The organism is Pseudomonas fontis (assembly GCF_028656955.1).
GTDB classification, from domain to species: Bacteria; Pseudomonadota; Gammaproteobacteria; order Pseudomonadales; family Pseudomonadaceae; genus Aquipseudomonas; species Aquipseudomonas fontis.
The window spans coordinates 1-55096 of the sequence record NZ_JAMDGY010000009.1; the positions used below are offsets into that span (position 1 = coordinate 1).

Consider the following 55096-nt stretch of genomic DNA (forward strand, 5'->3'; position numbering starts at 1 on the left):
GGCTGTGAGGCCCTGGCGAGTCCCTGTTGGGTGACTCGATGGAGTGAATATGTACCAATGGTTCATATTGGTCAAGTACCAAAAGTACATATTTTTATTCAAGGCACAAAAAACCGCTCAGGGCGGCTCTTAGAGTGGAGATGGCTCTCTGCTACAATCGGCGCACTTACGGAGCGGAGCTGGAAATGAAACGGATCATCGCCTTGTCAGTTGTACTGGCTTTGAGTGGCTGCGTTAGCTCGCCAGAGTACGTGGAAAGCGACTTCACCTTTGAGGATGTGTCTAGCTTCGACCAGGTCGGCGTGCGGGCAATCTCCAAGTCAACAGGGAAGACGATCGAGGCCTACGGAACCTGCACTGAGGATGAGCGTCGATACTTCATTGTTCGGAAAAGCTCGGGCGCATATGGAGGATTTGGAGATAAATGGGATGTGAGTATTGAGGGGCTTAGGCTCTACGCTGGAGAATCACATTATGAGGATGAAGCCACGTTCCTTGCGGCGATCTCTACATTAGAGGTGGTGGGGCCCGAAAATAAATTTGGTGGGCAGCAAAGGATTAGAGTTGCAAGTGCGCAAATGGATCGAATACCGACTCTTTGCAAGGCCAAGCAAGACGCCTTTACAGCCCACAAAAAGTCCATCTATGAGAAATCGGACGCGGAGAATGAAAGGCTGACAGATTCAGTAATAGAGCGCACAGGCGTGCAGCCTATGTTTCTTGGCAAGAACCTAAAAGATTTCAATGCTCTGGTCAGAATCTTCCAGGAAAATGGCACGACTAACTATAAGGAAAGGTTCGTATGGGTTTCTGACGGAGACTACAGAATCTCCCAAGTCGTTGAGGGTAGAGTCCTGCTTGTCAGCATGACCAATCCCGGCCTTTTCCCAACCATAACAATCATCACGGACAAGGAGGCACTGGAGGGGCAGTTTTGGTCTTCCGTGTCACGCGGGCCATTACAGTTTATAGGCGTATCCACCTATCAGACTGTTCTCGGCGCAAGCCGGCAGACTATCCTGTTCAAGTCCATCTAGTAAATCAAAGAGGTCCGCGAGCGGGAGAAAAGCTGGAGAATCTCCTAGAGCATCCCGCCGCGCCAGACGACACGCCCGATGATGCGAACCTCGTTTATCTCCCCGTCACGCAACGTCTCGTCGCCATACCGAGCCTTATCCGGGTTATCGCTCCGAATGATCCACCCAACGAAGTCCGACCTCACCAGGCGCTTCACGATCGTGCCTTTTGATTCGCTTTGCATAGCGAAGATCTGCCCGTCTTTCGGCTCAATCTTTGACTCATCCACCAACAGTACGTCGCCATCATTAATGGTCGGCTCCATGCTGTTACCGTTGGCGTAAATCACGTCCAAGTGCTTCTGGCTCAGGCCGTTTGCGCGCAACCAGGCGGACTTGAACGCCATGACTCCCCGAATCTCGACGTGCGGGTTGTCATCACCATCGCCAGTAGATCCTCGCGCAGTCAGTTGCAATACGCCGGTGTATTCCGGCTCATCTTGAAGATCAAAGCTTCGGGGTTGAATTCGGGAGTCCGGTGCCTGAGCAGGGGAGTCTTCACGCATTGCGCCACGCCCGTACTCCAGCCATTCAACCCTCACGGATAGCGCCGTGGCCAGGGCAAGCATTTTTGCCCCCCCAGGCATCGACTCTCCATTGAGCCACTTACTACAAGCCTTTGGAGTGACCTTCGCCATTTTTGCAAGGCGTACACCAGCTCCCCACTCCGGAATCCCCTCTGCGGCGAGAGCCTCCTTGAGCCGAGCGACAAACGATCTGCGTATTTCTTCTATCTGAACCATGGGTTCATGTTCGCACGCGCTTGCATGTACTTTCAGTTCCGACATAAGATGTACCGTAAGTTCATATTTTACTCGGAGGCCTTATGCGGCCGCTCAAGAAATCGATTGACGATGCTGGTGGTGTTCCGTCTGTGGCCTTGGCCTGCGGGAAGACCCCGCGCGCTATCTACAAGTGGCTTGTTGCCGACGCATTGCCGCGCACCGAGTACACAGGCGAAACCCAATACGCCAAGAAAATTGCAGAACTGGCTGCCGCGAATGGCAGGCCGTTCGAGCCCGCATGGCTGCTTGCCGAGGCTCACCCAAAGAAATCCGCCGCTTAAACCCAAATTCATCAGCCAGGAGCACCGAAGTATGTACATGGACCCCAATCAAAAGCGCGCCATTCCGGTGAAGGTTCGTTTCGAACCAGTGCTTGATCGGATTCTGCGTAAAGCCGCAAGCAAGACCCGTATGCAGCACGCCACGTATCTCTACGAAATCATCGAGTGGGCAGTTTCCAACGGTGTCATCGAAGAGCTCATGCAGGACAAACAAGAAGATATCGCGGGCTAGAGGCCTTTTGGAGGCCCGAATGAGCATTGAGCTTGAAAAGTTGCCGCCTAAAACGCGGCAAGCAGTGGAGGGGTTGATGCGCCAGAACGGGTGGAGTTTTGCCCAGGCCATCAACGCAATGATGGAGACATCAATCGCAAGTGGGGCGCTTTCAGAGGTCGGCCGGAAGAAGGCAATAGTCCTTCAGTTGGTTACCCCCATGAGGGCCTCAGGCAGGGACTCTTCAGGGTAATCCAGAGGGCCTCTGCCAAATTCAAGGCAAAAAAAAGCCGGGGTAGTGACCCGGCTCTCTTAAACATCTCGTGGGACTGATTATATGCAAACCACACCACATAGCAATACCCCAGTTAATTCCGCGCCACGTTTTTCGATTGATGAAAATGTGGCGCAAGCATCTTCAGTACCCATTACCAGAGGGCACTGATCATGGCCCGCGCTCGCAACATAAAACCCGCACTGTTTACCAACGAGATCCTGGGTGTAGGCCACCCACTGTGCACGCTGCTGTTTCAGGGTTTGTGGCTCCTTGCTGACAAAGAGGGTCGCCTTGAAGATCGTCCGTTGCGCATCAAGGCTGAAATCTTCCCTTATCGCGAAGCTGATGTTGACGCGATGCTTCATTGGTTGGCGCACAAAGGCTTCATCGTTCGCTACAGCGCTTCCGGGAAGGCGTTCATCGAGGTGTGCAACTTCACAAAGCACCAGAACCCTCACAAGAACGAGAAGGAATCAGAAATCCCTTCTATTTCAGAAGGTTGTATCACTTCCGATTTTCTCGGTACTCGTTCCGAAATTATCGGTACGACTCGGGCTGATTCCCTCTCTTCTGATTCTGATCTTCTGATTCCTGATTCACTGATTCCTGATGTCCTGAACCCGGATTCAAAACCCTTGCCAGTCGCCGAGGCTCCGGCGCCGTCGAACGTCAAGGTTCTGAATCCCAAGCCGAAGCAAAAGACCGAAGCGCAGATCGCCAATACCAACACCTGGGACTCTTACACCATCGCCTATCTTGATCGGTATGGCGTAGAGCCGGTGCGTAACGCGAAGGTCAATGGCCAAGTTGCCCAGCTTGTTCAACGGCTGGGGGCTGATGAGGCCCCGGGTGTCGCCGCGTTCTACGTTTCCATCAACGATTCGTTCTTCATCCGGGCCTCTCACGAGTTTGGATTGCTGGTGGCGCGCGCAGAGGGTATTCGCACGCAGTGGCTCACAGGTCGCCAGGTGAACGCGGTGACCGCCCGCCAGATGGAAAACACTCAAGCGAACATTAGCGCCGCCCAGGAGGCCAGTCGCAGCATTTTGGAAGGAGGGAACAGCAATGCTTTCCTACGCCGAAACCGCTGAACTGAGCATGGCCATCTGCGCCACTGCTGAAACCCTTGGGCAAGTGCTGAGCGCTCCTGCTGCCAAGCTGATGGCCGAGGACTTGGCCGAGCACCCCATGGACGTGATCGCCAACGCGCTTTGGTCATGCCGCCGCGAAGTGACTGGAAAGCTGACCCTTGCCGCGATTCTTCAGCGCGTCCAGGCCGCCGACGGCCGCCCCGGCAAGGATGAAGCCTGGGCCATTGCCATGACCACCAACGACGAATTTGAAACCGTGGTGCTGACCGACGAAATCCAGTTGGCCCTGGCGGCCGCAAAACCCGTCCTCGACGCCGGGGACAAGATCGGCGCCCGCATGGCCTTCATCAGCGCTTACGAGCGGTTTGTGAGCCAGTCGCGTGAAGACGCCAAGCCGGTCAACTGGCACGTTTCTGTGGGCTTCGACGCTAGCCGCCGTGTCCAGGCTGTGACCAAGGCAATGGAACTGAAGCGCATCCCTCGCGAACACGCCCAGAAGTATCTGGCTGACCTGAGCGTTGTTCCGGTCACCGAGGATGGACGCGCCATTGCCGGCCTGCTCACTGGTGCGGTGACTCAGCCTGCGCCGGTGCTGCGCAAGAAGCTGGAACTGGTGAAGAGCTCAATGATGGAAATGCGTAGGGCCAGCGAAGAGCGAAAGCTTGAAATACGCATTGAAGCGGCCAACGAGTTGGCGGATCGCCGGGCGCTGCTGATCAGACAGGCCCAGGAATTGGAGTCACGAGCATGAAGCGAGCAAACCCAGCACAGCTACGCCAATCCCTTGAGATGGCGAACACCATGGTCAAGCACGGAATCCGTTTCGTGTGCATGCCGGTGGTGGACGAAGCTGACCTTCATAACCTTGCCAGCCAGGCCGCTGAGCGCTTTGAGCGCATGGCATTGATCGCAGAAGCAGCGGAGCAACGGACATGAGCGAAATCACCAGAGGCGCAATCGGAATGCCTTTCGAGATGGCGATGGGAAGCGAGTTGTCCCGCCGCCAGTTCCATTCCATCGCCCAGGCGCTGCTGGCTGAGCGCGACCAGCTCAAGGCCGAGAACGAGGCGCTGCGAGGGGTTATGAGTGCCGTAGTCAATGAAATCCATGGGGCGCACATCAGTCGTTCCGGCAATGCGCCCGGCCACTGCCACTCGATTCCAGGTGTATGGGACGCGGACAACGGCGCCAAGGCTGGCAAAGAGTGCGCATGGTGCAAAGTTTGGAATTACGCCGTCGCCATGGGCAACGGAGAGAAGTCATGATCGGTAAAGGGTTTGGCGCGCGTTACTGGTGGTTCCGCATTCCCGGCGGTTACGGCCTTCACTTCCGATGGGTGAACGCCGGATATGTACCCCTTTTCAGCGAGCGAAACGGGCACGTGAAGGTGCTGAAACTTGGGAAGCTCTGGATCAAGGTGCTGCGGCCATGACCGACAAGATCAGCGTCAACTGCCAGGCCAAGCTCTCCGAGGCCATCACTAAGCCTCGCCATTTTTGGTCATCTGGCCCATCACGTGTGCGCGAGGTGTGTCGGTTGGCCTACCTCTTCGCTACCGACCTTGCGCTGGACGGAGCTATAGAGATCATCGTCCGCCCAGTGAAGTCACGCCGCACTCTGGAGCAGAACGCCAAGCTGTGGGCCATGTTGGCCGACATATCCCGCCAGGTCGAATGGCCAGTCAACGGCGTCATGCAGAGGCTCGACAGCGAGGACTGGAAGGCGCTCATGACCGCTGCGGCCCGCCAGGAGGTGCGCATGGCTTCGGGCATCAATGGCGGAGTCGTGATGCTAGGAGTCAGCACAAAGCGCATGACCGTGGCCGAACTTGGCGACGTGATCGAGTGCATGTACGTCTTCGGCGCTGAGCGCGATGTTCGCTGGAGCGAGCCGAAAGGACAAATGCCTGAGCAATGGGAGGCGGCATGAGCGAAATATGGATCGAAAGCAAAACATTGGCAGGGCGTTACATGGTCTCGTCGCTCGGGCGCGCAAAGCGGATGGCTCACGTTTCGACCGGCGTCTCGGGGGTCACTAAAAGCTATCCGGAGCGGTTGATTCAGCGTGCAAAGTCCCAAGACTACCCGAGGATTATCTTGAAGGTAAACGGTAAGGCGAAGGCGTATCTGGTCCACCGCCTTGTTGCTGAGATGTTCCTGCCGAACCCGGACAGCTTGCCGTGCATCAATCACAAAGACGGCGACAAGAGCAATCCGCACCCAGAGAACCTTGAGTGGTGCACGCACCAGGAAAATATGGCCCACGCAGCTGCTACGGGTCTCAGCGACTGCGCGGTGCCCGTCCAATCATCAAAGCAAGGTTCGGGCATGTGGTTCCCCTCTTTGGAGTCCGCTTGCCGCCACACAGGAGTGAGCAAGCCGTGCATCTGTGCGGCCGCCAAGAAAAAGCAGAAAACAGCAGGCGGAATGGAGTGGGGCTATGCCGCCCCTGGAGTGGTCTTCGACGATCTGCTGGGCGAGGTGGCGGCATGAGCGAGCACGAGAACTGTATTGGCGCAAGCGATGACTGGTATACGCCTCCATTCATATTCGATGCCTTGGCGCTCAAGTTTGATCTTGACCCTTGCAGCCCTGGGGCCAATCACTGGGTGCCGGCAGAGCAAGTGATCACCGCGCAGGAAGACGGCTTGAGCCGAGACTGGAATGGGCTCGTATGGATGAACCCGCCGTTTGGTGGGCGTAACGGCCAAGTTCCTTGGCTTGAGAAATTCATTGCGCACGGGAATGGCATTGCTCTCGTTGCAGCCCGGACCTCTGCCGGATGGTTCCATGACCTCGCGCCTCAATGTGATGGCCTGCTATTCCCCAAAGGGAAAACCAAATTTGTTCGGCCTGACGGAAGCATTGGGGGCTCCCCAGGAACCGGCGTAGTCCTCTTGGCTATGGGTGAGACGGCTTGTTCGGCGCTGCGCGCCAGTGGGCTGGGGATGTATCTCGAAATACAGGACGCGGCATGAGCCTTTTCCTCGCGGCATACACCATCGCGCTGCTTATCTGCTTTTTCGCCGGAGAAGACATTTGATGCTCGCCGCCAAACAGCCCAAGCCCAAGACCTGCAAGAACCCAGCATGCGGCGAGAAGTTCGTTGCCCAGCGCTTGGGCCAAGCCGTATGCAGCCCCAAGTGCGGCCTGGCCATCAAGCATGTGAACGAGGAGAAGGCGCGAAAGTCGCTGGATCAGGTTGGCCGCGCCGACATCAAGGTTCGCAAAGAGGCCCTGAAAAGTCGCGGCGACCACATGCGTGAAGCCCAGCAGGCGTTCAACGAGTACATCCGCACCCGGGACCAGGCCGCCGGCCACCACTGCATCTCGAGCGGCAAGCCGTTGGACTGGAGCGGCAACGCGGTAGATGCCGGGCATTACCGCAGCGTCGGCTCTGCCCCGCACCTGCGCTTCGATGAGCGTAACTGCCATGCCCAGAGCAAGCAGGACAACCGGTTCCTCTCAGGAAATGCGGTGGATTACCGGATCGGCCTGATAGCGCGCATTGGTCAGGAAGCCGTCAATGCACTTGAGGCCGACCAGAGCGTGCGCAAGTACACCGTCGAGCATATCAAGGGCATTAAGGCCTACTACCGGGCAAAGACCAGAGAACTGAAGAAGGGGGAGGCAGCATGAAGATCAACTCAGCGCGCCAGGCGTGGCATGACTGCAAGTACAACCCGGCCCCCGGCCAGACCTCTGACGTGGTGCAGCTGGGCGTGGTGGTGCAGACCACCGAGCGCGGGCCCACGGCAAACCACGCGGTTCACGGCGCGCTGGCTGGACACATCCAGTCGGCAATCGCCCGGCTGCACCCGCAGATCCGCGTGTTTGGCGACTTCATGTACGCCGCCGAGCAGAGCGACGACATCCGGGAAGCGGCGGAAGAGGTCGTGTTTCTTCTGGTGCAGAACCGCTCACCGCGCATGACGGCGGCAAAGCGCGAGAAGCTGGAGTTCGTCGTGAAGGGCGTACTACGCCGGTACCAGCATATGCACCAGGGCGGCCAGTCATCCAATGAAGACCCGCTGGCCAACGCCGAGAAGTTCCGGGCATGGATGTGGCAGGTCTATGAAGTGCGGCTGGAGTCGTGCAACTGGGAGCGGGATTGGGGTGGAATGCTGCAGCTGATCTTCGAGTGCTGCGAGGATCTGGATCGCCGCGCACTGAGCCCCGTTGCAGCGGTAATTTACGAAATGCGCGAGGCCGCATGAGGGCCTATTGCGTTCCCGTGCGGCTGGTGATACTTTATCGCCACTGCTAGAGTTTTGCCTTCGGCAACTTACTCTTGAAACACTAAACCCGGCCACTGTGTCGGGTTTTTTATTGCCTAAATTTCGCCGCCATAGCTCCAGCGGTAGAGCAGTCGCCTTGTAAGCGAATGGCCTGGGGTTCGAATCCTCGTGGCGGCACCAAATTGGTGAGTAGCACAGCGGTAGTGCAATCGGCTGTTAACCGATCGGTCAGTGGTTCGATCCCACTCTCACCAGCCAGTAACACCTGTAGCCAGGACAGCCCTCGGGAAGGCCTGGACGTCGATAGTCGGACAGTGCGACGTACGAGAACAACCCCGGCAGCCCGCGCACCCTTACCTCAATGCTTATGGGGTGGCGCGAGACAGGAACGGCGAGGTCGGTGCATAGGGGCGTCGACGCTGGGATGGTCTTTGGCAGGCGGCGTGGGAAGACACGCAATTGCGGGTAGCGCAGGTCGCTAGACAGCCTTCCAAGCTTTCGATCAGGGTTCGATTCCCTGTATCCGCTCCAAATCTGGCCCGAAGCATTGACGGTTGATGCGCCCGGCTCATAACCGGGGGAAGAGGGTTCAAGCCCCTACGGGCCGACCAAGTTCTGAAGCGGCGGAGATTGAAGCCAGATCCGCACGGTCATGCTGGAAGGGAAAGCGCCCAGCCTTCGAACACCTATTCAGGGCCTCGACATTGATCGAGGCCTTTTCGTTTTCGGCTCCGCCACACCCATTGCTCCGAGCTGGGAGTGCTGTGTGAGCCGATTCAATTCCGCAGGTCATGGCCTGTCGTATTCCTAACTCCCTGACGGGGAGGAACCGAGATGTCCAACATGCCAGACAAACCAGACACCTGGGCGATAGCGCTTGCGTGGTTTAGCCAGCATTCGCCAATCCTCTATGCGGCTGCGTTGTCCTGTGCGATGGCTGTTCTGCGAATCACCTACGGTGGTGGTACACGTCGCCAGATGATCGTTGAGGGCGCTATCTGTGGCGGCCTGGCCCTGACCATCATCAGCGGCCTTGAGTTCTTCTCGCTCCCGCAGAGCATGGCCACCTTCGTCGGCGGCTGGGTTGGTTTCCTGGGCGTGGAGAAGATCCGGTCCATTGCTGACCGGGTGACTGACTTCAAGCTGCCAGGCCGCAAGGTAGATTAATCCGCGCCACGTTTTCACAACCGCCGTTTCGTGGCGCGAGATAGATCAATTTATGACCACATCAAAACCGCGAATTCAGATTCAGGCCGGTAAGGTCGTGTCAACTGATAGTTTGTCGAACATGGTTGCCAACATCGGCACCAACCGAGACAAGCGCACGCACAACGTTTTCGGCTTTGAGTTCGTCAACCAGATTGAGCTTGAGGCGGCGTATCAGTCGAACTGGATTGCCCGCCGTATCGTGGACAAGCCGAACGAAGACGCGCTGCGTGAGTGGCGCACGTTCAATGGCAAGCAGGCCAAGGACATCCAGAACGAAGAGCGCCGCCTGGGTGTTCAGCAGGCTTACCTTGATACGTGCTGCTGGGCTGACCTGTACGGTGGCGCCGCGCTGCTGATGGTGACCGGGCAAGACCTGAGCGAGCCCCTCGACCTGAAGAAGGTCAAGAAGGGCGACCTGAAGAACCTGGTCGTCCTCGACCGCTGGGATATCCAGCCAACAGAATTCAACCTGACTGACCCGCTAAAGCCTAACTGGATGCTCCCCGAGTACTACATGATGGTGAACGGCGAGCAGCGTATTCACTACAGCCACATCATTCGCCGCACTGGGGCTCGCCTGCCGCGCCGTATGCGCATGTTTGAGCAAGGCTGGGGTGACAGCCGCCTACGTCGCTGCATGTCTGACCTGCGTGATGTGGTAGCTACCAAGGGCGGTATTGCTTCCCTAGTGCTGGAAGCGAACGTCGACACCATTAAGGTTAAGGGCCTCAAGGCCGCCTTGGCCAGCGCCCAGTGCGACAACGTCACCGAGCGCTATCGCATGTTCGGCATGATGAAGTCCCTGGTTAACCTGGGCCTGCTCGATGCCGAAAGCGAAGAGTACGAGCGCAACAGTATCTCGTTCTCCGGCCTTAGCCAGATCATGGAACAGTTCATGGTGTGGACTGCTGGCGCAGCTGAGATGCCGGTTACTGAGCTATGGGGCCAATCGGCGTCGGGCTTGAGTGCCACCGGTGAAGGTGACCGCAAGACCTACGAAGGGACGATCAAGGGCAAGCAGGATGGCCAGATGCGTCTCGACCTTGAAGCGCTTGATCAGGTGCTTATCCGTTCGGCCCTTGGCGACTACCCCGAAGATCTTGAATTTGAATGGAAGCCTCTGTCCCTGCCTACGGGGACTGAACAGGCCCAGGAAGATCTGGCAGACGCCCAGGCTGACGCGATGAGCATTGAGGCTGGCGTCATTCGCCCGAGCCACGCCATGCGCCGCGTACAGTCGAAAGGCACGTACGCCATCACCGACGAACAGATCGCCGCCCAAGAGAAGATCGAGAAGGATCAGGACAATGGAATCGGCGATGACGGCAAAGACCTCCCAGGTTTCGACCTTGGAGAAGCTGACGGCGACAAACCTGGGGTTGATGGAGCAGCGGAAAAAGAAACCCCGCGCCCCTAAGCCTGTCCTGCCAAGCCAAGAGGCTGAGCGCTACTACAGCGGGCAGCTTCGTGGAATGGTCAGGCTGATGGCTGGGGAACTGGTCAAGGCGCTTGAGCCTGAGCTGAAACGCCTTAAGCGTGACTACACCGCCGACGCCAAGCCGACCATGGATGGCTGGACTGACGACATCCTCGCAGCGATACGCGGGGTATCACGCCGATTCAGCTCATCCCTGTTCGAATCCCAGATCCAGCGGGTGGCTGCCAGCACTGTCAGCCGGGCTGATGCGGATAACGCTGAAGACTTCCGCAAGTCTGTCAATCAAGCCGTCGGTGTCGACTTCCAGCTGATCACCCGAACTAAGGGTATGCAGGACTACTTGGAAGCCTCCACAGCCGAGAACGTGAACTTGATCAAGTCGATACCCGACGAGTACTTCAAAAACGTCGAGACGATCGTTCTGGGCGGCATGAAGGATGGGCTTGCCCCTACCGCCATAGCCAAGCAGATCCAAGAGCAGACCGGGGTCAGTGCTCGCCGGGCCAAGCTCATCGCTCGGGATCAGGTGTCGCAGCTGAATAGCGACCTGACCCGGCAACGCCAAGCAGCGGCCGGCATCGAGTTCTATAAAGCAGTGGACGCTGGCGATCAGCGCGTATCTGGCGCGCCAGGCGGGAAATACCCCAACGCCAAGATCAGTTGCTACGGCATTGCGCGACAGGACATCGGCTACGGGCCAGGCGTCTACAAGGTCGCTGACGGTGCCCCGTGGGGCGGCAAGACCGGCCTGCATCCTGGCAAGCATCACGTTCTCTGCCGATGCGTAGGCCTGGCCATGATCCCAGGCGTGAACTACTTCCCCAAAGACGGGTAACCCAATGCAAAGAATGACCATCGATGAGGCCTTCAAGCCTACGTCGCGAACACTCACGGCTGAAGGTTTTCTATGCGTGAAAGGCATTGCGGCACGGACAGGGGTTTATCAGTACCTGTCGAGCGAGCTGGATCTGGACGGTCCCGAGCGGATCGTCAATGTCTACCGCTCGCCCGAAGAGGTGTTCAAGCCCGAGTCCATGGCCACCTATCTCGACAAGGACGTGACCAACGACCACCCGGACGACTTGGTTGATTCGACCACCTTTAAGGATGTGTCGGTCGGCCATGTGCGCGGCGTTGAGCGGGACGGTGACAACCTCATCGTGGACATGATCATCAAGGATCAGTCCGCCATCGACGACATTCAGTCCGGCAAGGCCGAACTATCCCCCGGCTACCTCGCTGAATACGTGGAAGCCCCAGGCGTTTCCCCCGACGGCACCGCCTACGAATACGAGCAGCGTGACATTCAAATCAATCACAACGCCGTTGTAGAAGCAGCGCGGGCCGGAAAGGTCGCCCGCATTTTTGACCACAAACCGAAAGGTATTACCCATATGGCGACCCGGAAAGTCTTTCTGGACTCCAAGAAAAGCCGCTCCATCATCCTGGACGAAGAGGCCGCAACGGTAGTCGAAGACGCCGTGGCAGCCTTGCAAAAGTTCGCGGATGAAGAAGCGGAGCGCGCAGACAAAGCTGAAGCCACCAAGGACGAAGCCGAAGAGAAGCTGGAAGAGGCCAAGAAGGAAACTTCCGATGCCGCTATCGGCGTGCGCGTGAAAGCAACCCTCGACACCATTGCTCTGGCTACCAGGCTCGTTAAGAGCTTCGACGCCAAAGGCTTGGTCTCCCCCATCGAAATCAAGCGCGCCGCGATGGCGAAGCTCAAGCCGACTCGCGACTGGGCAAGCAAGTCTGACGCCTATGTCACCCATGTTTTCGACTCCGCTGCCGAAGAGGCCGAAGAGAAGAAAACCGAGGACGACGATGAGGATGACGACAAATCGAAAGTCAACGATAGCCTGAAGCAGTTCGCCAAGGACGCTGCAGCTCGCGGCCTTAAGCCAACTCAAGACGGTACTGACGCCTACAACAAATTCCTGAGTGGTGGCAAATAATGGGCATTGCAATTGATACCTTCGGCCAGTACGCCGGCAAGGCCTACGAAGGCCAGATCAATGACCTGAGCATGGCGGATGTAACCACCGCTGTCGCAGCTGTCGCCATTCCATTCGCGCGCGCCGTGGTCTCCGCAGCCATCGACAAGCAGGGCGCATTGCCTGCCGCTGGAGCTGGTTTCTTCCTGGGCATCTCGGTACGCAAGCCGGTTGGCGTGAGCGGTAACTACATGACTGGCCAGGTCTCCGACAGCGGCAACACTGTTGGCGGCTACCGCCCGAACGAAGAAGTCAGCCTGATCAGCACTGGCCGCATCTGGGTCAAGACCTTGGCCGGTGCCACCAAGGGCGCGCAGGTTTACGCCGTGCCACTGACTGGCGAACTGACCAACGCGGCCACAGCAGGTAATCACCTGCTGCCAGGTTGCGTATTCAAGACTACCGCGGCGGCGGGTGAGCTGGCGCTGGTACAGGTCAAGTCCGACGTCACCACCACCATCGCCGCTTAAGGATCAGATCGAATGAAGACTTTCGACGCTTCCCCCCAGGCGCAACTGGGATTCCTGTTGGGTCAACTGACCTACGTTGAACAGGAAGTCCTGCGCCAGCCATACCCAGAAATCAAATACCCGTCGATCCTGACCGTCGACACCTCGGCACCGGATTACACCGAGTCGATCGCCTTCAAGGTTCTCGACTACAAGGGTGAGCCGGCACCAATCGGTGACGTTTCCCACGATTTCCCGCTCGCTGAAATCGCTGCCAAGGTCGGCGGTGTTGACGTGGTTCAGGCTGGCCTGGGCTACACCTACACCCAGATCGAAGTCGGCAAGGCCATGCAAATCGCCAACTCCGTCGGCTTCGGCGGTGCGATCAACCTGTTGGCCGAAAAGCCAATCGCAACCCGCACCCTGACCGAGCAGTGGCTGGACCGTGTAGCGTTCGTCGGTGATGCTCGCTGGCCTTCGCTGACCACTGGTGGCCTGCTGAAGTATCCAGGTGTCCCGGTTGTTGCTACCGGCACCCTGTTGGGTGGCGCGAACAAGACCATCGCCCAGATCCTGGCTGGTGGCGGTGAGACGGCTGCGAACGAGATCCTGACTCTGCTGAACAACGCGATCCTGCGTGTTTACGCTACTCAGACCAACTCGATCTTCCGCCCGACTCACATCCTGCTGCCGCTGGTTGAATACGGACTGCTTACCACCTTCCGAATCCCGAACACCTCGGAAACGCTGGTTAGCTACTTGGAGCGGGTGCTGAACATCACCATCGAGCCAATCTTGCAGGCGTCAACTGCTGGTGTTGGTGGCGTCAACCGCATGATGGTCTACACCAAGAACGCCCAGTTCGCCAAGTTCCACTTGCCAATGCCTTACACGCTGAACGCGCCGATCCCGTCTCACGGCGGCCTGCGCTTCGAGGCTGCTGGCGTGGTGCGCACCGCTGGTACTGAGCTGCGTGTTCCGATGTCCCACTTGTACGTCGACGGCGTTTAAGGAGGCCATATGGCTCGCAAACAAGGCAAAACAGGCGAGGCCGCTTCGGCGGACCTCGTTGTCTGGACCAACGTCAGCAAGAACCCGGTGATCCTGGGCGACGGCAGCACTGTGGGGGCTGGCCAGCAAACCACCCCAGAGCAGGCTGAGTTCGCCGAGGGCTCGTTGTGGGAGGAGCATGGCGTGCTGGTATCTGGTGCACCAGTGCTCATGGATGATGGTGCCGATCAGATCGCGGCGTTGACTGCCGAAGTCGAAACCCTCCGGGGTCAGCTGGCTGCCGCTGCCAGCGATAAAGAAGTGCTGCTGGCTGAAGTCGAAGAGCTGAAAAAGCAGATCGCTGTCTAAGAGTGATCTGAACAAAGCCCAATAGCCCCGCCCAGTGCGGGGCTGTTTCATTCTGGAGTCTGACCCGTGGCTGAACTGACCATTGAAGTGACGCCGGCGGTCATTGCGGACTTCCGAGCGTTTTACCCTGAATTTTCAGATGTCACTGCCTGGCCTGATGCATCCATCACCCGGGCGCTGTACATCGCACGCGGCGAGTTTGGCGGCTGCGGCTGCGCTGGATGGGGGGATTACAAGCCCTACTCATTCCTCCAGCGCGGCTGGTTCGCCCTCGCAGCGCATTACCTGACCTGGAACAAGCTGGCTACTGATGCAACATCGACGGACGGAAGCGCTTCGACACCCTACGCTCAGTCCAGCAAGAGCGTGCGAGATGAGTCGGTGTCCTACGCCATTCCAGGCGCAAACGCATCGCTGACGACCTGGGATGCGGCCTTGGCCCTTACCCCATACGGTCTTGAGTACCTGAAACTACGCGATAGGGCTGGCATGGGAGCGGTCTGCGTATGATTGAGCCGACCGTCAGTCTGGTTAACACTCAACAGGTCCACAAGGCACTGAAAGACCTAGCCAAAAGGCTAAAGGGGCGCGAAAAAGTTCTGGTTGGCGTCCCGAAAGGCGCCGGTGTTTATGAGGATGGCCTGACCATCGCCACTATTGCGGCAGTAAACGAATTCGGCGCTGAGGACATCAAGCATAAAGGCGGCGTCTCCTATGGCTACAAGACGGAGAAGGACGCAGAGGCCGGGCATGTGAGATTCATGAAAACCGGCGAGGGGTTCATGGAGCTAGGGAAAACAAGTGCGCACACAGGAAGTATTCCTGCGCGACCCTTCCTGCATCCAGGCGTTGAAAATGCGGCCCCGTTATTCACCAAGCTCGCGGAGCTCATGATTCCAAAGGTGCTCACTGGCGAGTTTGCCATGAGAACTCTTCTTGAGCAGATGGGGAACATGGCAGAGAGCAGTGTCAAGCAGGCCATCACCGATCTCAAAGACCCGCCAAACGCCAGATCAACTATTGCGAAGAAAGGGTCTGACAACCCACTTATCGATACGGGCAACCTCCGACAATCCATCCGCTACGTCATTGATGACGGGGCCGAACCTATCGAAGAGGGTTTGTGATGAGCCTGAACATGCGCGGACACGTCAGCGGGCCATTCATCACGCATAAAGGTGTGATCCTGAACCGCTACACCAGTGAGATCGTAGATTTTGAGCCGGTCCTGGCCCTAACCTACACCGACACCTTCGACTCCAATGTCCAGCCGGTCAGCGATAAGGAAATCGAATTCCTCCAGATCGGCGCCGAGCGAATCAACGACGTGCGAGTGATCCACCGCAACGATGGCAAGGGAATCGAGGTATCGACCCCCGGCAAGCTGGCCGACATCCTGGTGTTCGCCGAGACGCCCGATAAGGCAGCGACCTGGTGGAAGTCCATTGCGACAGACTATCGCCCATGGCACAACTTCTGCCGCGCCGTGGTAGCCAAGCTTGACCCTGCCGAGATAGCCAGCCTGGAGGCGCACACCGATGCTTGACTCCAAAGCGCTATCCAAGGCGGTCTGTCGGATTGTCGTGGCTGTTACTGGCCTGCCGGCGGACAAGGTAATCCTGGCGGACAACAACACCGCTGCGCCATCTGGCAGTTATTGCGCGGTGCGTCTGCAAAACCCTGAGCAATTCGGGCAGGCGCTCAACTCGCAAACCAACGTGCCGGCCGAAGACGACCCTCAATACGAGGACATCATCGCCAAGGTGGCTACCCAGTTCACGCTGGGGTTCAGCATCAACTTCTACCGGGCCGGAGCCTTGATGTATGCCGCAGCCCTGTGTGAGGCGAACAAGCGAGAACCGGTGAAGACCATCCTGCGCGCTGCAAAGCTCGGCTGGTCCCGCGTGTCACCAATCAACAACCTGACCGGCCTATATCAGGCCGCCATGGAAGAGCGCTCCCAGCTCACACTCTACCTGTATGGCGAATCAATCGCAGAAGACCGCGTACAGCGGATCTATCGCGCGGGCTTCTCCGTGCAAACCGAACAATCTGGCGCTGTCGCGCAAGGGGAAGTAAATGGCTTATCCGGCTGAAGACATCATCAACATCAACGTCCTGATCAACTCGGCCGGGCTTGGGACTTCCAACTTCGGCGCTGGCATGGTGTTTGCGGACTTCGATTCGTCGAGCGATGCGACATTCGTGACCGGGACTTACCGGGACTACGGCACAGCGGCTCAGGTAGCGGAGGATTTCAACATCGCTTCCGACCCATACGCGGCTGCACTGGCATGGTTTTCGGCGATTCCCAAGCCTAAGACTCTGCGCATCTACCTGCGCATCGAGGAAGACACCCCTGTCGAGTCGCTGAATGACGCGATCAGCAAGGGCATTTGGTTCTACTGGTACGAGTTCGAAACCTCTATCCGCGCCGTGGATGCAGATGTTTTGGCCCTGGCGGCTGCTGGCGATGCCGCAAGCAAGTTCTTTGCCTTCACCACCAACCAGGCAACCGTTCGAGACCCGTCTGTAACCACCGACATCGTCAGCAAGGCATTTGTGCAGGGCTCTCGCCGCATGTTCATTGTGAGCCATGCTACCGAGCCCTACGCCGGTTTTGAGTTGGCGGCTGTGTTCAGTCGCGTAAATTTCAACGCGGCCAACTCGACCATCACCGGCGAATTCAAAAAGCTTCCGGGCATTGACGCCGAAAGCCTGACGCCGACCGCCTACAGCACCATGAAGTCGAAGGGCGCGATCTTCTACACGGTTGTCGAGACCGGTGGCGAGAAGGACATGGGGCGAATCATCAACTCCAAGACCACTTCCACCTTCGGCGAGTACATCGACGATGTGTTCAACCTGGATGCATTCGTAAACTTTGAACGAGTGGCGCTGTACAACGCCCTCACCAAGGTTCCTACGAAACTTCGGCAGACCCCGCCAGGCCAGCAGGTGCTTATCAACGCAGGCTCTCAGGTCGGCGAGGTATTCATCGACAACGGCTATCTGGGCGAACGGATCTTCACCGATGACGAAACCGGTGAAGAAAAAATCAGCCGCGGCTACGAGATGCTCACCAAAGCGGAGGAAATTCTTCGGATTTCTGATTCTGAGCGCGCCAATCGTGACTCCGCACCAATCCGCATGCGCATCTTCCGCGCTGGCGCTATCCATGCTGTCGACCTGACCGCCAACGTTGAATAAGGAGCTCTGACCCATGTCTGTAGCTGATCTTTCCGTAGAAAACACAATCATGGTCATCACTGGCGTCGGCGTGCTGGATGATTGGGGTCGAACTGATCCGCCATTCACCGTTGAGGTAATAGACGATCAGGCAAACCTGAGTCGAGGCCTGGGCGGCAACGCTGTGCGGTTCCATCGCAAAAACCCTGGCCTTCGCGTGACCGCCAACCTTATGCCAGGCAGCCCTCAGGCCCTGGCAATGCAGGCGCTTATCTTGGCTCGAACCGAGATGTCAGGTTCCTATGCCTCGATTGCAGGCCTGGAGGGAGCGGTGTTTTCTGAGGGCGTAATCACCCGAGGAAAGTCGATGGCCCGTGGTGGCCCCGGCATGAATGACGCCACCTTCGTCATGGAGTTCAACAAAGGCGTGATTGTATGAGTCAGGCTGAATCCTATATCCGGACCATTGAGCATGACGGGATGACCTACCGTTTCGGCATGCCCAGCGCCGAGAAGCAGCGTGCAGTTCTGTTCCGCTTGGGCAAGTACGGCGTAGAGCCAATGATCAAGGGCCTGGCCCTGGCTGAACTAGGTAGTGCCTCTTCGTTCATCGTCGCCGGTGGAATCGTTGGCGCCATGCTCTCGCGTATGCCCGAGGACGACTTCAACTTCGTCTGTGACTCCATGCTGGGCAAGCTGTTCAAGGAAGGCAGCCAAACGCCGCTGACCATGGAAGACTTTTCCGGGCGCCTGAAGACCTACTTCACCATTGTGGTGCTGGCTCTCGGGAACGCCTTCGAGGATTTTTCCGGACTCCTGACCCCCTTCCAGAAATCTACCGCTTCAGCCGAGGCGCCGGATTCGAGTCAGGAGAGCGCCTAAACCCGGCTGTCGATTGGGAACTGTGGCGCCCGTGCGTTGGTATACCTGGGCTTTGCCCGCCGCTTTGCACCTATAACCAGCTCACTGACGGTACCCATTCGCTTGGATGGGTTAAGCGTGCAAATCTCGTCATGGACGAAATGATCTATGCCCGTCATCTGGCTGAAGCCAATCGACCTAAATAGCCCTGCACCCGCGGGGCTTTTTGTTTTAAAGGAGCCGAGCCATCAAGGTCTTAGAGAGTTTCCTCATCGCGCTCGGCATGAAGGTCGACGAAAAGTCATTCATGAAAGCCGATGCAGCATTCGGCGGGCTAACAAAGTCAGCTCTACAGCTTGGTACTGTGCTAGCCGGGAAACTGGCGATCGATAAGGTAGTTGGAAACTTCAAGCAGGCAGGCACAGAGCTCGACAATTTCAACAGATTGACCGGGATGAGTACGCAAAACGTTCAGGCTCTTGGGCAAGCTCTTACAGCTCAGGGAGGAAGCGCTTCAGATGCCTTTTCGGCAATGAAGAAAATTCAAGACCTGATGGCATCCCCTATCACAGGCGATACCGGGTGGTTTGGCGATGTGGCCAAGCTCGGGCTTAACCCTGATGTGATCATCGGAGCACAGAATACAGCAGACGCTTTAGCCGGCATTGCTGGCGAGTTCGAGCATATGAGTGCGCTAAATCAGCGCCTCGCTGGCCAAGATTTAGGTCTGGATGACTCCACCATACGATTCCTAATGCGCGGAAGAGAAGAGGTAGAAAAACAACTCGACTCTAGAAGCAAGATTTCGGTCATGACCGGAAAGCAGGTTGAAGACGCGGCGCGCCTTACCAAGGCCAATAGCGAACTTAATCAGGTTTTTGAGGATATGGGCAACACTATCGCCGGAGAGTTGACGCCAGCATTTTCTGAAATGGCTGAAGATTTTGTGGCTTTCTATCGTAATAACAAGGAACTGGTTGATTCGGGCTTAAAGGAGTTCTTCGGCGGCGTGGCCAAGAATATCGAACTGGTAGCCATCGCTATGGCGTTAATGGGCGGTAGCGCTGCAATTAAGGGGCTTCAAGTTCTCAAGGACTTAATGAGGCTTGGTGGAAGGCCCCCAGTTCCCCCGGTACCAACCCCAGGGCCTGCCCCAGGGATCCCTCTTTTATTCCGCGCTGGAGTACCGCTTACCGCAGCGCTCTTCTCTACCAGTCTCAACGAAGGCGAAGACACCGAACTGCTGAACAATCGCCTGAAGAAAGGCGGCGGCGAGGCTATTGGCGCTGTCGTGGACTACTTCACGTCGAAGGGCTGGACCAAAGAGCAGGCCGAAGGGATTGCCGCCAACATCGAGGCCGAGAGCGGATTTAAGGCGAATGCCAAGGGCGACGGCGGCCAAGCTTATGGCCTGGCTCAGTGGCACCCAGACCGACAGGCTGAGTTCGCCAAGCAGTACGGCAAGGACATTCGCAACTCCACTGGCGCCGAGCAGCTTGAGTTCATCAATCACGAACTCACCCGCGGCAACGAGAAGTCGGCGGGCACCAAGCTGCGTGCGGCGACCAGTTCCTACGATGCCGCTTCTATCGTCTCCCGCGAGTATGAGCGGCCTGCAGATGTTGCGGGTGAGGCGTCCAGGCGTGGTGCAAGCGCTGCGGGATATACCGACAACCGCGTTTACCACATCAGCGGCGCCGACACCGAGAAGGTCAAGCAGGTACTCAACGAACAGATGGGTCAGATGACCGAGCAGACCATGCAGGACTTCAAGAGCCCAGAACTATGAGCCTGATGAGCATCTTCACCAAGACGCTGCCGAAGATCGGCCCTCTTGAGTTCGACGCGAAGCTGGAAGGTATTACCAGCAAGGCGATCACCCTGACCCAGTACCCGGTCGAGTTCGGCGCGAACACCAACGATCACGCGATTCTCATGCCGAATCGATACCTGCTCACCGGCGCCGTATCGAATAGCCCTCTTGGGCTCGGCCTGGACGACATCGGCATGATGGGGGCCGGCGCTATTGCTTCGGCAGTCGGCGGTATTGGTGGGGCGGCGATCACAGCTGTGTCTGCATACCTGCTGTCTGGCGGTGATGACACCCGGGCATCAACTGCCTGGGCGTCTCTCACCGCGATCATGGAGGCCCGCGCCAAGTTCGATCTGGACACGGGCAAGGAGATCATGCGCGACATGATGATAATCCGGCTTGATGAGCGTACGCGGCCCGAGAACGAGGATGGCCTGGTGTTTATTGCAGAGCTTCAGCAGGTTCGGATTGTTCGCTCAACGGTTGGTCGCGGCGTCACATCGGCTGATCAGCTCATGAAGAACGACACTGTGTCCACCCAGGGCGCTCCGATGATCTCGGCGGGCGATGCCGCTGTAGAGGTAATGCCATGAGCCGTTACAGCGTTGCCGTCCAAGCACTGCCGGCTCAGACCTTCACTGCGCGCCTCGGAAAAAACACTGTAACCGTCGAGTTGCAATGGATGGCAAGGTTTGAGGTGTTCCGCGTGAACATCCTGACCGCCTTGGGCTCTCCCCTCACGATGGGTCGGTTCCTTCTTCCGAACATTGACCTTCTGGCCGGACTTTACCCTCCGCCATCCGCTTCCTATGGGTCGCTGGTCTTGGAGGGTGACGCGGCAACGCCAATTAACCTGGGTATCGACAACGTGCTGGTGTGGTCAGATGAATGACGAAATCTTTCTTCGCAACTACCGGCTGAAGATCGGGCGCAGCACGGGCTCTCGTGTTTACGAGATGCGGCCCAACGAAACAAGACCAGATCAGGACGGGCTGCGCCTGACCTTCCAGGTCACGCACTTCGCCGGCGGGGCATTCAGCGTTGCTGAAATCACCATCTACAACGTGTCGCGCTACGCGTCCAGGCAGATGCTTGGCGACGGCTCAACTGGTAAATATGAGTTCATTTCCTTGGAGGCTGGGTACGACGGTCTGTTTGGTTCGATATTCGTGGGCCAAATCACCAACGTTCAGATACACCTTGAGGATGGCGGCTCTACTCGTGGGATTCGTTTCTTCTGCAAATCTTCAGCGAAAGAGCGCGATCAAAATCTGATCAACTTAACCCTGGCACCTGAGACGGACCCCGTCCAGATCATTGAGGAATGCGCTTCAGTGTTCGGCGCCGAGATCCAGTTTTATGGGGATTTCTCAGGACTCAAGCGCCGCTCGCGTGGAACGGTCCTCCAGGGCAGCCCAACCTCCTGCATGAATGAGCTCGGCGAGACCTTCCAGTTCGATTGGATGGTTGAGAACGGCGCGATGAAAATCATCAAGCGCGACTTTGCGCTGGACAATCAGGTCTACGTGATCAGTTCCGGAACCGGAATGATCGGCTCGCCAGTGGTCAGCGACACAGAGGTGGGCATCCGCTACACGCTCAACCCCAAGATCAAGCTTGGCGACACCATCAAGCTTGAATCTATGGCGCCTCGCTTCGAGTTCTCCGGGGCTTTCTTCTACGACGTGCCTCGCACCATCGGCGAGGGCTACTACAAGGTCAACTCGTTGGTGTTCGCGGGAGACTCCCACGGCGACCAGTGGGAAAGCCAGATCAGTTGCCTGCGCCTCAGCGCAGCGGCCCAGGCCGGAATTTCAGAAAGGGCAACCCGATGAGTGATCCGCTCTCTTCAAGAACTCAGGCTGAATACAGCAAGATGCTGCGCGGGATATTCGGCGAGTACCTGAAAGACAACATGCGCACCAGCGTTCCTGGCCACGTCCTGAGCTTCGACCCGTCTACGCAGATGGCAGAGGTTCAGATCGGCCTGATGCTGGAAGACCGCCTTGGCTCACAGCAGCCACGCCGCCCAATCATTCATGTCCCGGTTCAGTTCTGGGGCGCCGCCGGCGGTACGCTCGAATGCCGAGTTGCCAGCAATACCGAGGGCGTCCTGTTCTTCTCCCAGGAGTGCATTGACTCCTGGGTCGACCAGGGCGGCGTGGCCGTTAAGTCGGAGCCTCGCAGGTTCTCCATCAACGATGCGTACTTCATCCCAGGGGTCAGATCTATCCCGGGCGCGATCACCGATTTCTCTAACGACGGCATCCGCCTGCGCAGCAATGACGGCTCGGCCTACTTTTGGATTCACGATGATAAGACGCTCGAAATTGACGGCGTCTCGCTCAACGTTAAGTGCGCAACCAACTTTGAGCAGCCTGCCAACTTTGAGCAGGCCGTGACCACCATGACAATCATTACCAATCAGGGCGTCAGCATCGGCCTCGAGCACACTCACGGCGGCGTAATGCCTGGAAGTGGAACATCTGGAGTAGTGACGCCATGACGGTACGAAAACTGGACGCAGACGGCGACCTGGCCCTGGGGCCTCAAGAGTTCCTGACAGGCTATACCGCCGAGGAAGTCGGGCAGAACGTGGTTACCCGCCTCAAGTTCTTTTTCGGCGAGTGGTTCCTTGATACCACCGATGGGACGGACTGGTTCGGCAGCGTATTAGGCAAAGGCTCTGTCCTGGCGTCTCGTGAGTCGGTGATCCGTCGCCGCATCCTGCTAACCCCTGGGTGCGCGGGCATGACGTCATTCAGCCTCACCACGGACATCGATACCCGACAACTCACCGTCACCGCGTCAATCGTCAGCACTTCAGGCGATAACGCAGAAATCAATTATGTTCAGGCGATCGTCTAATGGCTCAAATCACGGACCAAGGAATCACCGGGCGCTCGCTGAACGAGTACCTCGGCGACATTAAAGAAAAGACGCTGGCGATTGACCCTGAATGGAACATTGACCCAGACAGCCCGGACGGCCAGCGGATCGGCATCGAAGCCGAGATGTTCGCCAACCTTGACGAGGCGGTAGTCGCAGCCTATCGCAGCAAGGATCCGGACAGCGCCACCGGTGAAGCTCTGCGCGACATCGGCAAAATCTCAGGTATCCCGATCCGAGAGGCGACCTATTCAGTCGCACCAATCACCGTGACCGGGCAGACAGGAACCCCTATTCCAGCTCAGTCGCAGGTCAGAAGCAGAATTGACAACACCGTTTGGCTAACCACTGCCTCGATAGTCATAGGCGTAGGTCAAACAGCTACCGGCTTCGCAACGTGCACAACCCCGGGCCGGGTTCTCGCGTCTCCGGGCGATCTGACGATCATTGGCACCCCTATCGGCGGGTGGTCGTCCGTTACCAATGGGGAGGCGGCTGCCGGTGTTGCGGCGGAAAGCGACGAAGACTTCCGTATCCGCAGGAATAACGGTGTGTCACGCGCCGGCAGCAACATGCGGGACAACATGGAAGCGAACATCGCTAGCGTCCCTGGTGTTACCGACGTCAAGGTGCTGGAAAACAGCAGCGACTCTCCTTTCGACGTTGACGGCGTCCCTTACACCGGCATTGCAGTGATTGTGAATGGTGGCTCTGACGCTGATATTGGCCTGGCCATGTATCAAAAGCACAATCCCGGCACGCCGATGCTTCCGCGTTACAGTTCGAAGACCGACACCTGGGTAGATCCGCCAGGTGCGAACGGCGTCAAGGTCGACGTGACCTCTCCCGTCACGGGCAACAAGGCGGTCATGACCTTCCAGCGCGCGACAGGCCTGCCAATATTTGTGGCCATCACGATCCAGCGAGAGGGCGACCTCCCTTCAAATATTGAAGATCTCATAAAAAAAGCGGTTATCGCCGATTCGACCCGAAGCCTATTCAGTGGCGAGACCACCACTGGCTTTAACAGGGGCGGGTATGACATCGGCGAGAAGGTCCCACCGGGCCGGATATACACACCAGTCAACAAGGTGCTTGGTCAGTATGGTGACAGTTACATCACTTCCTTGACGATTGGGATTTCCGCGGTAGCTCAAGGCTTAACGCCGATACAGCCGACGATTGCCCAGATAGCCACTTTTGACCCTGACAACATTCAAGTCACGGTGATTCCATGATCATGGACCACGTCGAGCGCGCCAAATCTCGAATCATTAACGAGTATCGCGGCAAGAACAGGATGGTCAGATGGGCGACCATTGCACCAGAGATCTCAAACGACCGCATCGAGCGACCACTTGATCAAATCTATGGGAGCTACGACGTAGACACCGTGTCGGGAGAGATGCTTGACATCATTGGTCGAATCGTTGGGGTTGCTCGCCCAATACTGCGTGACGCCGAGTTCGATGTCTTTGGATATGCAGGGAACGATAGCTACACCAATTACAACATCGCCCCATATATCGGTGATGGCGAAGCCATTGACGCGCCACTTAATAATGATCTTTACCGAAAGCTGATCAAAGCGAAGATTGCAAGAAACATAAGTGATGGAACTGCCGACAGCATCATTCAACTCGTCGAAATAATCATAGGCGTGAAAGTTACCGCGCTTGTCGATAATGGCGATAAGTCATTTGATCTCGGCGTTGCATCTCAGTTGGACAATACGACCCTTTACCTGATTGAGAATTTCGACCTGATACCAAGGCCGCAAGGCACAAGGATTGGCCAAGTGTTTGTGCTCCCTCCCGAAATTGACGAAATAGAATCGTCCTCATCGCATATTTATGAGTACGGAAACTTCACCCTCCCCGGAGATTTAGCCTAATGGCACGACAGCCTTTTAACATCCGATGGGCTCAGGGTGTCGAGTCCGAAGACAATCTGAACAGCTTCAAGGATCCGGGCGACGTTCGCGTGAGCACTGGGTGGGAGGGTGGGCAGGATAAGGATGCGCCGCCGGCAGGTCAGGAAAATTGGTGGCACAACAGAGCAGATTCTGCTTTCCAGGGGATTGAGCGAAACGGCGTTATGGCCTGGCATGCGCAGGCTCAATACGAGGTTGGCGCGCCCACCAGGGCGACAGATGGGAATTACTACGAGAGCCTGGCATTCCCGAATGTCGGCAACAACCCGGTAAGCACGTCCGGATTCTGGCGATTCATTGGCTCGTCGTTCTTCTCAAACTATGACCCGGGCGATATCAAAACTGTCGCGCACAACAACATCCCGAGCCCTGGCTGGCTGAAGTGCAACGGTGCAGCAGTAGAAAAGGCTTCATACCCAAGACTTTTTTCCGCGATTGGAACAACTTGGAACACTGGTGGTGAGACGCCATCACAGTTCAGGCTTCCCGATTTTCGCGGAGAGTTCTTAAGGGGCTTCAATGATGGTCGCGGCACAGATCCTGGCCGGGTGTTCGGGTCGTATCAGCAAGGCACCACGCATGCATATGCAGAAGGCCCAGGAGATAATGGAGCAGTAGGGTCAAGGTGGTCTGACGCCTTGCATTTCTATGACCTTCAAACAAAAGAAGAGTCCGCCTTTTACAATCCTGACGCGTATGCATCGGGACCAATCTATCCCGCTGGAACCACATACCAGATTATCCCCAACTCTGTGATTCTCACTACATTCAAGTCCCGGCCAAGAAACAAGACCGTTAACTACTGGATACGGTATTGAACTATGAAATTGTTCCCAGGGCAAAAGCTCGTCTATCAGACCGATCACGAACAAGTTTTTATCGGAGAGTCAGCTGCAGATCCAGACCCTCAGTCTCCAGGCAACTGGCTTGTGCCTGCGGGCTGCGTAGAGGTTAAGCCCCCGCCAATACCAGTCGGTAAAAAAGCCCAATGGGCCGAATACAAATGGAAAATAATCAGTAAGTAGGTGGTTTATGGAGCGCAAGCGCAAGCGTCACTTCAGCGACAAGATGGAAAAGTTCTGTCTTGCCTACGTCGAGACAGCTAACGCAGCGGAGTCCTATCGAATCGCCTACAACACTGAAAACATGGCTACGGCCACTATCGGCCGAGAAGGCTACAACACCCTACAGAAGTCCCAGGTTCAAGCCAGGCTCGAAGAATTAAGGAAGAAAGTCATGGAGCGTCACGAAATCACCGTGGACACGCTCCTTGCCGAGCTGGAGGAGGCAAGGAAGGCCGCGCTGGATGCCGACACACCTCAGACATCCGCAGCCGTCTCGGCCACCATGGGCAAGGCTAAGCTTTTGGGCTTGGACAAGAAGATCGTGGAGCTCACCGGAAAGAACGGAGCGCCGATTGAAACCAGTTCGACAGTCACGGTTGACCAGAAGGCCTTGAACTCTGTACTGGGCTGCCTATGAGCAAGCTGCTCGACTGGGATGTAATGAGCAGCGCAGAACGACAAGCAGCAAAACTGATCAGCGAGCATTCGCCGCTGTCGTTCATGCGCGTTTTTTTCCAGCTGAACCAGGGCATGAAGATGCTCTGCAACTGGCACCACCGCTACATGGACCATACAGCTTTGAGGGTGCTGTCTGGTGAGCTTAAGAACGTCGTGTTCAACATGCCGCCAGGCGGCACCAAGACCGAATTCTGGTCTATCCATGTGCCTTCATACGCCATGACTAAGTTTGACCGCACGCGAACGCTCAATGTCTCCTACTCCAAGGCTTTGGTTGAGGAAAACTCGAACCGCATCAAATCGATAATCACCAGTGATGAATATCAGGATTTGTGGCCGTGCGACATAGGAAAGGCCGACGTGGCCAACTGGGTCATCACCGACGAGCGCGGACGCAATAAGCACCAGATCTTCAGCCGGTCGACTGGCGGACAGATCACCGGCGTGCGCGGCGGCTACATATCAGAAGGATTCACCGGCTTCATTAACCTGGATGATCCGGAGAAGGCCGACAGCGCTTTCAGCGCGACTATGCGGGCCAAGGCTCAACGTATTGTTACCAACACCCTGCGAAGTCGTAGGGCTTCTCCAGATACGCCTGTCATCTGTACCCAGCAACGCCTACACACAGACGATGTGTCCGGCTTCCTTCTGAAGGGCGGAATGGGTCTGGACTTTGCGCACATCAAGGTTCCGGCCCTAGTCACGCGTGAATACATCTCCAGCCTGCCTGACGAGATACGCGAACACGCCGAGCGAGACGTTTTTGGCGGTCCGTCAATCATCCGTGGCGGCGTGGAATACTGGTCGTACTGGCCAGCCAAGGAAACGGTCGCTGACCTTATGGCGCTGTGGGATCGCGACCCATACACCATGGTCAGCCAGTACCAGCAAGAGCCCGTAGCACTGACTGGCGGAATGATCGATGCGGACTGGTTCAAGACCTACGAGCAGTTGCCGTTTCTGGTGTGGCGCGGCGTATACGTCGATACCGCACAGAAAACCGACGAGCAGCACGACTTCTCAGTGTTCAGCCATTGCGGCCTGGGCGTTGACGGAAACCTCTACATCATCGATGTGCATCGGGGCAAATGGGACGCGGGCGATCTGGAAACAGAAGCCTTGCGCATCTGGCATAAGTGGAAAGACTGGGATCAGTTCCGTCCGGCCGCCCTTCGATACATGCGGGTGGAGGACAAGTCGTCAGGCACCGGCCTGATTCAAACCATCAGCAAGAAAGGATCCATCCCAATTGAGCCTCAGCCGCGCGGGCCAGCGGCAAACAAGGTTACCCGTTGCATGGATGCGGTGCCTTGGATCAAGTCGGGTCGGGTTTTCGTGCCAGCAATTTTCGATGACCAGGGCCGAAAGATAGAGCATGTGAAGGATCATCGTGGCGAAACAATCGCCAGCACCGACTGGGTCGCGCCATTCCTTACGGAAGCATCAGCCTTCACGGCCGACGACAGTCACGACCACGACGACCAGGTAGACACCATGTTCGACGCAGTCGCGGACATGCTCATCAGTAACAGCGGCGACTTCTTCTCCGGCAACTGGCTTTAACCCAACCCCCTAGCACGCCCCAACTTTCGTTGGCCGACCCCGGCTGCGCTCATTAAACACGCCCCAAGGAAACGACATGACTGACCAGACTCAGCGACTTGAGATCGCCACAGTTCGCGCGGAGATCGGTAGCAACATCACCTTTCGATTCAATAATGACGCGATTGATGCGGGCGGCATCCCAACCGAATCAGGCGACATCAAAAACCTGAAGCTGATCATAAAGGAGATCGAGGACAAGGCCAGTGTGTCTACCACGATTTACCCGACAGTTTCGGCGGGGCTTGCTGCTACCCCAGAAGGAGGCATGTTTCTTGTCGCTTCAAGCGAAGAAGATGAGATCTATGTTGTATGGCGCAAGGTGGGCGGCGTAGCGGTTGATACTGGAAAGCGCACCCTTTCATCGCAGGCGGTAGAGACCGCAACAGAGGCCGCCCAGGCAAGCGCTGACGAGTCTGCCGCATCCGCTACTACCGCCCAAGCCGCAGCAACTGCTGCTGTTGCACAATTCCAGTCGCTCACCTCCACGGCTGAAAATGAGGGCGCTGCAATTGTAGGAAATGCCTACAAGGTAATTAACGCGAGTCAGTATGGATGCGCTGACGGCGAGGATGTAGCGCTCAGCCTGCAACTCGCTTCAGACGATGCTGATGCTAGAGGTTGGCCGCTCGCACTTGATTTTAAAAACGGAACCTTGAGCGTGCCTGTCGCCTTGCCTCAGCGAGTTATTGGGTTAGGGTGTGAGTTGGAGGGGGATTTGACTTGGACAGCAAGAAAGTATGCAAGTGGCTCTGAGTTCAAATGCACCAACCTTCTGTTCGATGGATTCTGGAATCCGGACATTAAAGGGATCGAAGTTTCCAACATATTGACCTTCAGAGGCTTCATTCCAGACTTCGGTGGGTTCTACAGCGTATTTCAATCTTTCCGAGCCGGCCAGATTGTTTTGGATGCAAGCAAGCAGGCGATTAACGGCAATACGTTTATCGGTATGAACGGTAACAAGGCGGGCGGCCCGGGCATTCTCATCACCACCTACGGGCAACCCCCGAGCGGCGGCGTCCAAGAGGCACATGGAAACCTTTTTATCGGCGCCGACACCTCGCACTCCACTGGATTGCGCAACGATATTGTGGGTAATAATCAGACCAACTTCATCCTTGGCGGATACTGCGAGTTAGGAGCATTACCTCTTGGTGATTGGCATATTGGCGTTGCCGGTATGCACATCGATGGAAGCTCTCTACCAGTGCTTCAGCATCACAACCACTGCCTCGGGATGACCCACCATAGCCCAGCTACAGCAGGCGACAGTATTTCAGCGTCCCCAGTGAATGCGTGCGTGGGTGGTGATTGGAGTGTTATTGGGGTCAACAATGCACCACCATGCTTCGAGTCCTCATACGCTGCAACACTTAGTGCGAGAGCGGAAACGCCCTATGGGTACACGGCAGTCTGGGGGGGCGCTGCAACTGGCGCGAACCAATATCTGCAGTGCAGGTTTTCGACACCAACCGGGCGATTCAGCGGGACATTCATCCTTGAATGCCCCAACGGCCTATTGCCTTATGCGATTGAGGTTTCAGACGGTATTACTACCAGCAACAGACAGGCCAACGCGGCGGCCAACTTGGGAAATGGATTCTTCTTGTTCAGGGTTTCGGGAGCTGTCCAAAAGAACACTCAGAGCGTTGTCCGATTTTTTGTAACTGCACCGGACGGTATGAATCGTCAAATCAGCTTGGGCGCGGCGTTCGTTACTCCATTGAAGGCGGCATTCATGCCAACCTTTACCGAGCCAGCCTCATGCATAACCTCCTTCTCCGGTGGTCGTGAACACAAAGTCGGCACCGTTACGCAGCCGCTTGTGAATACGGCAGGGGTTCAGTTGGTCACGATCACGTACCCACAGCCGTTCCGGAACTTTTTGGTGGGGAGCCCGACATTCACTTTTCAGCCTGATGCCGGTTACCAGGGGGCATACTTAAGGCATGAGCTTGTGAGTGCCGACCAATTCAGTGCCGTGGTGAGGTTCTACTACTCTACGGCATGGGCCGGCAAAATTCTTTGGACCTCGACCAGTCAGTGACCTAGCTATGGGCGGGGTGCGAAAGCATCCCTTTTCATATGATTAGATAGAAAAAAACCTCAATGAATGGTTAGATACCAATCCATTTTTAATCCAGTAGCTCGGTAATGACTGACAAGCCTCAGATAGATTTTATTCAAGCGCTAAGAGCCATTGCAGCAATGATGGTTTTGATTTGGCATTTTAGGCCGCAGGTTAAAGGAGATCTTGAGGTTTCAGCCCTAACACTTTTTTTCTCTAACGGGTTTTCTGGCGTTGATATTTTTTTTGTTATCAGCGGTTTTATTATGGTTTATTCAACTGGCGGTCGCCCTGGTGGTGCAAGAAGTGCACTAGAGTTTTTGGCTAAGCGGTTTTCTAGAATATGGCCTCTCTATGCTTTCGGTACCGCTCTATATGTTTTATTTCTTATGTATCTTGGCTGGATGACTACAGGGGAATACATAAAAACAGCATTGAGTCTTGTTTTTTACCCCGTGTCTCCTGCTCCAGCTCTAGATGTTGGGTGGACGTTGAATATAGAAATGTATTTCTATCTCGTATTTGCTGTTTGTTTGTTTTTTGATCGTCTCCGATGGCTGGCTGCTGGCGTTTGGATAGCCCTGACAGTGATTACACAGAATCTCATATCTGATTTTTCATCGATTCCTGAAAATCTTGAATTTATTGTTCCTGTTTTAACTCAAGCAATACACCCGTGCATTCCTGAATTCTTCGCTGGGATGTTGATTGCCTGCTTTTTCATGTCTAATTTCAAGGTTGCTAAATCTGTAGGTCTTCCGGTTGCAGGGGTTCTAGTTTCATTTGCTACCTGGCAGTATTTAGGAGGGTTCTATAATAAGCCAGGGATTTACGGGATGGGTTCAGGAGCTATAGCTCTTGTTCTTGGATTCGCAATTGCGGAAAAGTCAGGTTGCGGATGGCGTCCAGGGCCTATTCTTATGTGGATTGGGAAAATATCTTTTTCTATATACATATTGCATACGACTGTGGGGCTTGTAGTGACGAGGGCGCTAAGCGGCACCTTTCTTTCCGGCTATCTTAATGGTGTAGGGTACATTGTATTTCTTACTGTTTTGATTCTGGCGCTATCTGCGCTTACACATGAGTACATTGAAAAACGTCTAAGCTCTATGCTTAGCAGGCGCCTTTCCAGATGTTTGGCTCGGTCTTGATGGCAAGTAGGGTATTCCTCCATGTTATTGACTGATCCCTACAAGATCGCAGTTTTGCGCTTCGATTCGTATCCTGATATTTACAACTGAAATTTCTTAAGGCCCGCCAATTGAGCGGGCTTTTTTGTGCCTGGAGAAAAGCATGCCGATCACCGAGCAGCAGCTGCTGCAGATCCTCTCGAACGCCGGCCACCAAGCCGGCGTTTTTGTTCCTGTGCTGAATACGGCTATGGCCAAGTATGGAATCGTCACGCGACTGCGCCTGGCCGCCTTCATCGCCCAGGTCGGGCATGAGTCGGGTCAGTTCCGCTGGCTGAAGGAGTTGTGGGGCCCAACGGCTCAACAGGCCGGGTACGAAGGCCGCTCCGATCTGGGCAACACCGTAAAGGGTGACGGCTCCAAGTACCGTGGCCGTGGGCTGATCCAAGTCACCGGCCGGGCCAACTATGCGGCGTGCGGCGATGCCTTGGGCCTGGGCCTGGTCAATCAGCCCGAGCTGCTCGAGCTGCCCCAGCACGCGGCGATGTCGGCTGCCTGGTTCTGGTCTACCAAGGGGCTCAACACGCTGGCGGATCAGGGGGAGTTCACGAAGATCACGCGGCGCATCAATGGCGGACTCACAGGCCAGGCCGATCGCCAGGCGCTATACGACAAGGCGCTGAAGGTGCTGGCATGACGCCGGTGCAGAAGCTGGCCGGTCTGGTGGCGCTGATCATGGTGCTGATGGCGGCCGCCGCCGGCGTGACCTGGCGGGTGCAGGATTGGCGGTATGACGGGAAGCTGGCAAAGCAGGCGGCGAACTTTCAAACAGACCTGGACGCGATCCGCAATGCCGCTACCGCCCAGGCCCGCGCCGAGCAGGACAAGCGCCTGGCCACCGAGCAGCAACTGGCCGCCGCCGACCAACAACACTCCAAGGAATTATCCGATGCCCAGCGCAACCAGGCTTTGCTGCGTGACCGTCTTGCTACTGCTGATGTGCGGCTGTCAGTCCTCCTTGCCGAGGATCCAGCCAGTGGCTGCGACGTGCCTGCCACCCCCGGCGCCGTCGGCGTGGTTCATGCAGCCCGTAGAGCCCAACTTGACCCAGCGCATGCGCAACGAATTATCGCCATCACCGACGACGGGGATAACGCCGTGATCGCGCTGCGGGCGTGCCAGTCGTATGTCAGGGCTGTGTCCCCCTGAGCACGCTCAACTCCAGCAGTAGCCGCTGATTCTCCCTGAACAGATGGTCGCGCTGCTCGGTAATTAGGTCGATAGGGCGAAAGCTCCCTGTCTCAGCAGGCTCTTGGCTCTTCCCGGATATGCCTTCTAAAGCGTCCTTCAGAGATCGCTCGGCCCGAGCTTTGGCAACAAGCAGCGCGTCATTCATTTGCACCAGGCCAGCGATATTTGCCCGGGACTTGGCCAGGCGGATATGTAGGCCGCTTATCTCGTCCTCGAGCATGGCCGCATGATGTTTGTACATTTCCAGGGGCGTAGGGCATCCAAGCCACTCGCAGGTGTCTTCATCGATGTTCATGGGGTGTGCTTCCGAATGCTGTATGTGTATACAGTAATCGAGGCGTGTCAGATTTGGGAGTGGTGTTCGTCGGCAGGACGCCGTAGGGGGGGTGTGTGACAGGATTGTGCTACACAAGCGGGATGCTGTGACACAGAGCGGGACGATGTGAACGGTTAAAACGAGTGCGGGCGTCGTAACCTATTGATTTTACTGGTCTATAATTGGCCGGTCATGATTTAGGTTCCAGCGCCGAAAGGTGTAAGAGTTCGAGTCTCTTCGTCCGCACCATACAAGCTTTCACTGTCCTCCGCTGGAGCCTTTGAAAGCCTCGAAAAAAGCCGCCTTGTGCGGCTTTTTTCGTTTCTGCGGTTTGATCAATCAAGGGAGTGATTGTGCATGAGTAGCGAAGCATTCAGCCGGCAGTACCGGTATCGCCCGAACTACCTCGTCCTTATTGTGGCGGCTGCACTGTGCTACGTAGCTTGCGGCTTCATCGTTTTCTACGATGACGTGCACGCTACGGGCACGGTGGCCAAGTTGGCCGGCCTTCTGGATCTCAATGGCGACACCCTGATGCGACTGATCGGGATCGTGGGCCTGATGGGTGCGGTCTGGGTTACCGTCTTGCTGATCTTCTATGCGCTCACCCCTGCCAAGTACATCACGGTCACCGATGACAAGGTCATCGTCCCGGTTCACGGGATCTCCTCGCGCAAGCTTGAGGTGCGTGCCATTGATCTGCTGGGTGCCCATATCAATGAGCAAAGTGGTCAGCGCACCCTGTATATCCTTCACAAGGCCGGCAAGATAAAGGTGCCGGGCCTCATGCTGGAAAGCAAAGATCACATGATCAATCTCTATCAGGCCCTTTTATATGTAGGGCGGCTCGAATAGCGCTCGGTTGGGTCTATAGCGGGAATATCCACGGCACCATGATCACGCTGACAATCATTACCAGCAGCGTGAACGGCACGCCCACCTTCACGAAGTCGGCAAAACGATACTGGCCTGGCCCCAGTACCAGCGTGTTCACTGGTGAAGATACTGGCGTCATGAAGGCGGCCGACGCCGCTAGCGCCACAATCATGGCGAACGGGTAGGGCGAGGCACCCAGTTGTTGCGCTGTGGTGATGGCGACCGGTGCCATCAATACCGCAGTCGCGGTGTTTGAAATGAACAGGCCAATGGTTGCGGTGATTGCGAACAGGCAGGCCAGGATGGCATAGGGGCCGGCGTCGCCGAGAATCTGTACCAGCCCGTGTACGGCCAGGGCAATCCCGCCGGTTTTTTGCAGTGCCAGGGCAAAGGGCAACATTCCCACGATCAGAATCAGGCTCTGCCAGTGAATCGAGCGGTAGGCGCTGTCCATGTCGATGCAGCGTCCGACACCCATCAGCAAACAGCCAATCAGGGCGGCAATCACGTTGGGTACGACGCCGCTGATCATCAGGCCAACCATCACCGCCAGGCTGATCAGGGCATACGGTGCCTGGTTGAGTGCCGGCGCCACGTTGTCGACCTCGGCCGGCAGGCTCAATACCAGGAAGTCCCTGGGTTGAGCCTGCAGTTGGCGAATGGCCTTCCAGGTGCCGATCACCAGCAAGGTGTCGCCCATCTTCAGCTTTTCTTCTACCAATTGCTCTTCTATGGCCGTGTTGTCGCGGCGCAAACCCACCACGTTGAGCCCCCAGCGGCTGCGGAAAGTCAGCTCCAGCAAGGTCTTGCCGATCAGTTGCGAGCCCGGCGGCAGCGCCACTTCGGCCATGCCCACCTCGCGCGACTGATCAATGAAGTAGGCTGCCTTGAAATGCAGTGGCTCCAGGTGCATGGCTTGGCACAAGCTGCGCAGATCGTCCTTGGGGGCGAACAGGTCCAGCAGCAGTACGTCGCCCTCATTAATAGTGGTGCTGGAGTCCGGGCTGATCACGCGGGTGGTGAATTTATGCTGGCGCTCGATGCCGACGACGTTGGCGCCGTGGTTCGTGCGTAGCTTCAGTTCACCTAGTGCGTGGCCGATCAGCGGCGAACCACGGCGAACGCGCAAGCGTCGCTCGCGCCCGGCAAGCTTGTAGTCGAGCACCAGGTCGAGCAGGGTGCGGCGGGTTTCCGTGGTGCCATCCTTGCGCGCCTCGCCACTGAGCCAGTTGCGCGTCGCCAGCATATAAAGGACGCCCAGGACCAGTATCACCAGGCCGAACGGGGTAAAGCTGAAGAAGCTGAAGCCTGCCTGGCCATGGCGCACCATTTCGCTGTGCACCACGACATTGGGTGGGGTGGCGACCAGGCTGAGCATGCCGCTGATCAGGCCGGCGAAGCTGAGCGGCATCATCAAGCGGCTGGGCGACACTTTCATGCGCGCGGCAATGCTCAGGACCACGGGGATGAAGATGGCGACCACGCCGGTAGAGCTCATCACCGAGCCCAGGCCTGCCACCGAAACCATCAGCAGTACCAGCAGGCGGACTTCACTGTTGCCGGCACGTGCCGACATCCATTCGCCAATGCGGTAGGCGATCCCGGTGCGCACCAGGCCTTCGCCGATCACGAACAGTGCCGCAATCAGCACGACGTTCGGGTCGCTGAAGCCGGCCAGTGACTCCTGTACGGTCAGGATGCCGGACAAGGGCAGGGCGACAATCACCAGCAAAGCGACGACATCCATGCGCGGGCGGTTGGCGACGAACAGGGCAACGGCGGTAAAAAGCAGGGCCAACACCCCAAGCAATTCGTGGTTCATGCGCGGCTTCCGTGACGTGAAGCCTTGAGTCTGTCAGATAATTCGCGACAGTTTATTGATCGGCGTGCGCCACAGCTCGTCGCCGGGTGGTGACAAGTCATTAAAAGCTGATAGATTTCAGGCGGTTGACAAGGCGCTTGGCGCCCTTAGGTAGGAACTCATGATTGCAAAAGAATCCCGTCAGGCTGTTGCACTGGAGCGTTTTGCTCAGGCGCACCCGCAATTGCTTGAAGAAATCGCCGGTCTGAGTGCTCACGAGCAACAGCAACAGATTCAGTGGGCGTTTGAGGACCAGGCCGATGAGCAGGGCCTGCAGCCGTGGGAGCTGACCCTTCAGCTGATCGCTGAATCGCCTGAAGAGCTGCATGCCATGCGCATGGAGGTTCACCGCGAGGTGGCCGAAGCGCTGGGTTTGAGCTGGCAGGAATACTGCGAGTTCAACGAGATTGAAGATGCCGCGCCCTGAGCTGCGGTAGTGTTTTGAAAAAGTTTCTGTCGGATGGCCGGGAAGGGGCTTGCACGGCTCGCCAGTTGAGGTCGCAAAGCCTTGCTTGGCGGGTCTTGGAGCCTGATTGAGCGGTTGTCTGGCAGTGGTCCGACATTCAAATGTGCCGGTGCCTGATCCCATTGACTTCTACTGGGTGACTTCTGGTGTTTGAGCCACTAGAATGCTTGCCCTTGATTCTGGAGTCGGGTATCGCCGGCTAACGTCTGTGCAACGAGGAATATCCATGCAAGTTTCTGTTGAAAATACTTCCGCTCTCGAGCGCCGCATGACCATCGCCATTCCGGCCGAGCGCATCGAAACGGCAGTCAACAAGCGTCTGCAACAGACTGCCCAAAAAGCCAAGATCCCAGGCTTCCGCCCTGGCAAAGTGCCAATGAGCGTGATTCGTCAGCGTTACGAAGGCGATGCGCGTCAGGAAGCCTTCGGTGACCTGGTCCAGTCTTCGTTCTACGAAGCTGTGGTTGAGCAGAAGCTGAACCCGGCAGGCGCGCCTACCATCGAGCCTAAGTCGTTCGAAAAGGGCAAAGACCTGGAATACGTCGCTATCTTCGAAGTATTCCCGGAGTTCACCGTTGCCGGCTTCGAGTCGATCGCCGTTGAGCGCCTGAGCGCCGACGTTGCTGACGCCGACCTGGACAACATGCTGGAAGTGCTGCGCAAGCAGAACGTTCGTTTCGAAGCCACTGACCGTGCTGCCCAGAACGAAGACCAACTGAACATCGATTTCGTTGGCAAGATCGACGGCGAAGCCTTCGCTGGTGGTTCGGCCCAGGGCACCCAGCTGGTGCTGGGTTCCGGCCGCATGATCCCAGGCTTCGAAGAAGGCCTGGTTGGCGCCAAAGCCGGTGAAGAACGCGTTCTGAACCTGACCTTCCCTGAGGACTATCAGAACCTGGACCTGGCTGGCAAAACCGCCGAGTTCACCGTTACCGTCAACAGCATCGCCGAGCCTAAGCTGCCAGAACTGACCGAAGAATTCTTCGCCCAGTTCGGCATCAAGGAAGCGACCCTGGAAGGTTTCCGCACCGAAGTTCGCAAGAACATGGAGCGTGAACTGCGCCAGGCGATCAAAACCAAGGTCAAGAACCAGGTAATGGACGGCCTGCTGGCTGCCAACCCGATCGAAGTGCCAAAAGCCCTGCTGGAAAACGAAGTGAACCGCCTGCGCGTTCAAGCCGTTCAGCAGTTCGGTGGCAACATCAAGCCAGAGCAGCTGCCAGCTGAGCTGTTTGAAGAGCAAGCCAAGCGCCGCGTTGTGCTGGGCCTGATCGTTGCCGAAGTGGTCAAGCAGTTCGACCTGAAGCCTGATGAAGCCCGCGTTCGCGAGATGATCCAGGAAATGGCCTCGGCTTACCAAGAGCCTGAGCAAGTCGTTGCCTGGTACTACAAGAACGACCAGCAACTGAACGAAGTGCGTTCGGTTGTGCTGGAAGAACAAGTTGTGGATACTGTTCTGCAGAAAGCTACTGTGACCGACAAATCGGTCTCGTACGAAGAAGCTGTCAAGCCAGTGCAGGCACCTGCCGCTGACTGATTTCCTTCTCTCGTAGGAAAACACCACAAGCCAGCTTTCGAGCTGGCTTGTGCGTATTCAAGACATGACTATTTGGGAGTGAGTGCAGGACATGTCCCGCAATTCTTATTATCAGCAGAGCTCTGACATCCAAGCCGCTGGCGGCCTGGTCCCGATGGTTATCGAGCAATCCGCTCGTGGCGAACGTGCCTACGACATCTACTCGCGTCTGTTGAAGGAGCGAGTGATCTTCCTGATTGGCCCCGTAGAAGATTACATGGCCAACCTGGTTGCGGCGCAGTTGCTGTTCCTTGAAGCGGAAAACCCGGACAAGGATATCCATCTTTACATCAACTCCCCTGGCGGCTCGGTCACTGCTGGCATGTCGATCTACGACACCATGCAGTTCATCAAGCCGGACGTGTCCACCATCTGCATCGGCCAAGCCTGCAGCATGGGTGCGTTCCTGCTCGCTGCCGGGGCTAAAGGCAAGCGTCACTGCCTGCCGAACTCGCGGGTGATGATTCACCAGCCACTGGGCGGCTTCCAGGGTCAGGCCTCGGATATCGAGATCCACGCCAAGGAAATCCTCCAGATCAAATCGCGCCTGAACGAGCTGCTGGCCTACCACACTGGCCAGGACCTCGAGACCATCGAGCGTGATACCAACCGCGACAACTTCATGAGCGCCCAGCGCGCGGCCGAGTACGGCCTGATCGACTCGGTGTACGACAAGCGTCAATTGACTGCTTGAGTGACGCAAAAGCAGGCGGCGGGGCGTTCCCGCCACCTGCGGACTTGAAAAAGCCCGCAATTGCCTTCATCTTGTGTTGCAAGCCTACCGGATTGGATCGATCGAATGACTGACACCCGTAACGGCGAGGACAACGGCAAATTGCTCTATTGCTCCTTCTGCGGCAAAAGCCAGCATGAAGTGCGCAAGTTGATTGCCGGCCCCTCGGTCTTTATTTGCGACGAGTGCGTCGACCTGTGCAATGACATCATCCGTGAGGAGGTGCAGGAAGCCCAGGCCGAGAGCAGCGCGCATAAATTGCCTTCGCCGAAAGAAATCAGCGGCATCCTTGACCAATATGTCATCGGTCAGGAGCGTGCGAAAAAGGTTCTGGCCGTAGCGGTGTACAACCACTACAAACGCTTGAACCAGCGTGACAAGAAGAGCGACGACGTCGAACTCGGCAAGAGTAACATCCTGCTGATCGGCCCGACGGGCTCGGGTAAGACCCTGCTCGCCGAAACCCTGGCGCGTCTGCTGAACGTACCGTTTACCATTGCCGATGCCACCACGCTTACCGAAGCGGGTTATGTCGGTGAAGATGTCGAGAACATCATTCAGAAGCTGCTGCAAAAGTGCGACTACGACGTGGAAAAGGCCCAGATGGGCATTGTCTACATCGACGAAATCGACAAGATCTCGCGCAAGTCGGACAACCCGTCGATTACCCGTGACGTTTCGGGTGAAGGCGTGCAGCAGGCACTGCTCAAGCTGATCGAAGGCACGGTTGCCTCGGTACCGCCGCAAGGTGGCCGCAAGCATCCACAGCAGGAGTTCCTGCAGGTCGATACGCGCAACATCCTGTTTATCTGCGGCGGCGCATTCTCGGGCCTTGAAAAGGTCATCCAGAACCGCTCCACCCGCGGCGGCATCGGCTTCAGCGCCGAAGTACGCAGCAAGCAGGAAGGCAAGAAGGTTGGCGAGTCGCTGCGTGAGGTCGAGCCGGACGATCTGGTCAAGTTTGGCCTGATCCCCGAGTTCGTTGGCCGCCTGCCGGTCCTGGCGACCCTGGACGAGCTGGATGAGCCTGCATTGATGCAGATCCTCACCGAGCCGAAGAACGCCCTGACCAAGCAGTATGCCAAGCTGTTCGAGATGGAAGGCGTAGACCTCGAGTTCCGTACCGATGCGCTGAAATCCGTGGCTCGCAAGGCCCTGGACCGCAAAACCGGTGCACGAGGCCTGCGTTCGATCCTCGAAGGCATCCTGCTCGACACCATGTACGAGATTCCTTCGCAGAAGGATGTCAGCAAGGTGGTGATCGACGAGAGCGTCATCGAAGGCACTTCGAAGCCGCTGTTGATCTACGAGAACAGTGAGCCGCAAGCCAAGGCTGCACCCGACGCCTAAGTCGGGATGACGGCAGTAAATGCAAGGGGCCTACGGGCCCCTTTGCTTTTCCTGACGTAGAGCTTGTTTTTTTATGGGGCTGCCCCCACATTAACTCCACGCTCAAATTTCCATCGGTTTACGGCCACAAGGCCGCTGTAGAGGCGAAATCATGAAGACAACCCTCGACTTGCCTCTTTTGCCATTGCGCGACGTAGTCGTTTACCCGCACATGGTTATCCCGCTGTTCGTGGGACGTGAGAAGTCTATCGAAGCCCTCGAAGCTGCGATGACGGGCGAGAAGCAGATCCTCCTGCTGGCCCAAAAGAATCCTGCTGACGATGATCCAGGCGAAGACGCCCTGTATCGCGTCGGCACCATTGCCACCGTACTGCAACTGCTGAAACTGCCCGATGGCACCGTCAAGGTGCTGGTCGAAGGCGAACAGCGTGGTTCGGTCGAGCGTTTCAATGAAGTCGACGGGCATATCCGTGCCGACGTCGCACTGATCGAAGAATCCGATACGGCTGACCGCGAATCCGAAGTGTTCGTGCGCAGCCTGCTGTCGCAATTCGAGCAATATGTTCAGTTGGGCAAGAAAGTCCCGGCTGAAGTGCTCTCTTCGCTCAACAGCATCGATGAGCCGGGCCGCCTGGTCGACACCATGGCCGCGCACATGGCCCTGAAGATCGAGCAGAAGCAGGAAATCCTCGAAATCATCGACCTGGGTGCTCGTGTCGAGCACGTCCTGGCGTTGCTGGATGCCGAAATCGACCTGCTGCAGGTCGAGAAGCGCATTCGTGGCCGGGTCAAGAAGCAAATGGAGCGCAGCCAGCGCGAGTACTACCTGAATGAGCAGATGAAGGCCATTCAGAAAGAACTCGGCGACAGCGACGAAGGCCACAACGAAGTCGAAGAGCTGAAAAAGCGCCTCGATGCCGCTGGCCTGCCGAAAGATGCCTATGCCAAGGCCCAGGCAGAGCTGAACAAGCTCAAGCAGATGTCGCCGATGTCTGCCGAGGCCACGGTCGTTCGTTCCTACCTCGACTGGCTGGTGCAGGTGCCGTGGAAGGCCCAGAGCAAGGTGCGCCTGGATCTGGCCAAGGCCGAGGAAATCCTCGATGCCGACCACTACGGCCTGGAAGAGGTCAAGGAGCGCATCCTTGAATATCTCGCCGTGCAAAAGCGCGTGAAAAAGATTCGCGGCCCAGTGTTGTGCCTGGTCGGCCCGCCTGGCGTGGGTAAAACCTCGCTGGCCGAGTCCATCGCCAGCGCGACCAACCGCAAGTTCGTGCGCATGGCCCTGGGTGGCGTGCGTGACGAAGCCGAGATCCGTGGTCACCGTCGGACCTACATCGGTTCGATGCCTGGTCGCCTGATCCAGAAGATGACCAAGGTTGGCGTACGCAACCCGCTGTTCCTGCTCGACGAAATCGACAAGATGGGCAGCGACATGCGTGGCGACCCGGCGTCGGCGCTGCTGGAAGTGCTCGACCCCGAGCAGAACCACAACTTCAACGATCACTACCTGGAGGTCGATTACGACCTGTCGGACGTGATGTTCCTGTGTACCTCCAACTCGATGAACATTCCGCCAGCGCTGCTGGACCGGATGGAAGTCATCCGGCTGCCGGGCTACACCGAGGACGAGAAGATCAACATCGCGGTCAAGTACCTCTCGCCCAAGCAGATCAAGGCCAACGGCCTGAAAAAAGGCGAGCTGGAGATCGAGACTTCGGCAATTCGCGACATCATTCGCTACTACACCCGCGAAGCCGGTGTGCGGGGCCTGGAGCGTCAGATCGCCAAGGTCTGCCGCAAGGTGGTCAAGGAACACGCCGGGCTCAAGCAGCACCCGCTCGTCAAGGTGGGCGGCGATCAGCTCGAGCACTTCCTGGGCGTACGCAAGTTCCGTTACGGCCTGGCTGAGCAGCAGGACCAGGTGGGCCAGGTGACGGGCTTGGCATGGACCCAGGTGGGCGGCGAACTGCTGACCATCGAAGCGGCGGTCATTCCGGGCAAGGGTCAGCTGATCAAGACCGGTTCGCTGGGCGATGTCATGGTCGAGTCGATCACTGCCGCGCAAACCGTGGTTCGCAGCCGTGCTCGCAGCCTGGGCATTCCTGCCGACTTCCACGAGAAGCGCGACACGCACATCCACATGCCGGAAGGGGCAACGCCGAAGGACGGTCCAAGTGCCGGTGTCGGCATGTGCACCGCCCTGGTTTCAGCCTTGACCGGGATCCCGGTACGCGCCGATGTGGCGATGACTGGTGAAATCACCCTGCGTGGACAGGTGCTGGCAATTGGTGGTTTGAAAGAGAAACTGCTGGCTGCGCATCGCGGCGGAATCAAGACCGTGATCATTCCGGAAGAGAATGTGCGTGATCTGAAGGAAATTCCGGACAATATTAAGCAGGATCTGCAGATTAAACCTGTTAAATGGATTGACGAAGTCCTCCAAATTGCGCTGCAATACGCCCCGGAGCCCTTGCCAGATGTGGCTCCAGAGATTGTCGCCAAGGATGAAAAGCGCGACGGTGATTCGAAGGAAAGAATCAGCACGCATTAGTACGTATTTGGCTGGGTGGCTTTCTTGACAGTATTTTCAGGCCCTTGTTATAAAGCGGCTCTTAAGTGTCAACAGGCCACCCAGCGCCCGCTTCGCTTTTTATTACATACTTAGAAACAAACTCAATAGAGATATAAGGGGACTTAGAGTGAACAAGTCGGAACTGATTGACGCTATCGCCGCTTCTGCTGATATTTCGAAAGCCACCGCCGGCAAGGCGCTGGACGCAGTCATCGAATCCGTTACTGGTGCCCTGAAGGCCGGTGACTCCGTGGTACTGGTTGGTTTCGGTACCTTCTCCGTTACCGATCGTCCAGCTCGTGTCGGCCGCAACCCGCAGACCGGCAAGACCCTGGAAATCGCTGCTGCCAAGAAGCCTGGTTTCAAGGCTGGCAAGGCACTGAAAGAAGCCGTCAACTAAGTCGTCTCTTTCAGGCTTAGGCCTTACGAGCCAGGTTAGCCCGGTTCGACAGCGAAGTGGCAGATCGCAAACGATCCCGTCCAGTTCGCACGTTACGAGAAGGCGCATCCTCGGATGCGCCTTTCTTCTATCAGGACTCTACCCACGCTCCACGGTTGTTGCATTTGTGCAACCGTTTCTGGGGGAAGCATGCTTCAAAATATCCGGGACAATTCACAAGGTTGGATTGCCAAGACCATTATCGGTGTCATCATCGCGTTGATGGCGCTGACAGGCTTTGACGCCATCTTCCAGGCTGCTACCCATAGCCAGGATGCCGCCAAGGTCAATGGTGACACCATCAGCCAGAACGAGCTGAGCCAGGCCGTCGACATGCAACGTCGGCAGCTGATGCAGCAACTGGGCAAGGACTTCGATCCTGCGCTGCTCGACGAGAAAATGCTGCGTGAGGCGGCGCTCAAAGGGCTGATCGACCGCAAGTTGCTGCTCCAGGGCGCCCATGACGCCAACTTCTCCTTCTCCGAAGCGGCATTGGACCAGGTGATCCTGCAGACCCCTGAGTTCCAGGTGGACGGCAAGTTCAGCCCCGAGCGTTTCGATCAGGTCATCCGTCAGCTGGGCTACGGTCGTTTGCAGTTCCGCGACATGCTCGCCCAGGAAATGCTGATCGGCCAACTGCGTGCCGGCCTGGCAGGCAGCGGCTTCGTCACCGACTCGCAGGTCGAGGCATTCGCCCGCCTGGAGAAGCAGACCCGCGACTTCGCTTCGCTGACCTTCAAGGCTGACCCGTCTGCCGTCAAGGTCACTGATGAAGCGATCAAGGCGCACTACGACGAGCACGCCAAAGAGTTCATGAGCCCGGATCAGGTCGTCATCGACTACATCGAGCTGAAGAAATCGGCGTTCTTCGATCAGGTCAAGGTCAGCGACGACGAGTTGCAGGCCCTGTACCAGAAGGAAATCGCCAACCTGGCCGAGCAGCGTCATGCCGCGCACATCCTCATCGAAGTCAATGACAAGATGAACGATGCCCAGGCCAAGGCTCGCATTGAAGAGATCAAGCAGCGCCTGGACAAGGGTGAAGACTTCGCCGCATTGGCCAAGGAGTTCTCCCAGGATCCGGGTTCGGCCAACACTGGCGGTGACCTCGGTTTTGCCGGCCAGGGCGTTTACGATCCGACCTTCGAAGAGGCGCTGTACGCGCTGAACAAGGATCAGGTCTCGGCGCCGGTGCGTACCGACTACGGTTACCACCTGATCAAGCTGCTGGGCGTGCAGGCACCTGAAGTGCCGACCTTCGCCAGCTTGAAAGACAAGCTGACCCGCGAGCTGAAAACCCAGCAGGTTGAGCAGCGCTTCGTTGAAGCGTCCAAGCAGCTGGAAGACTCGGCGTTCGAAGCCTCCGACCTGGCGCAGCCAGCACAGGACCTGGGCTTGAAGGTGCATACCTCCGAAGCGTTTGGTCGTGAAGGCGGTGAAGGTATTACTGCCAATCGTGGTGTGGTGCAGGCCGCCTTCAGCACTGAAGTGCTGGATGAAGGCTCCAACAGCAGCGCGATCGAGTTGGACCCGGAGACTGTCGTGGTCATCCGTGCCAAGGAGCATCGCAAGCCGGCGCAACTGCCACTGGAGTCGGTGGCTGACAGCATCCGTGCCCACCTGGCCAAAGAGCAGGCGACTGCTGCGGTCAAGGCCAAAGGCGAAGCCCTGATTGCCGAGCTGCGTGATGGTAAGGCCGGCCAGCCAGCACAGAGCTGGAAGGTCCAGGAAGCGGTTGCCCGCAACCAGGAAGGCATCGACCCACTGGCGTTGCAGGCGGTGTTCCGCATGACCAAGCCTGAAGCCAAGGACAAGCCGAGCTACGCCAGTGTGACCCTGGCCGATGGCAGCGTTGTCGTGCTGCGCTTGAATGGCGTGAACGAAGGCGCAGCGGCCAGCGAAGAAGAGAAGGCGGCCTACCGTCGCTTCCTCGCCTCGCGTGCCGGCCAGCAGGACTTTGCGGCCTACCGCAAGCAGCTGGAAGCCCAGGCGGATATCACTCGTTATTGAGGGATGTTGCGCTGAATGAAAAAGGCCCCGATCAGGGGCCTTTTTTTATGGGTGGGGAGAAAGCGCCGGGTTGGCAGAGTTGACATGTTGGCTGCTCTGGCCTCATCGCCGGCAAGGCCGGCTCCCACCCCAATCCGCAAGGCCAAGGGCATTTACGGCATGCATGAATAACTGTGGGAGCTGGCCTTGCCAGCGATACAGGCACCGCGAAGTTGCTGACACCACATCGATGTATTCGCCGCGGTCCGGCGTCCCGGCAAGGCCGGCCTCTAAAGAGGTCAGCCAGGGACCAGGAAGGCCGCCTCCAGCAACTGCTGGGTGTACGGGTGCTGCGGTGAGGAGAAGATGTCCTCGGCCAACCCCTGCTCAACCACCTGCCCATGTTTGACCACCATCAACTGGTGGCTCAGCGCCTTGACCACCGCCAGGTCATGGCTGATGAACAGGTAGGTCAGGTTGTACTTGCTCTGAAGCGTACGCAGCAACTCCACCACCTGACGCTGCACGGTACGGTCCAGCGCTGAAGTAGGCTCATCAAGCAGTATCAGCGCAGGCTTGAGCACCAGCGCGCGGGCAATGGCGATACGTTGGCGCTGGCCGCCGGAAAACTCATGCGGATAGCGATGCCGCGACTCCGGGTCCAGGCCTACCTCCTTGAGTGCCTCCATGATCGCCTGTTCCTGCTCTACAGGCGTTCCGATCTTGTGGATGCGCAAACCCTCGCCGACGATGTCACTGACGCACATGCGCGGGCTCAGGCTGCCGAAGGGGTCCTGGAACACCACCTGCATCTCTCGACGCAACGGGCGCACCTGCTGCTGGGTCAAGCCGTCCAGTGACTTGCCTTCGAAGCGGATCGCACCCTTGCTGCCAATCAGCCGCAGGATCGCCAGCCCCAGGGTGGATTTGCCCGAGCCACTTTCGCCGACAATACCCAGGGTCTGCCCCTGGAGCAGGCTGAAGTTGATGCCGTCGACTGCCTTGACGTGGTCAACGGTGCGCCGCAACAAGCCTTTCTTGATCGGGAACCAGACGCGCAGGTCTTCGACTTCAAGCATCGGCGGGCCCACCGGGTTATGCGCCGGCTTGCCGCTGGGTTCCGCGCCCAGCAGCATTTGTGTGTAAGGGTGCTGCGGTGCCCGGAACAGCGCTTCGCACGAGGCCTGCTCAACGATGCAGCCACGCTGCATGACGCACACGCGATGGGCAATGCGCTTGACCAGGTTCAAGTCATGGCTGATCAGTAGCAGCGCCATGCCCAGGCGCGCCTGCAATTGCTTGAGCAGTTCGAGGATCTTCAACTGCACGGTAACGTCCAGTGCAGTGGTCGGCTCGTCGGCAATCAGCAGTTCCGGCTCATTGGCCAGGGCCATGGCGATCATCACCCGTTGCCGTTGGCCGCCGGACAGCTCATGCGGCAAGGCCTTGAGGCGTTTTACCGGGTCGGGGATGCCCACCAGTTCCAGCAGCTCCAGGGTGCGCCGGGTGGCCGCCTTGCCACGCAGGCCCTTGTGCAACATGAGGATCTCGTTGATCTGCTTCTCGATGTTGTGCAGCGGGTTGAGCGAGGTCATCGGCTCCTGGAAGATCATCGCGATGCGGTTGCCGCGGATGTGGCGCATCTGCTTTTCGCCCAGGTGCAGCAGGTCCTTGCCGTTGTACTGGATGCTGCCCGAGGGGTGCTGGGCCAGCGGGTAGGGCAGCAGGCGCAGGATCGAGTGGGCGGTGACCGACTTGCCCGAGCCGCTTTCACCCACCAGGGCCAACGTCTCGCCCCGGCGGATATCGAAACTGATGCCTTCGACCACGCGTTGCTGCTGGTCGCCGGAGACGAACTCGACAGACAGGTCGCGGACTTCGATCAAGGTGTCCTGGCTCATGTTATTTCCTCGGGTCGAAGGCATCGCGGGCGGATTCACCAATGAATACCAGCAGGCTGAGCATCACTGCCAGTACGGCAAAGGCACTCATGCCCAGCCACGGCGCTTGCAGGTTGGACTTGCCCTGGGCCACCAGCTCACCCAGCGAGGGCGAGCCGGCGGGTAGGCCGAAGCCGAGGAAGTCCAGCGCGGTCAGGGTGCCGATGGCACCGGTCAGGATGAAGGGCATGAAGGTCATGGTCGAGACCATGGCGTTGGGCAGGATGTGCCGGAACATGATCGCGCCGTTCTGCATGCCCAGCGCCCGTGCGGCGCGCACGTATTCAAGGTTGCGCCCGCGCAGGAACTCGGCGCGCACCACGTCCACCAGGCTCATCCAGGAGAACAGCAGCATGATGCCCAGCAGCCACCAGAAGTTCGGCTGCACGAAGCTGGCCAGGATGATCAGCAGGTACAGCACCGGCAGGCCCGACCAGATCTCCAGGAAGCGCTGGCCGGCCAGGTCGACCCAGCCGCCATAGAAGCCCTGCAGGGCGCCGGCGATCACGCCGATGATCGAGCTGAAGATGGTCAGGGTCAGGGCGAACAGCACCGATATGCGAAAGCCGTAGATCACCCGTGCGAGCACGTCACGGCCCTGGTCATCGGTGCCCAGCCAGTTCTGTGCTGAAGGCGGGGCGGGGGCGGGGACCTTGAGGTCGTAGTTGATGCTCTGGTAGCTGAAGGGGATCGGGGTCCAGAGCACCCAGCCGTCTTTCTGCGCCAGCAGTTCGCGGATGTACGGGCTCTTGTAGTTGGCTTCCAGGGGGAACTCGCCACCGAAGGTGGTTTCCGGGTAGCGCTTGAGTGCCGGGAAATACCATTCGCCGTCGTAGCGCACGGCCAGCGGCTTGTCGTTGGCAATCAGTTCGGCGCCCAGGCTCAGGCCGAACAGGATCAGAAACAACCACAGCGACCACCAGCCTCGGCGGTTGGCCTTGAAGCGTTCGAAACGGCGTCGATTTAACGGTGAAAGGGCCATTTCAATGCTCCCGGCTTGCGAAGTCGATCCGTGGATCGACCAGGGTGTAGGTCAGGTCGCCGATCAGCTTCACCACCAGCCCAAGCAGGGTGAAGATGAACAGCGTGCCGAAGACTACCGGGTAGTCACGGTTGATGGCCGCCTCGAAGCTCATCAGGCCCAGGCCGTCGAGGGAGAAGATCACTTCGACCAGCAAGGAGCCGGTGAAGAAGATGCCGATGAACGCCGACGGGAAACCTGCGATCACCAGCAGCATGGCATTGCGGAACACATGCCCGTAGAGCACGCGGTTGCGGCTCAGGCCCTTGGCCTTGGCGGTGACCACGTACTGCTTGTTGATCTCGTCGAGGAAGCTGTTCTTGGTCAGCAACGTCATGGTTGCGAAGTTGCCGATCACCAGCGCGGTCACCGGTAATGCCAGGTGCCAGAAGTAATCGAGGATCTTGCCGGTGGTGCTCAACTCGTCGAAGTTGTTCGAGGTCAGCCCGCGCAGGGGGAACCAGTCCAGGTAGCTGCCGCCGGCGAACACCACGATCAGCAGGATGGCGAACAGGAAGGCGGGAATTGCATAGCCGACGATGATCGCCGAGCTGGTCCAGACGTCGAAATGGCTGCCATGCCGGGTGGCCTTGGCGATCCCCAGGGGGATCGACACCAGGTACATGATCAACGTGCTCCACAACCCCAGCGAGATTGACACCGGCATCTTCTCGGCGATCAGGTCGATGACCTTGGCATCGCGGAAGAAGCTGTCGCCGAAGTCGAGCCGGGCGTAGTTCTTGATCATGATCCACAGGCGTTCCGGCGCCGACTTGTCGAAGCCGTACATGCGTTCGATTTCCTTGATCAGTGCCGGATCAAGGCCTTGCGCACCGCGGTAGTTGGAGCCGGCCACCGAGACCTCGGAGCCACCCCCGGAGATGCGGCTGGTGGCGCCCTCGAAGCCTTCGAGCTTGGCGATCATCTGCTCCACCGGCCCGCCAGGTGCGGCCTGGATGATGATGAAGTTGATGATCAGGATGCCGAACAAGGTCGGGATAATCAGCAGCAGGCGCCGCAGGATATAGGCCAGCATGCTACTGCCCCTCGCCAGGTGCCGGCGCTTGGTCCGGCGTGCTCGCCGGTACGGCCGGGGCTACGTCGGGCTTGACCCACCAGGTGTTGATGCCGATGTCGTACTTGGGCGGTGTCTGCGGGTGGCCGATATGGTTCCAGTAGGCCACGCGCCAGGTCTTGATGTGCCAGTTCGGCACCACGTAGAAGCCCCAGAGCAGCACGCGGTCGAGGGCGCGGGTGTGGTCGATCAGGCTCTGGCGCGAGTCGGCATTGATCAGGCCTTCGACCAGGCTGTCGATGGCCGGGTCCTTGAGGCCGATGAAGTTGCGGCTGCCGGGGTTGTCGGCGCTGCTGCTCTGCCAGAACTCACGCTGCTCGTTGCCCGGCGAATTGGATTGCGGATAGCCGCTGACGATCATGTCGTAATCCCGCGAGCGCAGGCGGTTGATGTATTCGGCAACGTCGACCCGGCGAATGCTCAGCTCGATGCCCAGGTCAGCAAGGTTGCGCTTGTAGGGCAGGAGGATGCGTTCGAACTCGGTTTGCGCCAGGAGGAACTCGATCTTCAGTGGCTTGCCACTGGCATCGACCATCTTGTCGTCCTGGATGCGGTAGCCGGCTTCCTGCAGCAGCTTGTAGGCCTGGCGCTGCTGTTCGCGGATCATCCCGCTGCCATCGGTGACCGGATTGGCGAACGCGGTGCTGAACACCTGCTCGGGGATCTTGCCGCGCAGCGGTTCGAGGAGTTTCAGCTCCGCCTCCGACGGCAGGCCCTTGGCGGCCATGTCGGAGTTTTCAAAGTAGCTGCCGGTGCGGGTATAGGCGCCGTTGAACAGCTGCTTGTTGGTCCATTCGAAGTCCAGCAGCAGGCTCAGCGCCTGGCGCACACGCACGTCCTGGAACACCGCGTGGCGCAGGTTGAATATGAAGCCCTGCATGCCGACCGGCGTGCCATTGGGGATCTCTTCGCGAATCAGGCGGCCTTCGCGCACGGCCGGGGTGTTGTAGGCGGTCGCCCAGTTCTTGGCGCTGGTCTCGAACCAGTAGTCGAACTGCCCGGCTTTCATCGCCTCGAGGGCCACCGTGTTGTCGCGGTAGTAGTCGACAGTCATGACGTCGAAGTTGTAGAAGCCGCGGTTGATCGGCAGGTCCTTGCCCCAGTAGTTCTTGTCGCGTTCCAGGCGCACCGAGCGCCCCGGCTTGACCTCGGTGACGCGATACGGGCCGCTGCCCAGCGGAATCTCGAGGTTGCCACGGGTGAAGTCGCGGCTCTCCCACCAGTGCTTGGGCAATACCGGGAGCTGGCCGAGGATCAGCGGCAGCTCGCGGTTGTTGTTGTGCTTGAACTTGAACAGCACGCGCAGCGGGTCCTCGGCGACCACTTCGGCGATGTCGGCATAGTAGCCGCGATACAGCGGCGCACCGCTCTTGATCAGGGTGTTGAAGGTGAACACGACGTCTTCGGCGCGCACCGGATGGCCATCCTGGAAGCGCGCTTCAGGGCGCAGGTAGAAACGCACCCAGCTGTTGTCCGGGGCCTTTTCGATCTGCTTGGCGATCAACCCGTATTCGGTGAACGGCTCATCCAGGCTCGCCCGCGCCAGGGTGTCGTAGACCATGTCGATGTTTTCGGCCGGGACGCCCTTGTTGATGAACGGGTTGAGGCTGTCGAAGCCGCCGAAGCCGTTCTGGCGAAAGGTGCCGCCCTTGGGCGCGTCGGGGTTTACGTAGTCGAAATGCTTGAAGTTGGCGGGGTACTTGGGCGCTTCGTTGTACAGCGTCACCGCGTGTTCCGGCTTGGCCAGGGCCTGCAGGCTGAGGCTGGCCAGCAAAAGGCTGCTGGCGATCAGGCGCAGGCTGGTCAATGGCATCATTGGGCGTTCTCCGAAGGCTTGAGCCACCAGCTATTGAGCCCCAGCGTATAGGGCGGCGTGGCGACGAAGGCGAACCGATTGCGGTAGGCCAGGCGGTGATAATCGAGGTACCAGTTGGGAATCATGTAGTGCTGCCACAGCAACACGCGGTCCAGGGCGCGTGCGGCGGCCACCTGGTCATCGCGGCTCTGGGCGCCGAGCAAGGCTTCGAGCAGGTGGTCGACCACCGCGCTCCTGACCCCAGCGTAGTTCTTGCTGCCCTTGGTTGCGGCCTGGCTTGAGTGGAAATACAACCACTGCTCAAGGCCTGGGCTGAGGGTCTGGTTGAGTGTCATCAGAATCATGTCGAAATCGAACTGGTCCAGCCGTTGTTTGTACTGGGCCCGGTCGACCGTGCGCAAGCGCGCATCGATGCCGATGCTGGCAAGATTTTCGACATAAGGTTGCAGGATCCGCTCAAGGTTCGGATTGACCAGCAGGATTTCCAGCTTGAGCGGCTGCCCGCTGCTGTTTTGCAGGCGCTGGCCGGACAGCTTCCAGCCCGCCTGGGAGAGCAGTTCGAGTGCCTGGCGCAGGGTGTCACGGCCGATGCCGCGACCGTCGGTGCGGCTGACGCTGAACGGCTGGGTGAACAATGCCGCAGGCAGTTGATCGCGATAAGGCGCCAGCAGCAGCCATTCCTTGCCGACCGGCAAGCTGCTGGCACTGAACTCGCTGTTGGGGTAGTAGCTGGTGGCGCGCTGGTAGGCGCTGCTGAACAGGGCGCGGTTGGTCCATTCGAAGTCGAGCATCAGGCCCAGCGCCTGGCGCACCCGGTCATCGGCGAAGGTGGCGCGGCGGCTGTTCATGAACAGGCCTTGGGTCTGGGTCGGGATCTTGTGCGCGATCTGCGCCTTGATCACCTCGCCCCGGCGCACGCCGGGGAAGTTGTAGCCGTTCGCCCAGTTCTTCGCCTGGTGTTCGATATAGATATCGAACTCGCCGGCCTTGAAGGCTTCGAAGGCGACATCGGCGTCACGGTAGAACTCGTACTCGACGCGATCGACGTTGTACTTGCCACGGTTCACCGCCAGGTCCTTGCCCCACCAGTCCTTGACCCGCTCGAACACCAGCCTGCGCCCCGGTTGTACCTGGGTGATGCGATAGGGGCCGCTGCCCAGCGGTGGCTCGAAGGTGGTGGCCTGGAAGTCGCGGCCTTTCCAGTAATGCTGTGGCAGCACCGGCATCTCGCCCAGGCGCAGGATCAGCAGCGGGTTGCCGGCGCGCTTGAAGACGAAACGGATGCGCTTGGCATTGAGGATGTCGACCCGCTGCACTTCCTGCAGGTTGGTCCGGTAAATCGGGTGGCCTTCCTTGAGCAGGGTGCGGTAGGAGAACGCGACATCGGCGGCAGTGATTGGCTGGCCGTCGTTGAAGCGGGCTTCCGGGCGCAGGTTGAACACCACCCAGCTGCGGTCTTCGCTGTACTCGACGGAAGCTGCGATCAGGCCATAGCTGGAGGTCGGCTCGTCACCGGAAGGGTCGTACTGGCCCGTGCCGACCATCAGGGTTTCGTTCAGCTCGTTCACGCCGTATTGCAGGAAGTTCGGCGTGGTGACCGGGCTGGTGCCCTTGAAGGTATAGGGGTTGAGCGTATCGAAGGTGCCGAATGCCATCGCGCGCAAGGTGCCACCTTTCGGTGCTTGCGGGTTTACCCAATCGAAGTGGGTGAATTTGGCTGGATACTTGAGCGTGCCGAACTGGGCGTAACCATGGCTTTCGCTGATTGTCGCGCCCGCGGGAAAGCTCAAGACCAGGCTGAATGACAGCAACAGGAGGGGACGTATCAAGTCGGCGATCCGATCCAGGCGGCTTGGGCTTTGTTCCGGCTACAGTAACAGCTTGTATCGGCAGGAAAAAGAGCCGCCTTGGCGGGGCCTTGAAGCCGGCACGAATGCCGGCGGGGGGAATTTAGTGCGGCAGGTACACGGTCAGGGTCTGGCCGGGTTTCAGTGCTTGGCCGCTGCGCGGGTTCCAGCGCTTGAGGTGCTGCATTTCGACGTTGAAACGCTTGGCCACCAGGTACAGCGAATCACCCTTGCGCACCTTGTACTGGGTCGACTTCTGCTTGTTGCTGGCAACGGTTACAGGCTGGGCGCTCTGCATGACCAGGGTCTGGCCAGCCTTGAGGCGTTGGCCTGGCAGCTTGTTCCAGCGTTGCAGGTCCTTGACGCTGACCTTGTTGGCCTTGGCGATGCTCGCCAGGCTATCGCCACGCTTGACCTTGTAGCGGCTGCTGCGGGTTGCGGTTGGTGAGGCTTCGGCCATCGCCGCTTCGAACACGGCTTTTTTAGGCTGCAGGCTGAGCAGCTCTTCCGGCTTCATGTTCGACAGGCTGGCGGTCAGCAGCTGCGCCTTGGCGGTCGGCACCAGCAATTGCTTCGGACCGTCGACGGTCATGCGCTTCTTGAAGGCCGGGTTGAGCTGGAACAGCTCGTCTTCGTCGATTTCGGCAAGGGCTGCGACGCGGGACAGATCGAGGCGGTCCTTGATCTCGACCACTTCGAAGTAGGGTTCGTTGGCGATCGGGTTGAGGTTCACGCCATAGGCTTGCGGAGTCAGCACTACTTGCGACAGGGCCAACAATTTGGGCACGTAGTCGCGGGTTTCCTGCGGCAGGGGCAGGTTCCAGTAGTCGGTGGGCAGGCCAAGTTTTTCGTTGCGCTCGATGGCCCGGCTGACCGTGCCTTCGCCGGCGTTGTAGGCCGCCAGGGCCAGCAGCCAGTCGCCGTTGAACATGTCGTGCAGGCGGGTCAGGTAGTCCAGCGCGGCGTTGGTCGAGGCGGTGATGTCGCGACGGCCATCGTAGAAGCGGGTCTGACGCAGGTTGAAGTAGCGACCGGTGGACGGAATGAACTGCCACAGGCCAACCGCATGGGCCCGGGAATAGGCCATGGGGTTGTAGGCGCTTTCGATGGCTGGCAACAGGGCCAGCTCCAGCGGCATGTCGCGCTCTTCAAGACGCTCGACGATGTAGTGGATATACAGGCTGCCGCGATCGCCTGCGCCTTCGAGGAACGAAGGGTTGCTGGCGAACCACAGGCGTTGCTGTTCGATGCGCGGGTTCACCGCAATGCCGTCTTGCAGCTGGAAGCCTTGGCGCATACGGTCCCAGACATCCTGCGGGGCCTGCTCGGCCGGTTTTTCGTGAACGAAAATCGGCTTTTGCTTGATCCGGGTCTGGAAGTTATGCGCGCGAACGCTCTCGGATTCGTTGACCTGAGGGGTGCTCTGGCAGCCCACCAAAGTGGCTGTCAGGGCCAGCGCGGTGGCTTGGGCCAGACGCGTCAGGGCGACGGAATTGAAGGTTCTGCGGCTAGGGGACGACATTGGCTGGGAGAAAGTTCCGGGCAAAAATGTCGGGCGATTCTAGAAAGCGGCCTCCTCTGGGTCAACCTTTCAGAACTTTTAGCACCCAGCCGAGGCTGTTTAGAACGTATCTTTCCAAGCACGCAGCCCCGCAAAAACAGCACTTGGCGTGGGGTTTTGCCGGCCGGTCCGTTCGTCTGCTTTTTCTTTAACGGATGTTTCGGTGGTGCGCAGAAAGGGGTTGGTGAGCTTTTCCAATGCCAGGTTGGAAGGCAACGTGATGCGATCTTGCGCGCGAAGTTGGGTAACTTCTTCGAAGCGCTGGGCAATGTGCGGATTTTGCGGCTCAACGGCCTTGGCAAAACGCAGGTTGCTCAGGGTGTATTCGTGGGTGCAATAGATCAGCGTGGCAGCCGGCAAGGCCGCCAGGCGCTCCAGCGAGTCGTGCATTTGTTGCGGTGTACCTTCGAAAAGCCGGCCACAGCCGGCGGCAAACAGGGTGTCGCCACAGAACAGTACCGGGGTTGGCAGTGCGCCACCGTAATAGGCGATATGCCCCAGGGTATGCCCCGGCACGGCGATCACTTGCAAGTCCAGGCCCAGCACCTGCACCCGGTCATCGTTGCCCAGGGCCAGATCTCGGCCTGGAATGCGCTCGTTTGCCGGGCCGCAGACCCGCGCGCCAGTGTGCGCCTTGAGCTGCTCGACGCCGCCGACATGGTCGTGGTGGTGATGGGTGATCAGGATGTCGCTCAGTTGCCAGCCCGGATGGCCCTGCAACCAGGCGAGTACCGGCGCCGCATCGCCCGGGTCGACCACCGCACAGCGCTGGGTGGCGTTGTCCTGCAACAACCAGATGTAATTGTCGGTGAAAGCGGGCAGGGCATCGATCTGTATCATGGTGCGATTCGCCAAAAGGTGGACATGGGTGCATCTTAGTAGCTATGGGGTTCATCGAGAACCTTCAAGGGAGACTGCAATGACCGATCAAGCCTTCGCCCAGGCCGATCCGCAGTGGCTTGAACTGATCAGCGAGGCCCGCG

The 55096-nt window shown here is 58.0% G+C and carries 61 protein-coding genes and 5 tRNA genes (1 of these 66 cut by a window edge); 56 read left to right on the forward strand and 10 right to left on the reverse strand.

The features are described from left to right. Window positions 1-185 precede the first annotated feature (185 nt). The gene (locus tag M5G11_RS01870) at window positions 186-1037 is read left to right on the forward strand and encodes a hypothetical protein (RefSeq protein ID WP_273911306.1); all 852 of its coding nucleotides are present in this window, start codon (window positions 186-188) and stop codon (window positions 1035-1037) included. A gap of 44 nt (window positions 1038-1081) precedes the next feature. Here M5G11_RS01870 and M5G11_RS01875 read toward each other — a convergent pair whose 3' ends face one another. After that, complete coding sequence (locus tag M5G11_RS01875; RefSeq protein WP_420793818.1) at window positions 1082-1864, reverse strand: S24 family peptidase; 783 nt, start codon at window positions 1862-1864, stop codon at window positions 1082-1084. A 38-nt stretch (window positions 1865-1902) separates the two neighbouring features. On the opposite strand from M5G11_RS01875, the gene M5G11_RS01880 reads away from it, so the two are divergent. From M5G11_RS01880 to M5G11_RS02100, 45 genes are all read left to right on the forward strand, one after another. Beyond that, window positions 1903-2142: a helix-turn-helix domain-containing protein gene (locus tag M5G11_RS01880; protein ID WP_273911307.1), complete on the forward strand. Its 240-nt coding sequence runs from the start codon at window positions 1903-1905 to the stop codon at window positions 2140-2142. A 31-nt stretch (window positions 2143-2173) separates the two neighbouring features. Next, entirely contained in the window at window positions 2174-2374 is a 201-nt protein-coding gene (locus tag M5G11_RS01885) for a hypothetical protein (protein WP_034120602.1), read from the forward strand. Between the two features lie 426 nt (window positions 2375-2800). Next, window positions 2801-3721, forward strand: a complete 921-nt coding sequence (locus tag M5G11_RS01890) for a hypothetical protein (RefSeq protein WP_273911308.1) — start codon at window positions 2801-2803, stop codon at window positions 3719-3721. Beyond that, entirely contained in the window at window positions 3696-4472 is a 777-nt protein-coding gene (locus M5G11_RS01895; RefSeq protein ID WP_273911309.1) for a hypothetical protein, read from the forward strand. Before M5G11_RS01890 ends, M5G11_RS01895 begins: the two co-directional genes overlap by 26 nt. Further along, complete coding sequence (locus M5G11_RS01900) at window positions 4469-4657, forward strand: DUF1382 family protein (protein ID WP_273911310.1); 189 nt, start codon at window positions 4469-4471, stop codon at window positions 4655-4657. Before M5G11_RS01895 ends, M5G11_RS01900 begins: the two co-directional genes overlap by 4 nt. Beyond that, window positions 4654-4986: a hypothetical protein gene (locus M5G11_RS01905; protein WP_273911311.1), complete on the forward strand. Its 333-nt coding sequence runs from the start codon at window positions 4654-4656 to the stop codon at window positions 4984-4986. Before M5G11_RS01900 ends, M5G11_RS01905 begins: the two co-directional genes overlap by 4 nt. Further along, window positions 4983-5153 (forward strand): hypothetical protein, encoded by a 171-nt coding sequence (locus tag M5G11_RS01910; RefSeq protein ID WP_273911313.1) that lies wholly within the window; start codon window positions 4983-4985, stop codon window positions 5151-5153. Before M5G11_RS01905 ends, M5G11_RS01910 begins: the two co-directional genes overlap by 4 nt. Next, entirely contained in the window at window positions 5150-5650 is a 501-nt protein-coding gene (locus tag M5G11_RS01915) for a recombination protein NinB (protein ID WP_273911314.1), read from the forward strand. Before M5G11_RS01910 ends, M5G11_RS01915 begins: the two co-directional genes overlap by 4 nt. Continuing rightward, entirely contained in the window at window positions 5647-6213 is a 567-nt protein-coding gene (locus M5G11_RS01920) for an NUMOD4 motif-containing HNH endonuclease (RefSeq protein ID WP_273911315.1), read from the forward strand. Before M5G11_RS01915 ends, M5G11_RS01920 begins: the two co-directional genes overlap by 4 nt. Further along, window positions 6210-6698 (forward strand): DNA N-6-adenine-methyltransferase, encoded by a 489-nt coding sequence (locus M5G11_RS01925; protein ID WP_273911316.1) that lies wholly within the window; start codon window positions 6210-6212, stop codon window positions 6696-6698. The genes M5G11_RS01920 and M5G11_RS01925 overlap by 4 nt, the downstream gene beginning before the upstream one ends. Before the next feature lie 64 nt (window positions 6699-6762). Next, a complete protein-coding gene (locus M5G11_RS01930) occupies window positions 6763-7359 on the forward strand; it encodes a recombination protein NinG (protein ID WP_273911317.1) in 597 nt (198 codons plus the stop codon). Next, entirely contained in the window at window positions 7356-7937 is a 582-nt protein-coding gene (locus M5G11_RS01935; protein WP_273911318.1) for a hypothetical protein, read from the forward strand. Before M5G11_RS01930 ends, M5G11_RS01935 begins: the two co-directional genes overlap by 4 nt. A 125-nt stretch (window positions 7938-8062) precedes the next feature. Continuing rightward, window positions 8063-8138 (forward strand) — tRNA-Thr (locus M5G11_RS01940). 3 nt (window positions 8139-8141) lie between these two features. Continuing rightward, window positions 8142-8216: transfer RNA gene (locus M5G11_RS01945), tRNA-Asn, on the forward strand. 203 nt (window positions 8217-8419) lie between these two features. Next, a tRNA-OTHER gene (locus M5G11_RS01950) sits at window positions 8420-8489 on the forward strand. A gap of 4 nt (window positions 8490-8493) precedes the next feature. Beyond that, window positions 8494-8569, forward strand: a tRNA-Ile gene (locus M5G11_RS01955). A 223-nt stretch (window positions 8570-8792) separates the two neighbouring features. Continuing rightward, a complete protein-coding gene (locus M5G11_RS01960) occupies window positions 8793-9125 on the forward strand; it encodes a phage holin, lambda family (RefSeq protein ID WP_273911319.1) in 333 nt (110 codons plus the stop codon). 97 nt (window positions 9126-9222) lie between these two features. After that, on the forward strand, window positions 9223-10584 hold the full coding sequence (locus M5G11_RS01965; RefSeq protein WP_273911320.1) for a DUF1073 domain-containing protein: 1362 nt from the start codon (window positions 9223-9225) through the stop codon (window positions 10582-10584). Then, a complete protein-coding gene (locus tag M5G11_RS01970) occupies window positions 10517-11440 on the forward strand; it encodes a phage head morphogenesis protein (RefSeq protein WP_273911321.1) in 924 nt (307 codons plus the stop codon). The genes M5G11_RS01965 and M5G11_RS01970 overlap by 68 nt, the downstream gene beginning before the upstream one ends. Window positions 11441-11444: 4 nt before the next feature. Continuing rightward, complete coding sequence (locus M5G11_RS01975; RefSeq protein WP_273911322.1) at window positions 11445-12560, forward strand: DUF2213 domain-containing protein; 1116 nt, start codon at window positions 11445-11447, stop codon at window positions 12558-12560. Next, on the forward strand, window positions 12560-13069 hold the full coding sequence (locus M5G11_RS01980) for a structural cement protein Gp24 (protein ID WP_273911323.1): 510 nt from the start codon (window positions 12560-12562) through the stop codon (window positions 13067-13069). The genes M5G11_RS01975 and M5G11_RS01980 overlap by 1 nt, the downstream gene beginning before the upstream one ends. A gap of 12 nt (window positions 13070-13081) precedes the next feature. After that, on the forward strand, window positions 13082-14059 hold the full coding sequence (locus tag M5G11_RS01985; protein WP_273911324.1) for a major capsid family protein: 978 nt from the start codon (window positions 13082-13084) through the stop codon (window positions 14057-14059). A gap of 9 nt (window positions 14060-14068) precedes the next feature. After that, window positions 14069-14407, forward strand: a complete 339-nt coding sequence (locus M5G11_RS01990; protein ID WP_273911325.1) for a hypothetical protein — start codon at window positions 14069-14071, stop codon at window positions 14405-14407. 66 nt (window positions 14408-14473) lie between these two features. Continuing rightward, window positions 14474-14917: a DUF4054 domain-containing protein gene (locus M5G11_RS01995; RefSeq protein WP_273911326.1), complete on the forward strand. Its 444-nt coding sequence runs from the start codon at window positions 14474-14476 to the stop codon at window positions 14915-14917. Beyond that, window positions 14914-15534 (forward strand): hypothetical protein, encoded by a 621-nt coding sequence (locus M5G11_RS02000; protein WP_273911327.1) that lies wholly within the window; start codon window positions 14914-14916, stop codon window positions 15532-15534. Before M5G11_RS01995 ends, M5G11_RS02000 begins: the two co-directional genes overlap by 4 nt. Beyond that, on the forward strand, window positions 15534-15953 hold the full coding sequence (locus M5G11_RS02005; protein ID WP_273911328.1) for a hypothetical protein: 420 nt from the start codon (window positions 15534-15536) through the stop codon (window positions 15951-15953). The genes M5G11_RS02000 and M5G11_RS02005 overlap by 1 nt, the downstream gene beginning before the upstream one ends. Beyond that, window positions 15946-16503 (forward strand): phage neck terminator protein, encoded by a 558-nt coding sequence (locus M5G11_RS02010; protein WP_273911329.1) that lies wholly within the window; start codon window positions 15946-15948, stop codon window positions 16501-16503. The genes M5G11_RS02005 and M5G11_RS02010 overlap by 8 nt, the downstream gene beginning before the upstream one ends. After that, on the forward strand, window positions 16487-17617 hold the full coding sequence (locus tag M5G11_RS02015; RefSeq protein ID WP_273911330.1) for a DUF3383 family protein: 1131 nt from the start codon (window positions 16487-16489) through the stop codon (window positions 17615-17617). Before M5G11_RS02010 ends, M5G11_RS02015 begins: the two co-directional genes overlap by 17 nt. 13 nt (window positions 17618-17630) lie before the next feature. Further along, window positions 17631-18035, forward strand: a complete 405-nt coding sequence (locus M5G11_RS02020) for a hypothetical protein (protein WP_092238873.1) — start codon at window positions 17631-17633, stop codon at window positions 18033-18035. Further along, entirely contained in the window at window positions 18032-18478 is a 447-nt protein-coding gene (locus tag M5G11_RS02025) for a phage tail assembly chaperone (protein WP_273911331.1), read from the forward strand. The genes M5G11_RS02020 and M5G11_RS02025 overlap by 4 nt, the downstream gene beginning before the upstream one ends. Before the next feature lie 262 nt (window positions 18479-18740). Further along, a complete protein-coding gene (locus tag M5G11_RS02030; RefSeq protein WP_273911332.1) occupies window positions 18741-20246 on the forward strand; it encodes a phage tail tip lysozyme in 1506 nt (501 codons plus the stop codon). Beyond that, window positions 20243-20863, forward strand: a complete 621-nt coding sequence (locus tag M5G11_RS02035; protein ID WP_273911333.1) for a phage baseplate protein — start codon at window positions 20243-20245, stop codon at window positions 20861-20863. The genes M5G11_RS02030 and M5G11_RS02035 overlap by 4 nt, the downstream gene beginning before the upstream one ends. Continuing rightward, window positions 20860-21162 (forward strand): phage baseplate plug family protein, encoded by a 303-nt coding sequence (locus tag M5G11_RS02040; RefSeq protein ID WP_273911334.1) that lies wholly within the window; start codon window positions 20860-20862, stop codon window positions 21160-21162. The genes M5G11_RS02035 and M5G11_RS02040 overlap by 4 nt, the downstream gene beginning before the upstream one ends. Continuing rightward, a complete protein-coding gene (locus M5G11_RS02045) occupies window positions 21155-22105 on the forward strand; it encodes a baseplate hub protein (protein ID WP_273911335.1) in 951 nt (316 codons plus the stop codon). The genes M5G11_RS02040 and M5G11_RS02045 overlap by 8 nt, the downstream gene beginning before the upstream one ends. Beyond that, a complete protein-coding gene (locus M5G11_RS02050) occupies window positions 22102-22776 on the forward strand; it encodes a Gp138 family membrane-puncturing spike protein (protein WP_273911336.1) in 675 nt (224 codons plus the stop codon). Before M5G11_RS02045 ends, M5G11_RS02050 begins: the two co-directional genes overlap by 4 nt. Continuing rightward, window positions 22773-23138, forward strand: coding sequence for a contractile injection system sheath initiator (locus tag M5G11_RS02055; protein WP_273911337.1), 366 nt, complete (start codon window positions 22773-22775; stop codon window positions 23136-23138). Before M5G11_RS02050 ends, M5G11_RS02055 begins: the two co-directional genes overlap by 4 nt. After that, on the forward strand, window positions 23138-24397 hold the full coding sequence (locus tag M5G11_RS02060; protein ID WP_273911338.1) for a baseplate J/gp47 family protein: 1260 nt from the start codon (window positions 23138-23140) through the stop codon (window positions 24395-24397). Before M5G11_RS02055 ends, M5G11_RS02060 begins: the two co-directional genes overlap by 1 nt. Continuing rightward, on the forward strand, window positions 24394-25053 hold the full coding sequence (locus M5G11_RS02065; protein ID WP_273911339.1) for a baseplate wedge 1 family protein: 660 nt from the start codon (window positions 24394-24396) through the stop codon (window positions 25051-25053). Before M5G11_RS02060 ends, M5G11_RS02065 begins: the two co-directional genes overlap by 4 nt. Then, window positions 25053-25910, forward strand: a complete 858-nt coding sequence (locus M5G11_RS02070) for a phage tail protein (protein ID WP_273911340.1) — start codon at window positions 25053-25055, stop codon at window positions 25908-25910. The genes M5G11_RS02065 and M5G11_RS02070 overlap by 1 nt, the downstream gene beginning before the upstream one ends. Window positions 25911-26124: 214 nt before the next feature. Continuing rightward, window positions 26125-26574: a terminase small subunit gene (locus M5G11_RS02075; protein ID WP_273911341.1), complete on the forward strand. Its 450-nt coding sequence runs from the start codon at window positions 26125-26127 to the stop codon at window positions 26572-26574. Beyond that, window positions 26571-28181: a phage terminase large subunit gene (gene terL / locus M5G11_RS02080; protein WP_273911342.1), complete on the forward strand. Its 1611-nt coding sequence runs from the start codon at window positions 26571-26573 to the stop codon at window positions 28179-28181. Before M5G11_RS02075 ends, terL begins: the two co-directional genes overlap by 4 nt. Before the next feature lie 76 nt (window positions 28182-28257). Beyond that, window positions 28258-30270: a hypothetical protein gene (locus M5G11_RS02085; RefSeq protein ID WP_273911343.1), complete on the forward strand. Its 2013-nt coding sequence runs from the start codon at window positions 28258-28260 to the stop codon at window positions 30268-30270. 107 nt (window positions 30271-30377) lie between these two features. Then, window positions 30378-31445, forward strand: a complete 1068-nt coding sequence (locus M5G11_RS02090; RefSeq protein ID WP_273911344.1) for an acyltransferase family protein — start codon at window positions 30378-30380, stop codon at window positions 31443-31445. Between the two features lie 142 nt (window positions 31446-31587). Further along, on the forward strand, window positions 31588-32121 hold the full coding sequence (locus M5G11_RS02095; RefSeq protein WP_273911345.1) for a glycoside hydrolase family 19 protein: 534 nt from the start codon (window positions 31588-31590) through the stop codon (window positions 32119-32121). Further along, window positions 32118-32633, forward strand: a complete 516-nt coding sequence (locus tag M5G11_RS02100) for a lysis system i-spanin subunit Rz (RefSeq protein ID WP_273911346.1) — start codon at window positions 32118-32120, stop codon at window positions 32631-32633. Before M5G11_RS02095 ends, M5G11_RS02100 begins: the two co-directional genes overlap by 4 nt. On the opposite strand, the gene M5G11_RS02105 is transcribed toward M5G11_RS02100, so the two are convergent. Next, a complete protein-coding gene (locus tag M5G11_RS02105; protein WP_273911347.1) occupies window positions 32614-32970 on the reverse strand; it encodes a hypothetical protein in 357 nt (118 codons plus the stop codon). The two genes, M5G11_RS02100 and M5G11_RS02105, sit on opposite strands and share 20 nt — an antisense overlap. Window positions 32971-33136: 166 nt before the next feature. On the opposite strand from M5G11_RS02105, the gene M5G11_RS02110 reads away from it, so the two are divergent. Together M5G11_RS02110 and M5G11_RS02115 are read left to right on the forward strand one after the other, a co-directional pair. Beyond that, a tRNA-OTHER gene (locus tag M5G11_RS02110) sits at window positions 33137-33240 on the forward strand. A gap of 108 nt (window positions 33241-33348) precedes the next feature. Further along, a complete protein-coding gene (locus M5G11_RS02115) occupies window positions 33349-33846 on the forward strand; it encodes a hypothetical protein (protein WP_273911348.1) in 498 nt (165 codons plus the stop codon). Between the two features lie 13 nt (window positions 33847-33859). Here the strand turns inward: M5G11_RS02115 and M5G11_RS02120 are convergent, their stop codons facing one another. Next, window positions 33860-35689: an SLC13 family permease gene (locus M5G11_RS02120; RefSeq protein WP_273911349.1), complete on the reverse strand. Its 1830-nt coding sequence runs from the start codon at window positions 35687-35689 to the stop codon at window positions 33860-33862. Window positions 35690-35849: 160 nt separating this feature from the next. On the opposite strand from M5G11_RS02120, the gene M5G11_RS02125 reads away from it, so the two are divergent. The 7 genes from M5G11_RS02125 (at window position 35850) to M5G11_RS02155 (ending at window position 44874) form a co-directional block, all read left to right on the forward strand. Next, complete coding sequence (locus M5G11_RS02125; protein WP_273911350.1) at window positions 35850-36155, forward strand: DUF6388 family protein; 306 nt, start codon at window positions 35850-35852, stop codon at window positions 36153-36155. A gap of 265 nt (window positions 36156-36420) precedes the next feature. Continuing rightward, on the forward strand, window positions 36421-37731 hold the full coding sequence (gene tig, locus M5G11_RS02130; RefSeq protein ID WP_273911351.1) for a trigger factor: 1311 nt from the start codon (window positions 36421-36423) through the stop codon (window positions 37729-37731). Between the two features lie 91 nt (window positions 37732-37822). Then, window positions 37823-38464, forward strand: coding sequence for an ATP-dependent Clp endopeptidase proteolytic subunit ClpP (gene clpP, locus M5G11_RS02135; protein ID WP_273911352.1), 642 nt, complete (start codon window positions 37823-37825; stop codon window positions 38462-38464). Between the two features lie 105 nt (window positions 38465-38569). After that, complete coding sequence (gene clpX / locus M5G11_RS02140) at window positions 38570-39853, forward strand: ATP-dependent Clp protease ATP-binding subunit ClpX (RefSeq protein WP_273911353.1); 1284 nt, start codon at window positions 38570-38572, stop codon at window positions 39851-39853. Between the two features lie 151 nt (window positions 39854-40004). Continuing rightward, window positions 40005-42404: an endopeptidase La gene (gene lon, locus M5G11_RS02145; protein ID WP_273911354.1), complete on the forward strand. Its 2400-nt coding sequence runs from the start codon at window positions 40005-40007 to the stop codon at window positions 42402-42404. Between the two features lie 148 nt (window positions 42405-42552). Continuing rightward, window positions 42553-42825, forward strand: coding sequence for an HU family DNA-binding protein (locus M5G11_RS02150; protein ID WP_273911355.1), 273 nt, complete (start codon window positions 42553-42555; stop codon window positions 42823-42825). Between the two features lie 189 nt (window positions 42826-43014). Beyond that, a complete protein-coding gene (locus tag M5G11_RS02155; RefSeq protein ID WP_273911356.1) occupies window positions 43015-44874 on the forward strand; it encodes a SurA N-terminal domain-containing protein in 1860 nt (619 codons plus the stop codon). Between the two features lie 278 nt (window positions 44875-45152). Here M5G11_RS02155 and M5G11_RS02160 read toward each other — a convergent pair whose 3' ends face one another. From M5G11_RS02160 to gloB, 7 genes are all read right to left on the reverse strand, one after another. Beyond that, a complete protein-coding gene (locus M5G11_RS02160) occupies window positions 45153-46754 on the reverse strand; it encodes an ABC transporter ATP-binding protein (RefSeq protein WP_273911357.1) in 1602 nt (533 codons plus the stop codon). A gap of 1 nt (window position 46755) precedes the next feature. Beyond that, the gene (locus M5G11_RS02165) at window positions 46756-47775 is read right to left on the reverse strand and encodes an ABC transporter permease (RefSeq protein WP_273911358.1); all 1020 of its coding nucleotides are present in this window, start codon (window positions 47773-47775) and stop codon (window positions 46756-46758) included. A gap of 1 nt (window position 47776) precedes the next feature. Next, on the reverse strand, window positions 47777-48850 hold the full coding sequence (locus tag M5G11_RS02170) for a microcin C ABC transporter permease YejB (RefSeq protein ID WP_273911359.1): 1074 nt from the start codon (window positions 48848-48850) through the stop codon (window positions 47777-47779). Between the two features lies 1 nt (window position 48851). Beyond that, on the reverse strand, window positions 48852-50705 hold the full coding sequence (locus M5G11_RS02175; protein WP_273911360.1) for an extracellular solute-binding protein: 1854 nt from the start codon (window positions 50703-50705) through the stop codon (window positions 48852-48854). Next, window positions 50702-52531: an extracellular solute-binding protein gene (locus M5G11_RS02180; RefSeq protein ID WP_420793819.1), complete on the reverse strand. Its 1830-nt coding sequence runs from the start codon at window positions 52529-52531 to the stop codon at window positions 50702-50704. Before M5G11_RS02180 ends, M5G11_RS02175 begins: the two co-directional genes overlap by 4 nt. Before the next feature lie 124 nt (window positions 52532-52655). Further along, window positions 52656-54074: a LysM peptidoglycan-binding domain-containing protein gene (locus M5G11_RS02185; protein ID WP_273911362.1), complete on the reverse strand. Its 1419-nt coding sequence runs from the start codon at window positions 54072-54074 to the stop codon at window positions 52656-52658. Between the two features lie 99 nt (window positions 54075-54173). Then, window positions 54174-54953 carry a hydroxyacylglutathione hydrolase gene (gloB, locus tag M5G11_RS02190; RefSeq protein ID WP_273911363.1) on the reverse strand — a complete coding sequence of 260 codons (780 nt, stop codon included), beginning with the start codon at window positions 54951-54953 and terminating at the stop codon, window positions 54174-54176. 79 nt (window positions 54954-55032) lie between these two features. Here gloB and M5G11_RS02195 point away from each other — a divergent pair, with 79 nt between their 5' ends. Then, window positions 55033-55096, forward strand: the 5' end (the start) of a protein-coding gene (locus M5G11_RS02195) for a class I SAM-dependent methyltransferase (protein WP_273911364.1). It continues 719 nt past the right edge of the window; the window shows 64 of its 783 coding nt (coding positions 1-64); it begins with the start codon at window positions 55033-55035; its stop codon lies beyond the right edge, outside the window.

Coding starts and splice junctions, on each gene's coding strand:
- M5G11_RS01905 (WP_273911311.1), top strand. CDS start 4,654: ATGAGCGAAATCACCAGAGGCGCAATCGGAATGCCTTTCGAGATGGCG.
- M5G11_RS02060 (WP_273911338.1), top strand. CDS start 23,138: ATGGCTCAAATCACGGACCAAGGAATCACCGGGCGCTCGCTGAACGAG.
- M5G11_RS02120 (WP_273911349.1), bottom strand. CDS start 35,689: ATGAACCACGAATTGCTTGGGGTGTTGGCCCTGCTTTTTACCGCCGTT.
- M5G11_RS01920 (WP_273911315.1), top strand. CDS start 5,647: ATGAGCGAAATATGGATCGAAAGCAAAACATTGGCAGGGCGTTACATG.
- M5G11_RS01900 (WP_273911310.1), top strand. CDS start 4,469: ATGAAGCGAGCAAACCCAGCACAGCTACGCCAATCCCTTGAGATGGCG.
- M5G11_RS02090 (WP_273911344.1), top strand. CDS start 30,378: ATGACTGACAAGCCTCAGATAGATTTTATTCAAGCGCTAAGAGCCATT.
- M5G11_RS02165 (WP_273911358.1), bottom strand. CDS start 47,775: ATGGCCCTTTCACCGTTAAATCGACGCCGTTTCGAACGCTTCAAGGCC.
- M5G11_RS01925 (WP_273911316.1), top strand. CDS start 6,210: ATGAGCGAGCACGAGAACTGTATTGGCGCAAGCGATGACTGGTATACG.
- terL (WP_273911342.1), top strand. CDS start 26,571: ATGAGCAAGCTGCTCGACTGGGATGTAATGAGCAGCGCAGAACGACAA.
- M5G11_RS02095 (WP_273911345.1), top strand. CDS start 31,588: ATGCCGATCACCGAGCAGCAGCTGCTGCAGATCCTCTCGAACGCCGGC.
- M5G11_RS01910 (WP_273911313.1), top strand. CDS start 4,983: ATGATCGGTAAAGGGTTTGGCGCGCGTTACTGGTGGTTCCGCATTCCC.
- M5G11_RS01890 (WP_273911308.1), top strand. CDS start 2,801: ATGGCCCGCGCTCGCAACATAAAACCCGCACTGTTTACCAACGAGATC.
- M5G11_RS01935 (WP_273911318.1), top strand. CDS start 7,356: ATGAAGATCAACTCAGCGCGCCAGGCGTGGCATGACTGCAAGTACAAC.
- M5G11_RS01885 (WP_034120602.1), top strand. CDS start 2,174: ATGTACATGGACCCCAATCAAAAGCGCGCCATTCCGGTGAAGGTTCGT.
- M5G11_RS01915 (WP_273911314.1), top strand. CDS start 5,150: ATGACCGACAAGATCAGCGTCAACTGCCAGGCCAAGCTCTCCGAGGCC.
- M5G11_RS02085 (WP_273911343.1), top strand. CDS start 28,258: ATGACTGACCAGACTCAGCGACTTGAGATCGCCACAGTTCGCGCGGAG.
- M5G11_RS02015 (WP_273911330.1), top strand. CDS start 16,487: ATGGCTTATCCGGCTGAAGACATCATCAACATCAACGTCCTGATCAAC.
- M5G11_RS02075 (WP_273911341.1), top strand. CDS start 26,125: ATGGAGCGCAAGCGCAAGCGTCACTTCAGCGACAAGATGGAAAAGTTC.
- M5G11_RS02125 (WP_273911350.1), top strand. CDS start 35,850: ATGATTGCAAAAGAATCCCGTCAGGCTGTTGCACTGGAGCGTTTTGCT.
- M5G11_RS01985 (WP_273911324.1), top strand. CDS start 13,082: ATGAAGACTTTCGACGCTTCCCCCCAGGCGCAACTGGGATTCCTGTTG.
- M5G11_RS02155 (WP_273911356.1), top strand. CDS start 43,015: ATGCTTCAAAATATCCGGGACAATTCACAAGGTTGGATTGCCAAGACC.
- M5G11_RS01880 (WP_273911307.1), top strand. CDS start 1,903: ATGCGGCCGCTCAAGAAATCGATTGACGATGCTGGTGGTGTTCCGTCT.
- M5G11_RS01960 (WP_273911319.1), top strand. CDS start 8,793: ATGTCCAACATGCCAGACAAACCAGACACCTGGGCGATAGCGCTTGCG.
- M5G11_RS02160 (WP_273911357.1), bottom strand. CDS start 46,754: ATGAGCCAGGACACCTTGATCGAAGTCCGCGACCTGTCTGTCGAGTTC.
- M5G11_RS02175 (WP_273911360.1), bottom strand. CDS start 50,705: ATGATGCCATTGACCAGCCTGCGCCTGATCGCCAGCAGCCTTTTGCTG.
- M5G11_RS01875 (WP_420793818.1), bottom strand. CDS start 1,864: ATGTCGGAACTGAAAGTACATGCAAGCGCGTGCGAACATGAACCCATG.
- M5G11_RS02035 (WP_273911333.1), top strand. CDS start 20,243: ATGAGCCTGATGAGCATCTTCACCAAGACGCTGCCGAAGATCGGCCCT.
- M5G11_RS02030 (WP_273911332.1), top strand. CDS start 18,741: ATGAAGGTCGACGAAAAGTCATTCATGAAAGCCGATGCAGCATTCGGC.
- M5G11_RS02065 (WP_273911339.1), top strand. CDS start 24,394: ATGATCATGGACCACGTCGAGCGCGCCAAATCTCGAATCATTAACGAG.
- M5G11_RS02010 (WP_273911329.1), top strand. CDS start 15,946: ATGCTTGACTCCAAAGCGCTATCCAAGGCGGTCTGTCGGATTGTCGTG.
- M5G11_RS01895 (WP_273911309.1), top strand. CDS start 3,696: ATGCTTTCCTACGCCGAAACCGCTGAACTGAGCATGGCCATCTGCGCC.
- M5G11_RS02020 (WP_092238873.1), top strand. CDS start 17,631: ATGTCTGTAGCTGATCTTTCCGTAGAAAACACAATCATGGTCATCACT.
- clpP (WP_273911352.1), top strand. CDS start 37,823: ATGTCCCGCAATTCTTATTATCAGCAGAGCTCTGACATCCAAGCCGCT.
- M5G11_RS02040 (WP_273911334.1), top strand. CDS start 20,860: ATGAGCCGTTACAGCGTTGCCGTCCAAGCACTGCCGGCTCAGACCTTC.
- M5G11_RS01870 (WP_273911306.1), top strand. CDS start 186: ATGAAACGGATCATCGCCTTGTCAGTTGTACTGGCTTTGAGTGGCTGC.
- M5G11_RS02045 (WP_273911335.1), top strand. CDS start 21,155: ATGAATGACGAAATCTTTCTTCGCAACTACCGGCTGAAGATCGGGCGC.
- lon (WP_273911354.1), top strand. CDS start 40,005: ATGAAGACAACCCTCGACTTGCCTCTTTTGCCATTGCGCGACGTAGTC.
- M5G11_RS02185 (WP_273911362.1), bottom strand. CDS start 54,074: ATGTCGTCCCCTAGCCGCAGAACCTTCAATTCCGTCGCCCTGACGCGT.
- M5G11_RS02000 (WP_273911327.1), top strand. CDS start 14,914: ATGATTGAGCCGACCGTCAGTCTGGTTAACACTCAACAGGTCCACAAG.
- M5G11_RS01930 (WP_273911317.1), top strand. CDS start 6,763: ATGCTCGCCGCCAAACAGCCCAAGCCCAAGACCTGCAAGAACCCAGCA.
- M5G11_RS01980 (WP_273911323.1), top strand. CDS start 12,560: ATGGGCATTGCAATTGATACCTTCGGCCAGTACGCCGGCAAGGCCTAC.
- M5G11_RS02170 (WP_273911359.1), bottom strand. CDS start 48,850: ATGCTGGCCTATATCCTGCGGCGCCTGCTGCTGATTATCCCGACCTTG.
- M5G11_RS01990 (WP_273911325.1), top strand. CDS start 14,069: ATGGCTCGCAAACAAGGCAAAACAGGCGAGGCCGCTTCGGCGGACCTC.
- tig (WP_273911351.1), top strand. CDS start 36,421: ATGCAAGTTTCTGTTGAAAATACTTCCGCTCTCGAGCGCCGCATGACC.
- M5G11_RS02005 (WP_273911328.1), top strand. CDS start 15,534: ATGAGCCTGAACATGCGCGGACACGTCAGCGGGCCATTCATCACGCAT.
- M5G11_RS02025 (WP_273911331.1), top strand. CDS start 18,032: ATGAGTCAGGCTGAATCCTATATCCGGACCATTGAGCATGACGGGATG.
- gloB (WP_273911363.1), bottom strand. CDS start 54,953: ATGATACAGATCGATGCCCTGCCCGCTTTCACCGACAATTACATCTGG.
- M5G11_RS01975 (WP_273911322.1), top strand. CDS start 11,445: ATGCAAAGAATGACCATCGATGAGGCCTTCAAGCCTACGTCGCGAACA.
- M5G11_RS02100 (WP_273911346.1), top strand. CDS start 32,118: ATGACGCCGGTGCAGAAGCTGGCCGGTCTGGTGGCGCTGATCATGGTG.
- M5G11_RS02115 (WP_273911348.1), top strand. CDS start 33,349: ATGAGTAGCGAAGCATTCAGCCGGCAGTACCGGTATCGCCCGAACTAC.
- M5G11_RS02055 (WP_273911337.1), top strand. CDS start 22,773: ATGACGGTACGAAAACTGGACGCAGACGGCGACCTGGCCCTGGGGCCT.
- M5G11_RS02050 (WP_273911336.1), top strand. CDS start 22,102: ATGAGTGATCCGCTCTCTTCAAGAACTCAGGCTGAATACAGCAAGATG.
- M5G11_RS02070 (WP_273911340.1), top strand. CDS start 25,053: ATGGCACGACAGCCTTTTAACATCCGATGGGCTCAGGGTGTCGAGTCC.
- clpX (WP_273911353.1), top strand. CDS start 38,570: ATGACTGACACCCGTAACGGCGAGGACAACGGCAAATTGCTCTATTGC.
- M5G11_RS02105 (WP_273911347.1), bottom strand. CDS start 32,970: ATGAACATCGATGAAGACACCTGCGAGTGGCTTGGATGCCCTACGCCC.